59 protein-coding genes and 1 rRNA gene (1 of these 60 running past the window's edge) are annotated in these 56,300 nt (G+C 54.3%); 19 read left to right on the forward strand and 41 right to left on the reverse strand.

What is annotated here, in order from left to right; genetic code table 11:
* From FPZ49_RS08790 to FPZ49_RS08820, 7 genes are all read right to left on the reverse strand, one after another.
* Nucleotides 1-121 (reverse strand): 16S ribosomal RNA (locus FPZ49_RS08790); the annotation flags it as partial.
* A 336-nt stretch (nt 122-457) separates the two neighbouring features.
* On the reverse strand, nt 458-1,318 hold the full coding sequence (locus FPZ49_RS08795) for an inositol monophosphatase family protein (RefSeq protein WP_144845643.1): 861 nt from the start codon (nt 1,316-1,318) through the stop codon (nt 458-460).
* 224 nt (nt 1,319-1,542) lie between these two features.
* Nucleotides 1,543-2,310, reverse strand: coding sequence for an enoyl-ACP reductase FabI (fabI, locus tag FPZ49_RS08800; RefSeq protein WP_144845645.1), 768 nt, complete (start codon nt 2,308-2,310; stop codon nt 1,543-1,545).
* Between the two features lie 86 nt (nt 2,311-2,396).
* Entirely contained in the window at nt 2,397-3,398 is a 1,002-nt protein-coding gene (gene uvsE, locus FPZ49_RS08805) for a UV DNA damage repair endonuclease UvsE (RefSeq protein ID WP_144845647.1), read from the reverse strand.
* A gap of 137 nt (nt 3,399-3,535) precedes the next feature.
* Complete coding sequence (locus FPZ49_RS08810; protein ID WP_144845650.1) at nt 3,536-3,859, reverse strand: hypothetical protein; 324 nt, start codon at nt 3,857-3,859, stop codon at nt 3,536-3,538.
* Between the two features lie 74 nt (nt 3,860-3,933).
* Nucleotides 3,934-5,076, reverse strand: coding sequence for a D-alanine--D-alanine ligase (locus tag FPZ49_RS08815; RefSeq protein ID WP_144845652.1), 1,143 nt, complete (start codon nt 5,074-5,076; stop codon nt 3,934-3,936).
* 58 nt (nt 5,077-5,134) lie between these two features.
* Nucleotides 5,135-6,151, reverse strand: coding sequence for an amidase domain-containing protein (locus tag FPZ49_RS08820; protein WP_144845654.1), 1,017 nt, complete (start codon nt 6,149-6,151; stop codon nt 5,135-5,137).
* A 196-nt stretch (nt 6,152-6,347) separates the two neighbouring features.
* On the opposite strand from FPZ49_RS08820, the gene acnA reads away from it, so the two are divergent.
* The gene (gene acnA / locus FPZ49_RS08825; protein WP_144845656.1) at nt 6,348-9,053 is read left to right on the forward strand and encodes an aconitate hydratase AcnA; all 2,706 of its coding nucleotides are present in this window, start codon (nt 6,348-6,350) and stop codon (nt 9,051-9,053) included.
* 90 nt (nt 9,054-9,143) lie between these two features.
* Here the strand turns inward: acnA and FPZ49_RS08830 are convergent, their stop codons facing one another.
* Entirely contained in the window at nt 9,144-9,890 is a 747-nt protein-coding gene (locus FPZ49_RS08830) for an IclR family transcriptional regulator (RefSeq protein WP_144845658.1), read from the reverse strand.
* 317 nt (nt 9,891-10,207) lie between these two features.
* Here FPZ49_RS08830 and FPZ49_RS08835 point away from each other — a divergent pair, with 317 nt between their 5' ends.
* Together FPZ49_RS08835 and FPZ49_RS08840 are read left to right on the forward strand one after the other, a co-directional pair.
* A complete protein-coding gene (locus FPZ49_RS08835; protein WP_144845660.1) occupies nt 10,208-11,239 on the forward strand; it encodes an alpha/beta hydrolase in 1,032 nt (343 codons plus the stop codon).
* 103 nt (nt 11,240-11,342) lie between these two features.
* Nucleotides 11,343-12,704 (forward strand): Fe-Mn family superoxide dismutase, encoded by a 1,362-nt coding sequence (locus tag FPZ49_RS08840; RefSeq protein WP_144845662.1) that lies wholly within the window; start codon nt 11,343-11,345, stop codon nt 12,702-12,704.
* A gap of 52 nt (nt 12,705-12,756) precedes the next feature.
* Here the strand turns inward: FPZ49_RS08840 and murQ are convergent, their stop codons facing one another.
* The 15 genes from murQ to FPZ49_RS08915 form a co-directional block, all read right to left on the reverse strand.
* A complete protein-coding gene (gene murQ, locus FPZ49_RS08845) occupies nt 12,757-13,671 on the reverse strand; it encodes an N-acetylmuramic acid 6-phosphate etherase (RefSeq protein WP_144845664.1) in 915 nt (304 codons plus the stop codon).
* Between the two features lie 64 nt (nt 13,672-13,735).
* On the reverse strand, nt 13,736-14,779 hold the full coding sequence (locus FPZ49_RS08850; protein WP_144845666.1) for an N-acetylglucosamine kinase: 1,044 nt from the start codon (nt 14,777-14,779) through the stop codon (nt 13,736-13,738).
* 1 nt (nt 14,780) lies between these two features.
* Nucleotides 14,781-15,605, reverse strand: a complete 825-nt coding sequence (locus tag FPZ49_RS08855; RefSeq protein ID WP_144845668.1) for a carbohydrate ABC transporter permease — start codon at nt 15,603-15,605, stop codon at nt 14,781-14,783.
* Between the two features lie 18 nt (nt 15,606-15,623).
* Nucleotides 15,624-16,553: a carbohydrate ABC transporter permease gene (locus FPZ49_RS08860; RefSeq protein WP_144845670.1), complete on the reverse strand. Its 930-nt coding sequence runs from the start codon at nt 16,551-16,553 to the stop codon at nt 15,624-15,626.
* Between the two features lie 47 nt (nt 16,554-16,600).
* Nucleotides 16,601-17,896, reverse strand: coding sequence for an ABC transporter substrate-binding protein (locus FPZ49_RS08865; RefSeq protein WP_144845672.1), 1,296 nt, complete (start codon nt 17,894-17,896; stop codon nt 16,601-16,603).
* 41 nt (nt 17,897-17,937) lie between these two features.
* Nucleotides 17,938-18,960 carry a serine hydrolase domain-containing protein gene (locus FPZ49_RS08870; RefSeq protein ID WP_144845674.1) on the reverse strand — a complete coding sequence of 341 codons (1,023 nt, stop codon included), beginning with the start codon at nt 18,958-18,960 and terminating at the stop codon, nt 17,938-17,940.
* A complete protein-coding gene (locus tag FPZ49_RS08875) occupies nt 18,953-19,819 on the reverse strand; it encodes a MurR/RpiR family transcriptional regulator (protein WP_144845676.1) in 867 nt (288 codons plus the stop codon). The genes FPZ49_RS08870 and FPZ49_RS08875 overlap by 8 nt, the downstream gene beginning before the upstream one ends.
* A 219-nt stretch (nt 19,820-20,038) precedes the next feature.
* Nucleotides 20,039-20,629, reverse strand: coding sequence for a GTP cyclohydrolase I FolE (gene folE, locus FPZ49_RS08880; protein ID WP_144845678.1), 591 nt, complete (start codon nt 20,627-20,629; stop codon nt 20,039-20,041).
* Between the two features lie 83 nt (nt 20,630-20,712).
* Nucleotides 20,713-20,925: a YneF family protein gene (locus FPZ49_RS08885; protein WP_144845680.1), complete on the reverse strand. Its 213-nt coding sequence runs from the start codon at nt 20,923-20,925 to the stop codon at nt 20,713-20,715.
* A 115-nt stretch (nt 20,926-21,040) separates the two neighbouring features.
* Nucleotides 21,041-22,069: an HD-GYP domain-containing protein gene (locus FPZ49_RS08890; RefSeq protein ID WP_144845682.1), complete on the reverse strand. Its 1,029-nt coding sequence runs from the start codon at nt 22,067-22,069 to the stop codon at nt 21,041-21,043.
* Nucleotides 22,066-22,602: a methylated-DNA--[protein]-cysteine S-methyltransferase gene (locus FPZ49_RS08895; protein WP_144845684.1), complete on the reverse strand. Its 537-nt coding sequence runs from the start codon at nt 22,600-22,602 to the stop codon at nt 22,066-22,068. The genes FPZ49_RS08890 and FPZ49_RS08895 overlap by 4 nt, the downstream gene beginning before the upstream one ends.
* Nucleotides 22,586-23,776 (reverse strand): tRNA epoxyqueuosine(34) reductase QueG, encoded by a 1,191-nt coding sequence (queG, locus tag FPZ49_RS08900; RefSeq protein WP_391563812.1) that lies wholly within the window; start codon nt 23,774-23,776, stop codon nt 22,586-22,588. Before queG ends, FPZ49_RS08895 begins: the two co-directional genes overlap by 17 nt.
* Nucleotides 23,777-23,858: 82 nt before the next feature.
* Entirely contained in the window at nt 23,859-24,455 is a 597-nt protein-coding gene (gene lepB / locus FPZ49_RS08905; protein WP_144845688.1) for a signal peptidase I, read from the reverse strand.
* 1 nt (nt 24,456) lies between these two features.
* Nucleotides 24,457-25,008, reverse strand: coding sequence for a DUF402 domain-containing protein (locus FPZ49_RS08910; protein WP_144845690.1), 552 nt, complete (start codon nt 25,006-25,008; stop codon nt 24,457-24,459).
* A 211-nt stretch (nt 25,009-25,219) separates the two neighbouring features.
* The gene (locus tag FPZ49_RS08915) at nt 25,220-25,657 is read right to left on the reverse strand and encodes a GNAT family N-acetyltransferase (protein ID WP_144845692.1); all 438 of its coding nucleotides are present in this window, start codon (nt 25,655-25,657) and stop codon (nt 25,220-25,222) included.
* A 379-nt stretch (nt 25,658-26,036) separates the two neighbouring features.
* On the opposite strand from FPZ49_RS08915, the gene FPZ49_RS08920 reads away from it, so the two are divergent.
* The 3 genes from FPZ49_RS08920 (at nt 26,037) to FPZ49_RS08930 (ending at nt 27,838) form a co-directional block, all read left to right on the forward strand.
* Entirely contained in the window at nt 26,037-26,249 is a 213-nt protein-coding gene (locus tag FPZ49_RS08920) for a hypothetical protein (RefSeq protein ID WP_144845694.1), read from the forward strand.
* A gap of 83 nt (nt 26,250-26,332) precedes the next feature.
* Complete coding sequence (locus tag FPZ49_RS08925) at nt 26,333-26,944, forward strand: superoxide dismutase (protein WP_144845696.1); 612 nt, start codon at nt 26,333-26,335, stop codon at nt 26,942-26,944.
* A 207-nt stretch (nt 26,945-27,151) separates the two neighbouring features.
* On the forward strand, nt 27,152-27,838 hold the full coding sequence (locus FPZ49_RS08930) for a Crp/Fnr family transcriptional regulator (RefSeq protein ID WP_144845698.1): 687 nt from the start codon (nt 27,152-27,154) through the stop codon (nt 27,836-27,838).
* Nucleotides 27,839-27,888: 50 nt separating this feature from the next.
* On the opposite strand, the gene mutY is transcribed toward FPZ49_RS08930, so the two are convergent.
* A complete protein-coding gene (gene mutY, locus FPZ49_RS08935) occupies nt 27,889-29,022 on the reverse strand; it encodes an A/G-specific adenine glycosylase (RefSeq protein ID WP_144845700.1) in 1,134 nt (377 codons plus the stop codon).
* Nucleotides 29,023-29,117: 95 nt separating this feature from the next.
* Here mutY and FPZ49_RS08940 point away from each other — a divergent pair, with 95 nt between their 5' ends.
* The 3 genes from FPZ49_RS08940 (at nt 29,118) to FPZ49_RS08950 (ending at nt 31,048) form a co-directional block, all read left to right on the forward strand.
* On the forward strand, nt 29,118-29,972 hold the full coding sequence (locus FPZ49_RS08940) for an AraC family transcriptional regulator (protein ID WP_144845701.1): 855 nt from the start codon (nt 29,118-29,120) through the stop codon (nt 29,970-29,972).
* Between the two features lie 90 nt (nt 29,973-30,062).
* Complete coding sequence (locus tag FPZ49_RS08945; RefSeq protein ID WP_144845702.1) at nt 30,063-30,662, forward strand: hypothetical protein; 600 nt, start codon at nt 30,063-30,065, stop codon at nt 30,660-30,662.
* The gene (locus FPZ49_RS08950) at nt 30,659-31,048 is read left to right on the forward strand and encodes a c-type cytochrome (RefSeq protein ID WP_261381324.1); all 390 of its coding nucleotides are present in this window, start codon (nt 30,659-30,661) and stop codon (nt 31,046-31,048) included. The genes FPZ49_RS08945 and FPZ49_RS08950 overlap by 4 nt, the downstream gene beginning before the upstream one ends.
* 58 nt (nt 31,049-31,106) lie before the next feature.
* Here the strand turns inward: FPZ49_RS08950 and acpS are convergent, their stop codons facing one another.
* From acpS to FPZ49_RS08985, 10 genes are all read right to left on the reverse strand, one after another.
* Complete coding sequence (acpS, locus tag FPZ49_RS08955) at nt 31,107-31,568, reverse strand: holo-ACP synthase (protein ID WP_144845704.1); 462 nt, start codon at nt 31,566-31,568, stop codon at nt 31,107-31,109.
* A gap of 101 nt (nt 31,569-31,669) precedes the next feature.
* Nucleotides 31,670-32,146, reverse strand: coding sequence for an ATP-binding cassette domain-containing protein (locus FPZ49_RS36695; RefSeq protein ID WP_261381325.1), 477 nt, complete (start codon nt 32,144-32,146; stop codon nt 31,670-31,672).
* 25 nt (nt 32,147-32,171) lie between these two features.
* Nucleotides 32,172-32,807 carry an ATP-binding cassette domain-containing protein gene (locus FPZ49_RS36700; RefSeq protein WP_261381326.1) on the reverse strand — a complete coding sequence of 212 codons (636 nt, stop codon included), beginning with the start codon at nt 32,805-32,807 and terminating at the stop codon, nt 32,172-32,174.
* Between the two features lie 130 nt (nt 32,808-32,937).
* Complete coding sequence (locus tag FPZ49_RS35465; protein WP_186445696.1) at nt 32,938-33,201, reverse strand: ABC transporter ATP-binding protein; 264 nt, start codon at nt 33,199-33,201, stop codon at nt 32,938-32,940.
* 3 nt (nt 33,202-33,204) lie between these two features.
* Nucleotides 33,205-34,014, reverse strand: coding sequence for an ammonia-dependent NAD(+) synthetase (nadE, locus tag FPZ49_RS08965; RefSeq protein WP_144845706.1), 810 nt, complete (start codon nt 34,012-34,014; stop codon nt 33,205-33,207).
* A gap of 135 nt (nt 34,015-34,149) precedes the next feature.
* Nucleotides 34,150-34,584 (reverse strand): BrxA/BrxB family bacilliredoxin, encoded by a 435-nt coding sequence (locus tag FPZ49_RS08970; RefSeq protein WP_144845708.1) that lies wholly within the window; start codon nt 34,582-34,584, stop codon nt 34,150-34,152.
* A 103-nt stretch (nt 34,585-34,687) separates the two neighbouring features.
* Nucleotides 34,688-35,131, reverse strand: coding sequence for a DUF3905 domain-containing protein (locus FPZ49_RS08975; protein ID WP_144845710.1), 444 nt, complete (start codon nt 35,129-35,131; stop codon nt 34,688-34,690).
* A 27-nt stretch (nt 35,132-35,158) separates the two neighbouring features.
* Nucleotides 35,159-35,290 (reverse strand): spore protein, encoded by a 132-nt coding sequence (locus tag FPZ49_RS36375; RefSeq protein WP_222429889.1) that lies wholly within the window; start codon nt 35,288-35,290, stop codon nt 35,159-35,161.
* Between the two features lie 78 nt (nt 35,291-35,368).
* Entirely contained in the window at nt 35,369-36,268 is a 900-nt protein-coding gene (locus FPZ49_RS08980) for a polysaccharide deacetylase family protein (RefSeq protein WP_222429890.1), read from the reverse strand.
* A 197-nt stretch (nt 36,269-36,465) separates the two neighbouring features.
* Nucleotides 36,466-37,719: a DUF445 domain-containing protein gene (locus tag FPZ49_RS08985; protein WP_144845714.1), complete on the reverse strand. Its 1,254-nt coding sequence runs from the start codon at nt 37,717-37,719 to the stop codon at nt 36,466-36,468.
* Nucleotides 37,720-38,500: 781 nt separating this feature from the next.
* On the opposite strand from FPZ49_RS08985, the gene FPZ49_RS08990 reads away from it, so the two are divergent.
* From FPZ49_RS08990 to FPZ49_RS09015, 6 genes are all read left to right on the forward strand, one after another.
* Nucleotides 38,501-39,802 (forward strand): hemolysin family protein, encoded by a 1,302-nt coding sequence (locus FPZ49_RS08990; protein WP_144845949.1) that lies wholly within the window; start codon nt 38,501-38,503, stop codon nt 39,800-39,802.
* 185 nt (nt 39,803-39,987) lie between these two features.
* Nucleotides 39,988-41,490: an S-layer homology domain-containing protein gene (locus tag FPZ49_RS08995; protein ID WP_186445698.1), complete on the forward strand. Its 1,503-nt coding sequence runs from the start codon at nt 39,988-39,990 to the stop codon at nt 41,488-41,490.
* Nucleotides 41,491-41,598: 108 nt separating this feature from the next.
* Entirely contained in the window at nt 41,599-43,104 is a 1,506-nt protein-coding gene (locus FPZ49_RS09000; RefSeq protein ID WP_144845718.1) for a sensor histidine kinase, read from the forward strand.
* Nucleotides 43,076-43,813: a response regulator transcription factor gene (locus FPZ49_RS09005; RefSeq protein ID WP_144845720.1), complete on the forward strand. Its 738-nt coding sequence runs from the start codon at nt 43,076-43,078 to the stop codon at nt 43,811-43,813. Before FPZ49_RS09000 ends, FPZ49_RS09005 begins: the two co-directional genes overlap by 29 nt.
* Before the next feature lie 71 nt (nt 43,814-43,884).
* Nucleotides 43,885-45,201 carry a BaiN/RdsA family NAD(P)/FAD-dependent oxidoreductase gene (locus FPZ49_RS09010; protein WP_144845722.1) on the forward strand — a complete coding sequence of 439 codons (1,317 nt, stop codon included), beginning with the start codon at nt 43,885-43,887 and terminating at the stop codon, nt 45,199-45,201.
* 70 nt (nt 45,202-45,271) lie between these two features.
* Nucleotides 45,272-46,282, forward strand: coding sequence for an HD domain-containing phosphohydrolase (locus tag FPZ49_RS09015; protein WP_261381327.1), 1,011 nt, complete (start codon nt 45,272-45,274; stop codon nt 46,280-46,282).
* A 64-nt stretch (nt 46,283-46,346) separates the two neighbouring features.
* Here the strand turns inward: FPZ49_RS09015 and FPZ49_RS09020 are convergent, their stop codons facing one another.
* Nucleotides 46,347-47,531, reverse strand: a complete 1,185-nt coding sequence (locus FPZ49_RS09020) for a Gfo/Idh/MocA family protein (protein WP_144845724.1) — start codon at nt 47,529-47,531, stop codon at nt 46,347-46,349.
* Nucleotides 47,531-48,355 carry a sugar phosphate isomerase/epimerase family protein gene (locus tag FPZ49_RS09025; protein WP_144845726.1) on the reverse strand — a complete coding sequence of 275 codons (825 nt, stop codon included), beginning with the start codon at nt 48,353-48,355 and terminating at the stop codon, nt 47,531-47,533. The genes FPZ49_RS09020 and FPZ49_RS09025 overlap by 1 nt, the downstream gene beginning before the upstream one ends.
* A 178-nt stretch (nt 48,356-48,533) precedes the next feature.
* Here FPZ49_RS09025 and FPZ49_RS09030 point away from each other — a divergent pair, with 178 nt between their 5' ends.
* Nucleotides 48,534-49,421 (forward strand): AraC family transcriptional regulator, encoded by an 888-nt coding sequence (locus FPZ49_RS09030; RefSeq protein ID WP_144845728.1) that lies wholly within the window; start codon nt 48,534-48,536, stop codon nt 49,419-49,421.
* Nucleotides 49,422-49,713: 292 nt separating this feature from the next.
* Here the strand turns inward: FPZ49_RS09030 and FPZ49_RS09035 are convergent, their stop codons facing one another.
* Nucleotides 49,714-50,604 carry a cation diffusion facilitator family transporter gene (locus FPZ49_RS09035; protein ID WP_144845730.1) on the reverse strand — a complete coding sequence of 297 codons (891 nt, stop codon included), beginning with the start codon at nt 50,602-50,604 and terminating at the stop codon, nt 49,714-49,716.
* 275 nt (nt 50,605-50,879) lie between these two features.
* A complete protein-coding gene (locus FPZ49_RS09040; protein ID WP_144845732.1) occupies nt 50,880-51,296 on the reverse strand; it encodes a hypothetical protein in 417 nt (138 codons plus the stop codon).
* A gap of 198 nt (nt 51,297-51,494) precedes the next feature.
* On the opposite strand from FPZ49_RS09040, the gene FPZ49_RS09045 reads away from it, so the two are divergent.
* Entirely contained in the window at nt 51,495-51,824 is a 330-nt protein-coding gene (locus tag FPZ49_RS09045) for a hypothetical protein (RefSeq protein ID WP_144845734.1), read from the forward strand.
* 53 nt (nt 51,825-51,877) lie between these two features.
* On the opposite strand, the gene FPZ49_RS09050 is transcribed toward FPZ49_RS09045, so the two are convergent.
* The gene (locus FPZ49_RS09050; protein WP_144845736.1) at nt 51,878-52,870 is read right to left on the reverse strand and encodes an ROK family protein; all 993 of its coding nucleotides are present in this window, start codon (nt 52,868-52,870) and stop codon (nt 51,878-51,880) included.
* Nucleotides 52,867-53,505, reverse strand: coding sequence for a D-sedoheptulose-7-phosphate isomerase (locus FPZ49_RS09055; protein WP_261381328.1), 639 nt, complete (start codon nt 53,503-53,505; stop codon nt 52,867-52,869). Before FPZ49_RS09055 ends, FPZ49_RS09050 begins: the two co-directional genes overlap by 4 nt.
* Before the next feature lie 349 nt (nt 53,506-53,854).
* On the opposite strand from FPZ49_RS09055, the gene FPZ49_RS09060 reads away from it, so the two are divergent.
* Complete coding sequence (locus FPZ49_RS09060; RefSeq protein ID WP_144845740.1) at nt 53,855-54,820, forward strand: aldolase catalytic domain-containing protein; 966 nt, start codon at nt 53,855-53,857, stop codon at nt 54,818-54,820.
* 106 nt (nt 54,821-54,926) lie between these two features.
* Nucleotides 54,927-55,754, forward strand: coding sequence for an SPL family radical SAM protein (locus FPZ49_RS09065; RefSeq protein ID WP_144845742.1), 828 nt, complete (start codon nt 54,927-54,929; stop codon nt 55,752-55,754).
* Between the two features lie 14 nt (nt 55,755-55,768).
* Here FPZ49_RS09065 and FPZ49_RS09070 read toward each other — a convergent pair whose 3' ends face one another.
* Nucleotides 55,769-56,300: the 3' portion of a helix-turn-helix transcriptional regulator gene (locus FPZ49_RS09070; protein ID WP_144845744.1), read on the reverse strand. 365 nt of this gene lie beyond the right edge of the window; the window shows 532 of its 897 coding nt (coding positions 366-897); its start codon lies beyond the right edge, outside the window; it ends in the stop codon at nt 55,769-55,771.

Below are 56,300 nucleotides of genomic sequence, written 5' to 3' on the forward strand. Positions count from 1 at the left end.
GGCAGGTTGCCTACGTGTTACTCACCCGTCCGCCGCTAGGGTCCGAAGACCCTCGCTCGACTTGCATGTATTAGGCACGCCGCCAGCGTTCGTCCTGAGCCAGGATCAAACTCTCCATTAAAGTTGAGTCGATATAGCTCAAAAATTTACTGCTGGCGAGAATTTGCATTCTCTTATTTATTGCACTCACTCGATGTTCAGTTTTCAAAGGGCAATTTCGTGATTATCTCTCTTCGTTTTCGACAACCTCGTCAAAAGCGACTTGATTAATATATCACATCTTCAATCAACTATGCAAGCTTTTTTTAAAAAATTCTTTTTCGTAATCCGTTGATTACTCGCTTGCATCACCCGGCTCGTTGGCCGGAAGAACAATATATCACGCCCATAAAGTAATTGCAACCCCTAAATAAAAAAGCATAAACCAGGGGTTCATGCTTTTAATGATTCATGTTATTTAGAATCCGGTGGCTTCGGCAGCGACCAGCTCTGCAGAGAACTCATCATGGATCTGGCCGTTCGAGCAAAGGATATTCCGTACCTGAAGGCTGTATGGGTTCCCTAATGTGTCCGTTACTTTCCCACCGGATTCGGAGATCAACAGTGCACCGGCCGCGACGTCCCATGCATTCAATCCGATTTCCCAAAACCCGCTCAAACGTCCTGCCGCCACATAGGCCATGTGCAAGGCTGCCGAGCCGGCAACGCGGAGATTCCGCACCTTGGTAGTGAGTGCTTGCACTCCACGCATATTCGTAGGGAGCGCCATCTGTCTGTCGGCAGGGAAGCCCGTGGCGATTAGGCTGTCGCTTAGCTTTTGCTCGAGGGATACTTTCATCCGCTTTCCTTTCACATAGGCACCCTTGCCCTTCTCTGCTACATACAGCTCGTCGTGCATCGGGTCGTATACGACACCTACAATTACTTCACCCTTGTAGGCTAGCGCTATGGAAACCGAGAAAAAAGGAAAGCCGTGCACAAAGTTCGTAGTCCCGTCCAGCGGATCCACGATCCAGAGGTATTCCTCGTGGCTGGCTTCATCCAATGCTTTCTGAGAAGCGGCCGGGCCCGGCTCCACCCCTTCCTCGCCCAAAATGGCATGGGTAGGAAAATGCGTTTGAATGAGATTGCGGATCATCTTCTCCGCGCCTTTGTCCACCTCAGTCACCAAATCATGCATCGAGTACTTGGTATGTAAGCTGTTGAAATCCCCGAGTTTACTCTGAATCCACTCTCCGGCTTTCGAGGCGGTATTGATGGCAACAGCGGTAAAGTTTTTGCTTCCCACAGAAAATACCGTAGTATTCTGATTAGACATAATATCAGTCCTTTGACAGTATTCGTTCACATAAACGATTCATCGCATTGATTATTGATGTCATAAAACGATCCCACTTATCAAGTAATGAATGTACTTCCCAGTATAGTGATAATACGAAAATTATTCTACGGAGTTTCACCCAAAATACATCGTGTAAATTAACAAAAAAGCCACCCGTCCTCGATTGACGAATGGCTTAGTTTGATCACGCTGATCCGTTCTTACACGCCGACAATGTGATATCCGCTATCTACATAAATAACTTCACCTGTGATCCCACGGGAAAGGATGCTCATTAGGAACAACGCCGTATCTCCGACTTCGGCTGTCTCGGTTGTGCGGCGGAGAGGGGCTTTTTCTTCAACGGTTTTCAAAATCGCGTTGAAGTCTTTGATGCCTTTCGCCGCAAGCGTCCGGATCGGCCCTGCGGAAATCGCGTTCACGCGAATGTTGAATTGGCCAAGATCGTTCGCCAGATAGCGTACGCTTGCTTCCAAAGCGGCTTTCGCGACGCCCATGACGTTGTAATTCTTCATTGCGCGCTCAGCGCCCAAGTAAGTCATGGTCATGATGCTGCCGCCTTCGGTCATGAGCGGGTACAACTTTTGAGCCACAGCCACGAGCGAATAAGCACTAATATCGTGCGCAAGGGCAAAGCCTTCACGGGAAGTGCCTACGAACAAGCCTTCCAGCTCTTCGGTTTTTGCAAATGCGATGCTGTGCACGACGCCGTGCAGAACGCCGAACTGCTCTCTGAGCGTTTCCGCCAGTCTGTCGATATCCGCATCCACAGTCACATTGCAAGGAAGAATTGAGGAATTCGGAATCGTTTCGGCCAGTTTCCGTACCCGCTCCTCCACACGCTCGTTCTCATAGGTGAAGACCAGTCTTGCGCCTTGGCTGGCCAAGGATTGAGCGATAGCCCATGCAATACTCCGATCGTTGGCTACCCCCATCACAACTATATTTTTACCTGCTACCAAACTCATGCTCAATCGTTCCCCTCTCATCTCAAAAATAGGGCTCGTACATTGGTTCCCCTCTCAAATTAACCCATTTTTCCGAATATTTCAAGCTACAAAAGTTCAAAAGAGGCCTGCGATAACACGCTTACGTCGGCCTCCGAGCGGATTGTCTCCATGAGCTTCAGCAAAGCGCCATCCTTCATTTTGGCCTCCAGCATCACGTCGAGTCGCGGAGTTTCATGAGCAATCGCTCGCAAGAATGAAATCAGTACCGGCAAGTCAATATAATCGGCGTGGCTGCGGTCGTTCTCCCCGTTTTTTGGACTGGAGACGTGTATTTTGGGTGGGAGGGGGTGAGGCGCGCTGGATGAGTTCGGTTGCTGCTGTTCTTGCTGCCCTTGCCATGTTAGAGCGATCCGCGGCCAAAGCGCTTCCGCCGTTTCCCCACAGGGGTTGACCTGATGGTGATGGATATCCAGTACCATGGGAGCCCCGACTTCTTCACAAACCTCTAGCGTTTCAAGGGCATTAAAGGTTTTATCATCGTTTTCCAATGTCATTCGACGCTTGATCCGTTCCTCCAGCATCCCGAAATGCTTCACAAACCGCTCCCGAGCGGTCGGCTTGTTTCCATAGGTTCCGCCGATGTGGATGTTGCATTTGGCCGACTCGTCCAGTCCCATGGCCTCCAGCATGCGAACATGTCGCTCCAAATCGCCAAATGAGTTGGCAAGCACGTCCTCCCGGGGCGTGCTGAGCACCGTAAAATGATCCGGATGAAAGCTAATCCGCATCCGATTCTCGATAGCGTAGGCTCCGAGCTCAGCGAAGGCCTCTTGCAGCACCGGATAGGGGTCCCAGCCCGCTAGCAGCTCATGACCGATCAGAGGAATCAGCTTGGAGGAGCAACGGTACATCTCGATATCGTGAGCCTTGTTATGTTTAAGCAGACGCAATGTGTTATGCAAATTCTCTTCCGCGAGCCTTTCCAGTTTCCGAATCCCCGCTTCCCGGTCTTCGAGCTTGGCAAAATTGGTGGCAGTCATCGTTTTGGAAGGCGAGGCATTCTTAACAATCACGGACATGGCTACATAGCCTAGACGAACAATCACGTACATTCACGCTCCCGATTCAACATGCCTGGCGTGTACAAGTTATTTTTCTTCGTTAGAATACCCCGGATACAAAAAAGCACTCTTTTCCCAGACCGCGCCTGAGAAAAAAATGCTTATGTATGCTTGAAGTTAGCTTAAGCTTGCGTGGCTTCGCCAAAAAACATTTCGTGAGCGAGGGCGGTTTGGATGCGCGACTCTTCGTCATTTAACTTGCGCACCAGCTCCATCTCCACCTGTGTCACTTCTTCGCCTTGAAAATTGATCTCAGCAATCGAAGCCACAATCTTCACGATCGCAATGGCCTGGTTATCAGGCGTATACGCAATGACCTTCTGTCCGGTGGGGAAGACGCGGAAGCCGCTTTTCATCATTTTGCCCCGGCCGTACTCCAGCAGCTCATACAGCTCTTGCTCGGATTTGAACTTGCAAACGGAATTGAATTCGGTTTGAAATCCCATGGGCTCGCTCCTCTCGGCATGTGCTTACCGTTAAGCATACTCATGCGAAAAAGCAAATGCAAGCCTCGAGCTTATTAAGGCAGGTCGAAGGAGTATTCGAGCCCCTGCTTCTCCGCATGGCGCTGAAGCGCCAGCTGAATCAGGTTATCAAGCAGCTCGCTGTAAGGCTTGCCTGTCTCACGCCACAGCAGCGGATACATGCTGAATGGGGTAAAGCCCGGCATCGTATTAATTTCATTAATGAAGATAGCGGAATCCGCTTTGCGCAGGAAAAAGTCGACACGGGACAGACCGGAGCCGTCGATCGCCTGGAATGCACGGATCGCCAACGCGCGAATCTCATCCGATATGCCGCTCGGAATCTCTGCAGGAATAATCATGGAGGATTTGCCGTCGATATATTTTGCTTTGTAATCGTAAAATTCGCTGGAGGAAACGACTTCCCCCACAACGGAAGCCAGCGGCTCGTCGTTGCCGAGCACCGCTACTTCGACTTCCCGAGCGTCAATAAATTCTTCGACAATCACTTTGCGGTCGTATTTGAATGCAGCCTTGATCGCTTCCATCAGCTCTTGGCGATTTTTGGCCTTGCTGATCCCTACACTTGAGCCCAGATTGGCCGGCTTCACGAAGCAAGGATATCCGATGGACACTTCAATCTCCATTAAAAACTCGCTGTTATCCTTCTCCCACTGCGTTCTCGTCGTATGGCGGAATACGCACTGGGGCAAGTCGGCTTGGGCGAACACTTTTTTCATCATGACTTTGTCCATCCCTACGGAAGACGCGAGCACACCTGTTCCAACATAGGCGATATTCGCCATCTCGAGCAGGCCTTGAATCGTACCGTCTTCTCCGAATGTGCCATGAAGCAGCGGAAAAACGACGTCTAGCGGGGCTGCGGCAGCGCGCCCAGTTGTCTGGTCCACGCTAGTCTGCGAGCTTGAAACGGTCTGAGCCGAACCAAAAAATGGCTGAAGAGCGAACGCATTCTCTCCCTCGGCAGCTTGCCCAAAGGTTAGCGCGGCCACCGAATCGACAGGTCCTGTCAACTGCGGACCCGAACGCCACTCTCCCTGCTTGGTTATGTAAAAGGGTTGAACTTCGTATTTGGTCAAATCGAATGCTTTGATAACGGCAAGCGCGGTTTGAAGCGACACTTCATGCTCCCCAGATTTGCCTCCGTAGATCAAGCCTACGCGAATTTTGTCGCTCATATGAACCTCCGGATGTTTATGGTGAAATCGGTAAACCCTAAGTTAGTAAGATTGAAAATCACAGTGTATCTGGAATGTGCAATAACCGGTAGCGCGTCCGTTCCGTATACGCCGGCGAGTCCGTATAGCTCCAGTATCGGTGCTTGCTGCTGACGGTGTTGGCATTGACTAGCGGCATGCCGTTGGCGTCCTTGGCCGTTACGATTGTGCTGTGCTGGAATCTTCCGTCGCCGTCCCAGTCATAACTGATCACATCGCCGATATCCAGCTGCCAGGCTTCCGGAACTTCTGTGGCGCGTAAGCCGCTGCGGCTCGTCAACAGATAAAATTGCAAGCTGTCGGCGACAGCCCAGCTAAAGCTCCAGAGCTCTTGGCCTTTCTCGCGGCCTTTGTACCACCAGCCCGCATTCCTTTTACCAGTATAGTTCATCGGTGCGCCTCCTGCAAAGAGGCATTGAGACACATAGCTGCTGCAGTTGACCTCGAAGTTAATGTAGGAAGGATTGGATTTATCCCACCACTGATCCGCGTACTGTACAGCTTCCGCGCGGTTGTAGCTAACTCGCGCATATTGAATCTGGGGAAGGACGCTATAGTTAAGAAACGGCACCGATGGAGCTCGCATTAATCCGACAGCGGCGAACGTATCGTCCGCCTCCATTAGACCGCCAGGCTGGGCGGCACGAATGCGCAGCGCCTCCTCGGTTTCGACCGGTTCGATAGCTTCAATAATATAACCGGCATCCGATGGGGACAGGGTGACACGCTCCCGTTCGATCCGCTGCTCTTCGTGAGGCTGATAGTTGATTTGGCCGACGATATTTCGTTTTAACTGAATCTCGGCAATCATTCGTCCATTCCTCTCGATCACGGAAGCGATGGTGAGACGGGTTTCATTTTTTACCGGGGTGAGCCTGCGCAGCCGATCGGTCTCTTCGCGGCGGGCCAGCCGCTTGGCTTGCGTTTTTAAATAGGCCTCATCCTTGACGACAGGCAGCAGCGGCTCGACCGAGTAATCAATGTCCATTTGATTGCGGCTGTGGACGTAGTCATATAATGTTGTTTTCCAAGACATGGCACCCTGACCCCTTTCAGATGAGAGAACATTATTTCAATCATATGAACGCAGCCATGCAAAAATGATTCAAATCAACCTTTACGAGAGGGGCATGCAGATGTATACTGTTAATAGAGCTAATTATGAAATCGCGTTTCATTAAGTGAAACAAGATGAGTGCAGCTGATTCGATATTTAAGGAGGAACTGCGACCATGTCTAAACAAGACACTTATTCGGTCCGCAAGCAGCTAAATGTTAGCGGCAAATCGTATAACTACTACAGCCTACCTGCTTTTGAAGCACAAGGGAACGGCACGATTTCGAACCTGCCTTTTTCCATTAAAGTGCTGCTTGAAGCGGCCATCCGTCAATTCGACGGCAAAGCCATTACTGGCGACCATGTAAAACAAATCGCAAACTGGGCTTCCGAGCGCGATGCCAACAAAGAAATTCCTTTCATTCCTGCTCGTATCGTACTGCAAGACTTCACCGGTGTACCGGTTGTCGTTGACCTTGCAGCGATGAGAGATACCATGAAGCGCGCCGGCGGAGATCCTAAGCGCATCAACCCGCTCGTTCCGGTTGACCTTGTAATCGACCACTCCGTTATGGTTGACGCGTTCGGTTCCAAGGAAGCACTCGAATTCAACGAAAAAATCGAATTCGAGCGCAACGAAGAGCGTTATAAATTCCTGCGTTGGGCACAAACTGCATTTGACAACTTCCGTGCGGTTCCACCGGATACAGGTATCGTTCACCAAGTTAACCTGGAGTACCTGGCATCGGTTGCCGCTACGAAAACCGTTGACGGCGAAACGGTTGTTTATCCTGACTCCCTCGTAGGTACCGACTCCCATACCACCATGATCAACGGTATCGGTGTTGTTGGCTGGGGCGTAGGCGGGATTGAGGCGGAAGCTGGTATGCTCGGCCAACCCCTGTACTTCGTAACTCCAGAAGTTATCGGCTTCAAGCTGACTGGTACGCTGGCTGAAGGCGCAACAGCAACGGACTTGGCTCTGACGGTTACGCAAATGCTTCGTAAAAAAGGTGTTGTAGGTAAATTCGTTGAATTCTACGGCCCTGGTCTTTCCAACATCAGCCTGGCTGACCGCGCAACGGTTGCTAACATGGCTCCGGAATACGGCGCAACGATCGGCTTCTTCCCAGTTGACTCCGAGTCCCTGAACTACATGAGAAGCACTGGCCGCGAAGAAGATCAAATCGCGCTCGTAGAAGCTTACTATAAAGAGCAAGGCATGTTCCGTACGGACGCTACTCCGGATCCTGTATTCAGCGATGTGATCGAGCTGGATCTGAGCACGGTAGTACCAAGCTTGGCCGGCCCGAAACGTCCTCAAGACCGCGTAGAGCTGACCAACATGAAGGAGTCCTTCAACTCCATCATCCGCACTCCGATCGAAAAAGGCGGCTACGGCCTCTCCGACGAGAAAATCGGCGAAGTGGTTGACGTTGATCATCCGAACGGTGAGAAGAGCCAAATGGGTACTGGTGCAGTTGTTATCGCAGCGATTACGTCCTGTACCAATACGTCCAACCCAAGCGTTATGCTCGGCGCTGGTCTCGTTGCGAAAAAAGCGGTTGCCCGCGGCCTTCGCAAGCCAGGCTACGTGAAGAGCAGCTTGACGCCAGGCTCCCTGGTTGTTACCGACTACCTGACTAAGGCTGGCCTGATCGAGCCTCTCGAAGCCCTCGGCTTCCACGTTGCAGGTTATGGCTGCGCAACTTGTATCGGTAACTCCGGTCCATTGCCTGACGAAGTCAGCAAAGCGATTGCAGACAACGACATGACGGTAGCGGCTGTATTGTCCGGTAACCGGAACTTCGAAGGCCGTGTACATGCGCAAGTGAAAGCCAACTACCTGGCTTCGCCACCGCTCGTTGTTGCTTACGCTCTGGCTGGTACAGTTAACATTGACCTGGCTAATGATCCGATCGGTTACGACCAAGACGATAAGCCCGTTTATCTGAAAGACATCTGGCCTACTTCCCAAGAGGTGCAAGAAGCGATTCAATCCGCTATCACCCCTGAGATGTACCGTGCGAAATATGCCGATGTATTCCGTTCCAACCCGCGTTTCAACGCGATCAACGTACCGGAAGGCGACCTGTATGAGTGGCCAGAATCCACTTATATCGCTAACCCGCCGTTCTTCGAGAACCTGGGTGCAGAACTGAACGACATCACTGATATTCGCGGCGCTAAAACATTGGCACTGATGGGCGACTCCGTTACTACGGACCACATTTCGCCAGCAGGTAACATCAAAGTCGACAGCCCGGCAGGTCAATTCCTGATCGAGCACGGCGTGAAGAAAGAAGACTTTAACTCCTACGGCTCCCGCCGTGGTAACCATGACGTTATGATGCGCGGTACGTTCGCGAACATCCGCATTCGTAACCAAGTGGCTCCAGGCACTGAGGGCGGCGTAACCACTTACCTGCCAACCGGCGAAGTGATGTCCATCTATGATGCTTCCATGAAGTATCAAGCCGAAGGCACTAACCTCGTAGTTATCGCAGGTAAAGAGTACGGTACAGGAAGCTCCCGTGACTGGGCAGCAAAAGGTACGTTCCTGCTTGGCGTCAAAGCCGTTATTGCGGAGAGCTTCGAGCGGATTCACCGTTCCAACCTCGTTGGTATGGGCGTCTTGCCTGCGCAGTTCCTCGAAGGCCAAAGCTGGAAATCGCTTGGTCTGACGGGTACGGAAACGTTCGACATCGTCGGCCTGAACAACGATGTTCAACCGGGTCAAAAGCTGACGGTTAACGTAACGAAGACTGACGGTTCGACTTCGAGCTTCGAAGTGATCGCTCGTCTGGACAGCTTCGTGGATGTAGACTACTACCGTAACGGCGGTATTCTGCAAACAGTATTGCGTCAGATCATGGCGTAATTTTGGATAATAAAAACCCCCAGCAGCCTATTATGGATTGCTGGGGGTTTTTTGCGTTAATGCAAAGGCGGAGATGCTGAAGCTAAGGGGCTACTTCAGCATCTTGCCCATGCGGCGCGCCGCCTCCATGAGGGTCGGCGCGATGTGTTTCATCTCCTCCACCGTCAGCCGGTTGGAGGGGCCGCTCACCGCGAGCGCGGCGATCAGCCGTTCCCCCCGCGCCAGAATGGGCGCGGCGACGGCGGCTGCGCCGGGCTCGCGCTCTTCTACGCTGGTGGCGTAGCCCAGCGTGCGCACTTCCTCCAGCTGCTGCAGGAACGCAGCTGGGGACACCGCCGCCTGGGACGGGGACGCGTCGTGCAGCAGGGACTGCTGCACCGCGGCGTCGGCGAAGGCGACGAGCACTTTGCTGGACGCGCCGACGTACAGCGGCAGTCGGGCGCCGATCGGAGCCACGCGGCGGATCGCTTGGTTGCTCTGCACCGCTTGGACGCGCACGCGCTCCAAGCCGTCGCGCACATAGAGGCTGATCGTCTCGCCAAGCTGATCGCGGAGCCGCTCCATCTCCGGCAGCAGGATGAGTGCCGGATCATCGCTGTGCGTCAAATTTGCGGAAAGCTCCCAGATGCGGAAGCCGAGCCGATACCGCTCTGAAGCCGGATTGCGGATGATGAAGCCCTTCCCTTCCAGCGAAGCCAGAAGCCGATGAACCGTGCTCTTATGAAGCCCAACCCGAACGGATATTTCCGTTAAGCTCAAATCCTCCGCCTCGGTAAAACATAATAAGATATCTAGAGCGCGTTCGACAGCGCGAACCGTCAGCTTTCCATCCTCCACACTTACCACTCCTCGAAAAACCGTTTCACTAGTTGAAATCTATTATAGCCCATTTTAGCCCTTTTTAGTAGATTACTTTTTAGTCCTTTGGACCTGTTTCTATAAGCTGAGGGAATTGTCAGGAATTGGCGACTGTTACAACGAGATTACAGGGGGGTTACATTTTTCGATCCGCATTGACGCTATGCCTTTCCCCTTATACTATAAAATTAACAGGCTCTCTATCCTTACTGCCAACAAGTCTTTTTGCCCCCGCATCTTTAGTATACCAGCGCAGGCATGTCTCGCAGACAGCTGCCAACAGAGGAGGATCCCGAATGGAGACTAATTCGTATTCTACCGTACCAGTTACTCAAACTGCCGCACCCGTCCTTAAACGGGCATCGCTCGTTCGCAGGCACAGGGGGTTGGTCTTCGCCCTGTTGTCGATCCTTCTCTTGTTGTTTAGTTTAACGATGGCCTTTCATGCCTTTGTGGCTTATACCTTAGCCAGACCGCATATCGATCCATTGAAATCTAATCCTATGAAGGCTTTCGGGGCTGCGTATGAAAATGTGCAATTCCCCAGCCTAAACGATTCTTCCCAGCTCTCCGGATGGTACATTCCGGCTGCGGCTACGGCTGCGACGGCGTCGGAAACATCCCGACAAACGATTGTATTCTCCCACGGCTATGGCGGCAACCGCGAAGAAATCTGGGTGCCGATCTACGACTTGGCCAAAGCCGTACACAATCTGGGGTACAACGTGCTGATGTTCGACTACGGCTACGTTCAGCCGCAATGGAATGTCACTGGAGGCCTGCGCGAATCGCATGAGCTCCTCGGGGCCGTGCAGTACGCCAAGGACCGGGGGGCCGAAAAGGTCTTCGTCTGGGGCTTCTCTATGGGAGCAGGTACCGCCCTGCAGGCTGCGCTTCAAACGAAGGACATCGACGGGATGATCCTCGACAGCACCTTTGTGCTCGAACCGGACACCTTGTATCACAATATGAAGCAAACGGCTCATCTTCCGGAGTTTTCTCAGCCGCTCGTGCATATGTTTTTCCCTCTGATCAATGGGGTGAGCCTGAACCAAATTCCGTATCAAACGGTCAAAGAAACGCAGTATTCGATGCCGATCTTTTTCATCCATGGCAAGCAGGATTTGAAAGCGCCTTACGAGATGGCTGAGGGCATCTATCAGCAGCAAAAGAGCGACTCCGGCTCCCAGCTGTGGCTGCTGGAGGGCGATGGGCATGAGCTCATCTACCGCGCACATAAACGCGCTTATTTACAAATGACCACCGGGTTCCTCCAAACGCTGTCTTCAACGCCGAGTGCACCCGTGAAGTACGGCTCATCGCGATAGAGCCGACGCATTCTTGCACATAGCCTGCCGCCTCCCCGAATACAATGTTTCGAAGGCCCGGACCGCGTCCGGTGGCCGCCCGAGACGATGGGGAGGTTTTTTCATGTTGGAAACGTACGGTTCTCTGGGGCCTCATCGAGTGCTGGAGGACATCCGATTTTGGAAGCTGCAGGAGGCCGAGCATACCTCCATGATCCAGGAGCTCGTCCCGATGCTGGAGCCCTCCTATGTCGCGCTCCTGCAGCAGTGGAATGCGCTGTTTCGCGAAACCGCAGAAGACGCGGAGCAGTGGAGGGAAACGATTCAGCACTCCAAAGGGCCAGTCAGCCCTTATATTGGCACGCGAGTGGACGAGTTGGTGAGGACAGCAATCGCTCAATCCCAGGAATATGTCAAGCACCTGCAGCTGTTAACCAAGCATAGCGATCCGCTAAAAAAGCACTCTGCAGCCCAAAAAAACGTTAAGCATATGATTCGTCAATCGGAGTATTTCCTTGACCTTCTAAGTAGGCTGGAGTCGGCCCCAGAAATGACTGAGGCTCCTGCAGGGGCGATGAGTGGTGCGGGTGGTGGGCAGGTGACTCGCTCCGAGGCAGGATCGGGCTCGGGTTCAGGTTTAGGTTCAGGTTCGAGTTCAGGTTTGGGGAAGGTGACACCAGCCGCTCGGAGTAAAGAGAAAGAAGAGCGGGTTTATCTACATATTCATGGGATTGCTCAGGAGGAGCCGCAACTCGAGAGGGTTTCGCTGCTCGCTGCTGCTTCTAACCTTGGTCCGGCCGTTGATCTTACCGCTACCCAAGAGGGAGTTTGGTCCGGTCTCGAGCCATCTACCGTCCCTCCAGTGCCCATCGGTGGTCATCGCCTGCCACCTCTGCCTTATCCTTACTCGGCGCTGGAGCCTTACATGGATGCCGCAACGATACAGGTGCACCATGCCGTCCATCATCAGCGCTATGTTGATGGCTTGAACCAAGCGGAGATCAGGCTGGCTGAGGCGCGGGAGTGCGGTGATTTCTCGTTTCTCCGCCATTGGCAGCGAGCTTTAGACCTTCATGGTGCAGGGCATTATCTGCATACCCTCTTCTGGCACAGCATGAAGCCAAAGGGGGGCGGCGAACCGAAGGGCGCTCTAGAAGCCGAGATGAAGCGAAGCTTTGGCAGCTTCGAATCGTTCCGTGAGCATTTCAGCGCCGCCGCCTCACAAGTGGAGGGCGGAGGCTGGGTGCTGCTCGTCTGGAGCCCCCGCAGTCATCGGCTGGAAGTTTTGCAAACCGAGAAGCACCAGTACCTCTCTCCATGGGAGGTACTTCCCCTCCTCGTGCTGGATGTGTGGGAGCACGCCTATTACCACCAATATGCTCATGATCGTTCCAGCTATATCTCCGCCTGGTGGAACCTCGTGAATTGGGATTATGTAGAGGCGCGATATGTTAGCGCGTGCAGTCTCCGGTGGCCGCCATTATAACTTTGAAAATACAAAAAAGCTGTCCCCTAAGGTTCAGGGACAGCTATTGGTTTTACTTGCTTTGGCTTAGCAGATTCACGGCTTCGCCGAAATGTCCACGCGCTTGCGTGAGTGCTGCTTCCGCCGGCGCACTGCCGATACCAAACATAATCATCAAAATCGCGATTCGTGCATCTCCGCCGGCTTCCATTCCCGCACGGCGCGCAGACTCTTCATCGGCACCTGTAGCGTCGCGAATGATGCGCACCATCCGCTCCCGAAGCTTCTGATTGGTTGCTTGCATATTGACCATCAGGTTGCCGTAGACTTTCCCCAGCCTGATCATGGCGGTGGTCGATATCATGTTGAGCACCATTTTCTGTGCGGTGCCCGCCTTAAGCCGTGTCGATCCAGTAACGATCTCCGGACCGACCGCGACCTCAATCGGGTACTTCACTTCAGCGCTCAGCGGCGCATTCTGGTTGCAGCTGATCCCAACGGTCGGAATCCCGAGGCGGTTCGCTTCGCGCATCGCGCCAATGACATATGGCGTCGTCCCGCTCGCTGCAATCCCGACCACGACATCGCCGGGTTGCACCATAGCAGCCAACGTCCGGGCTCCTTCCTCCGAATCATCCTCCGCATTCTCTACCGCAGAACGGATGGCTACTTCTCCGCCTGCGATGATCCCATTGACCAGCTCCGGCGATACGCCGAAGGTAGGGGGGCATTCCGAAGCATCTAGGATGCCTAAACGACCGCTCGTACCGGCCCCGATATAAAACAGCCTGCCGCCGCGTGTCATGACCTCCACAACCGCCTCGATCGCGGCTGTGATTTGCGGAAGCGCATCCTTCACTTTCAGCGCTACCGTCTGGTCTTCCTCGTTGATTAGCGTCACAATCTCTTGAACGTTCAGGCGGTCAAGGTGCTGTGATTTCTCGTTTCTCTGCTCCGTTACCGGATGGTGCTTCGCTTTCTGCGTCACGTTACCTTTCCTCCTTCATTACATATTTCAATATATAAACCAATCCTTATTACAATAATCTGGATTACAATAATCTGGTAATCGATGCTTCCATCCGAGTCTTCATTGCTTCGGTCAATTCAAGACCATGCTCCTGCAAGGCAAGCAGGTACGCTCCAATCACAGGAGGACGCTCCAAAAGCTGCACATCGAAGGCCCCTGTACGCATCGTCGGGGTGGCCAGAAACTGCTTCAAGAACCAGGCGTCATTGAACAAGCCGCCACTCAGCACAAGCGTCATCACGCCATGGCTTGCAAGTGGATCACCCGTAAGCGGCAATCCCATTCTCGTCGCTGCCGTTCGAACCAATGCTTCCAGGCATTCAACTGCTTCCTCCACCAGGCCTACGGCCACCGAGTCACCCTCAGCGGCGGCACGCACCACGAGCTTGGACCCATCCGCAATCGCCGTCCGGATATTGTCTTGTCCATAAATGGTATTGATCAGCTGCTCCGGTCTCTCCAACGACCAACGATCGAGCACCAGCGAAGTCAACGCCGTGGCTTCCCCTCGGCCATCGTACGCTCGCATGACGGCGAGCAGCGCCTGCCGTCCTAGATCAAAGCCACTGCCTTCATCGCCAAGCAAGTACCCCCAGCCGCCAACGCGGACAAACGTATCGGTAGCCGGATCGAAGCCATAAGCAATCGAGCCAGTACCGGAAATGAGCGCTATGCCCCGCTGACCCCACGTTCCCGCAATCAAGGCCGTTACCGCATCGTTATGAACGGTAATCGCCACTTCATCCGGCAATTCCGTACGCAGCCAATCCTGAACACGCTGTCGGTCCTCCGGACGATCACTCCCCGCGAGGCCTAGAAATACTCCCCCCAGCTGAGAGGCCGGTGTCCCCGTCTTTTCCAGCACATCCTGAATCAGCGTCAGGAGAACGCGCTGCACTTCCTCCCAGGGACGGGACTTCACACTGCTCGATTCCCCTCGGCTCATCGCCAAAATAGTGCCGTCTGGCTCGCCAAGGATGCATACCGTCTTCGTTCCGCCGCCGTCAATGCCGATGAACCGTTGGCCCTCCATACGGCGTTCCATCGCGGATGATTCCGTCGTCATCCTACTTCACCGCCCCTGCCGTCATACCTTCCATGAACTGTCTGGAAGCCAGGAAGAACAAGACGATCATAGGCAGCGACGCCAGCGTCAACCCGGCAAACAGCATACTCAGATCCGTGGAATACTGACCGAACAGCGAAAGCATGCCAACCGGAATGGTCTTTTTCAAATCGTCCTGCACGAAAATTAACGGGAAAAAGAAATCGTTCCACGCCATGATGAAGTTCATAATCATCACGGTTCCCAGGGCGGGACGGATAAGCGGTACCAATACATGCAGCATCACGCCAAAATCCGACGCTCCGTCGATTCTCGCCGCTTCCTCCAGCTCCTTCGGCAGCGTCCGAAAGAAGCCGGTTAAAATCAGGATCGCAAGCGGCAGCCCGATCGCTGTATATACACTGATCAAAGACCAGAGGCTATTCAACAAGGACAGCTGTTTCATTAATAAAAACAGAGGGACGATCCCTAGCTTGATCGGAATCATCATCCCCAACAGGAAAAAGAAGAACAGTGCTGCGTTCCAGCGGAACGGGTATCTGGCAATATAAAACGAAGCCATGACCGCGAACAGCAAAATCAGAGCCACAGACAGGACACTGACGACCGCGCTGTTCCAAAAATACGTTGCAAACGGAATCTGCTTCAGCAGCTTGCTGTACGCTGTGAACGACATGGTGGATGGCAGCGACAGCGGATTTTTCAAAATCTGAATGTTGGTTTTTAAAGAGGAGGTCAGCATCAGGAAAATCGGATACAAACTGACCAGTGCTCCCAAGTACGCGAGTACGTATTGGAATCCCCGAAATGAGCGATTCGTTTTCATTAAGATCTGCCTCCTCTCTTAGTTTTGTGCCTGCTGATTACGGGTAAAGTACAGGAACAAGCCGGAAATCGTGGCAATAATAAAGAACAGGACTACCGCTAGCGCCGAACCTAGACCCAGTGCAACGGAATCGCCGCCCGACGAACCGCCGAAAGCGATGCGATAGAAGAATACCGCCAGTGTATCGGTCGTGTTGTAAGGCTCCCCTTGCGAGCCTTCCATGGCATAAATGAGCTCAAACGCTTCGAACGCATGAATAAACGTAAATACCGTCACGATAATGAGCGACTGGCTCATCATCGGCAGGATCATGGAGCGGATCAGACGGAAGCCTTGGACTCCATCCAGCCGCGCCGCTTCAAGGACTTCCACCGAAATGGCCTGAAGGCCGGCCAGGAAAATCAGCATCGTAAAGCCCACGCCGAACCAGCTGTTGACGATCGTAATTGAAGTTAGCGCCGTAGCCGGGTCCCCGAGCCAAGGTTTGGCCCAGGACACCAGCCCGATCTTTTTGAGCAGCACATTGACTACGCCGTTATTCGGATTGAGCATCAGCTTCCATAAGAAGCCTACGACGATGACCGAGAGCAGCCGGGGTAAAAAGTACGCCATTTTCAAAAAGCCTGCGCCCTTCACCTTGCTGTAGATGAGATAGGCGAGAATAAACGCGAACACGTTCTGCACCAGCATCTCGATCACGAAGTAGTACAAGTTATGCCCGAAGGCATTCCAGAACAAATGATTGAACGGCTCTTTGGTGAACAAATCTACAAAATTGGCAAGCCCCACGAACTGTCCGCGAATAAGCCCTTTCCAATCGTAGAAGCTGTACCCGAACGCCGCCGCAATCGGATAAATCACGAACAAAGTGTAAATTGCGAGGGCAGGAATCGGGAACAGATGAACTGCTCCCTTTTTCCACCCGGACGATTTGGCCAAGTTATTCATGCCCCCACACCTTTCTTAGCTTAATAGCAAAGCTAGCTTCATTGCGATTATTTCTTAGGCTTGAACCATGTATCCGCACTCTTTTGAACATCATCTGTTACTTGCTCTGGTGTCAATTTGTTCAAATACATGCCTTGAAGCGAGTTTTCCAACGTTGCTTTCGTCGTTGGGTTACCCGAGCCGAAATATACAACGGCTGCATAAGGTGTGGAGATCGTGTCAGCATATTTCGAGATTTTTGCTACCAGCGGATCTTTAGCCGCAATGCCAGGGATCGTGCTTGGTTTTTGCAGCTCGTTAACAGCCAGCGTACCGAACTCTTTCGTCGTCAAGAACTCCATAAATTTCAGCGCTTCTTGCTTGTGTGCAGACTTCGCGTTCACTGCAAACGATCCGTCCACCCAAGTCGTTACCGTTGGCTTGCCATCCGCTTTCACCGGCGGCACTGGAAACACATCCATTTGCAGATCCGGATTCGTCTTCTTCATGACCGCGTACTCCCAGTCACCCATGATCATCATGGCAGCCTGCTCTGTTACAAACATGTTCCGCATGTCGTCCATGCTGATTCCAACGTAGTTGTCAGGGAAATAAGGCGTCAAATCCTTCATTTGCTTCATGGAATTCACGAATTCAGGGCTCTTGAAGTTGGCATCGCCAGACAGAATTTTCTTCACAAAATCGGTACCGTATACGGACGGTCCGAGCGCACCTTGCGTCAAGGAAAGGATCCAGCCTTCTTTGGAGCCGAATGCGAACGGGGTCACTTTATTTTTCTTCAGCGTATCCGCGATTTTAATCAGGTCGTCGAAGGTTTTTGGCTCTTGCAGATTGTATTTCTGGAAAATTTTCTTGTTGTAAAACACTTGCGTCGAGCTGAATACCGTAGGCACACCGTAAACCTTGCCGTTGCTGCCTGTAGCTGCAAGCAGTGTATCCTTCGAAAACACGCTCATGCCTTTGATATTATCGAGCGGCTCCAAGTAGCCTGCATCCGCCAACGCTGCGCCTGCTGCGTATGGACGAAGGTGAATGATATCCGGACCGCTGCCGCTTTGTAGAGCCGTGTTCAAGGCTGTGTTGTATTCTGTATTTTTAGTCGGTTTAAATTCCAAATCAATGTTCGGGTTGCTCTTCTTAAATTCGGCGATGATTTTGGCATAGGCATCGACATCTTCTGTCCGCCAGCTGCCGATTGTCAGCTTTACTTTTTCTTGATTGGCGGCTGGTGCAGGGGTGGTGGTAGTGTTCGGTTGTGCCGTGTTGGTATTGTTGCTGCTGCACGCGGCCAGCATGGAAGTTGCAGCGACGATCGTTAATGCCCCACTAAGTACACGTTTCATAGAAAAAAGCCTCCCTTTAATTTGTGCTTCTATGTTTAACCTTATGATGAACACAAGGACAAAACCGTATCATGCAAAATCGGTCGAAACTCGCGAATCCGATTGCCTCGTCCGAGATGGACGGCATTGGTCAGAAAAACGACGCTCAAGCCGCGTTCCGGCTCGATCCATAAGCTCGTGCCGGTAAAGCCCGTGTGTCCATAGCTGCCCAAAGGCCAGCTCTTCCCGGCACTCGGGGAAAACGGAGTCTCTTGCAGCACCTCCCAGCCGAGGCCGCGCCCGCGAACCGGGGAACCAACGGCTTCAGTCCTTTGCGAAGACGACAGAAGGGGATGACGTTCTGCCTGCAGCCACCAAGACGCATAGCGTGTAAGGTCGCTCGCTGTGGAGAATAAGCCCGCACTGCCGGACACGCCACCGAGATGAAAGCTCTTCTCGTCGTGCACTTCACCATGGACGTACGCTTCATCCACCCATTCCGTAGCGGCGATCCGATGCCGCAGCTCTTGTGGAGGGGTATACATCGTATCCCGCATACCCAGCGGCTCGAAAATCGTTCGGCTGACGAATCGATCCAGGCGCTCGCCAGCCACACGTTCCACAACGAGCCCGAGCAGAATCATGCCGAGGTCGCTGTAGCGAGTGCTCTCACCAGGTGGAAAATCGAGCTGAGCGCCGAAGATTTCACCCAGTAATCCAGGCCGCTGCGCATGACGCGGAACGACCGGTAAATCCGCCGGCAGCCCGGCGGCATGCTGGAGCAGGTGGCGAAGTGTCACCTGCGGCTGACAGAATTCACGCAGATACTCCTGAGCGGGATGATCCAGCTTCAGCTTCCCCGCATCTGCAAGCAGTAATACCGCCGGCAGCGTGGCCGTGACCTTCGTCAGCGAAGCGATATCGAATAGCGTATCCAGCTGAACCTCCGTGCGCTTGATGCCATCGGAATAAGTTCCGTATGCTTTGCTGAACCGGAAGCGATTACAAATCGCAATGTCGATAACAGCTCCGGGCAAAAGCCCTTCGCTAATCCAGCCTTCAATTAAGCGATCCACCTTATCCATTGCGCTTGCCCGCCTTTACGGCCTGACGTGTCTTCTCCAGCGATTGCACGCTTTCCTCGTAATGGCAGCCCGCTATACCCACATACAAAATGTCGATGACATTGAGCTGTGCAATTCGGGATGCCATGGCGCCGCTTCGAATGCTTTTCTCCAAGGTGCTTGTAAACAAGCGAATGTCCGCCAGCTCCGAAACCGGATTCGAGCCGAAACGGGTCAAGGTGATGACGACGGCTCCGTTCTCCTTGGCAATCTCCAGTGTACGGATCATGTCCTCGGTCTGCCCAGAGTAGGATATCCCGAAAACCACATCGCCCGGGAGCAAATTCGCCGCAATGGTCGCTTGCGCATCGAACCCTGCCCCTATCTCGCACCAGCGGTTAATCCGCGATAGCTTCTGCTTAAAATCCTCTGCGATGATCGCCGAGGCACCGACGCCGAAAATGCCGACCTTTCTCGCTGCACTTAGTGCCGCAATCGCCTTCTCTACGCTCTCCGGTGAGAGCATCGTTAGGGTATCCTGAATGGAAACGATGTTGTTATTGGATACCGACTCAATGAGATGCGTGATGGAGCCGTCCGTACGAATTTCCTGATACGACTCTGCAGGCAGGGACGCTTGGGATAAATCGCCGGCGATCCGCAGCTTCAGCTCTTGAAACCCTTTGTAGTGGAGTGAGCGAGACAGCCTGACGATTGTAGCTTCACTCACCTCGGCATACTCAGCCAGCTTCTGTACAGACAGGCCGACCACCTTCTCCGGGTGCTGCAAAATATATTCCGCCGCTTTGCGCTCCATTGGCTTCAGACTGCCCATGGCGGCTTCTATGCTGACTAATCCACCCTTTAACATGTGAATCATCCTCTGCGCTTAAGCTTCAATTGATTTCTCTTTAGTAAATCCCCAACTCATACTCATATTATAATGAACATTATTTCATATTGTAAAGTTTTTTTTGAAATATTGTTTCTTACTTGTCTCTATGCGGACACAAAAAAAAGCTTGAACCCTGTATCGGGAACCGACCTCTGTCTCACATACAGGGGTCAGTCCCATGGGTCCAAGCTTTCGTTATTTTCCTTATTCCTTGATCAGCGCCATAAACTCACCGCGGGTAGCGGCATTGTCCCGAAAAATTCCGCGCGCTGCTGACGTGACCGTCTTGCTACCTGGCTTCTTCACACCGCGGGCGCACATGCACAAGTGCTCGCCTTCGACGACCACCATGCAGCCGTGCGGCTCCAGCACGTTCGTAATGATATCCGCAATCTCCGACGTAATCCGCTCCTGTACCTGCAGACGGCGCGTAACCGCCTCGACCAGGCGAGCGAATTTGCTGAGTCCGGCAATTTTTCCGCTCGGGATATAGCCGATATGGATCTTCCCAAAGAACGGCGCCATATGGTGCTCGCATTGGCTGTAATACACGATATCCTTTACGATGACCAGCTCTTCGTGCTTCTCATCGAATGCGACACCTAATATGTCGTGAAAATCCGCTTCATAGCCTGCAAAAATCTCTTCATACATCCGCGTTACACGCGCCGGGGTATCCAGCAGCCCCTCCCGATCGACATCCTCGCCGATCAACCGCAAAATCTCCCGCACGTGATGCTCCACCTGCTCGCGATTGTCCGCGACACGGGTATTCTTATATTCCTTCGCCGGCATGGCTCATACCTCCTCATCGTCCGTTTATACGCAGCCCGCGCTAGTTCAAGTCCCAGCAGCCAGCCTGCGGATACTCCCCAGACTTACGGACGGAATTTTTGCTTTTTCATCATTTGCTGCATTTTATTCATCTGCTGCTTGTTCAGATTGTAGCCCATCTGCTTGGCCATCTGTTGAAGCATTTCCGGATTGTTCTGCATCTTTTCCATTTGCTTGCGTAAATATTGCACCCCAACGTAAAAGCCGCCTGCTCCCCCGGCTATCAAGGCAATAATTGCTGTCACTGCATACCACATCGTTTACTCGTTCACCTCAGACTTCTAAGGATTATCTCATTAGTTCATCATAGCATGTCCATCATTTCGTGACAAATCAGAATGTTGGAATTTCTCGCTTTCGGGCGCCTCCAATCTACATTAGCACACTTTCAATAAACACCGTGTTATGCTTCGCCAGGTCGATTTCCTTGACCTCCAGGTCGCTCTCGCTGCTCTTCACTACGCGGACAATCGGCCGGCCTGGCAGTCCCTTATGCTGGCCTACCACGACCCCCGTTTCTTTCGTCGACAGGCGAACCGATGTGCCGGTCGGGTACACGGAGACATGCCGCATGAACAGGATGACGATTTCTCGATCCAGCTTGGAGCCGGCCAGCACCATCAAATCCTCGCAGGCTTCGTGCGGCAGCTTGCGGCGCCCATTGGACAGATCGAACAGCAGATTGTCATACGTGTTGGCGACCGCCACAATACGGGCATACAGGTGGATCTCTTCTTTATTCAGCCGGCGCGGCAGCCCTTCGCCATCCAGCGTCTCATGATGCTGAAAGGCCACATGAGCGATGAGCAGACTCAGCTCGCGCTTTTGCTTCAGCACCTCAAACCCGCGCCACGCGTGATGCTTCCTGACGTCGCTGCTCTCATCGTCGGTAATGAGCTCCAGCTTGCCCACATCATGCAGCAAGGCGCCGATCGACAGCTCCCGCAGCTGGCTGGTCGGCAGTCCCATATGGATGCCGATCAGCGCCGACATCATGCAAACGTTCAAGGCGTGCACGTACATGGCGTTGTCCTGGGTACGGATGTCGGTGAGCTGCACGAGCACCTCTTTGTTTTTCATGATCTCGTCGAGCAGGTTGTCGATGCTGACATGGATATGCTTCGTGTTGAAATCCTTCCCTGATCGAATCGATTCGAATGTTTCGCCCATGCGCTGCATGACCGCTCGCTTCGTCTCTTCCGAGACCAGCTCCTGAATTTCCAGATCATCAAACTGCTGATCTTTAATATAGACCATCGTGACTCCGATGCGCTTCAGCGTGTTGATCATGTAGACCGTCAGCTGTACGCCTTCCGACAGCAGCACAGCCCCGTTCGCCGAAAAAATCGTACGCCCTAAAAACTGGCCTGACTCCACATTCTCGATATGGATGTATCTCATGAGGTTCCCCCTTTCAGCAAACAGCCTTCGTGCTCCAGCAAAAATGTTTTGACGTGCAGCCCCCCTCCATAGCCGACCAGTGCGCCGCTCGAGCCGATGACACGATGGCAAGGCACGATAATAGCCACCGGATTGCGATTATTGGAGCCCCCGACCGCCCGCACCGCCTTGGGTGAGCCGATTCGCTCGGCGATGTCCTTGTAGGACCAGGCCTTGCCGTAAGGCACCTCCAGCAGCGCTCGCCACACCTTCACTTGAAACGGGGTTCCGCGCAAATCCAGCGGCAGCTCGAACGACTTCCGTCTCCCTGCAAAATAGTCCCGCAATTGCTCCGCTACCTCCGCCAACGCGTCGGGATCGTGCTCCCACTCCGCCGTGCCGTACCACCGCTTCGACCACTCGCGCAGCTTCGCTTCGACGTCCGCGAACGCGCCAAATTCGATGTTGCACAGGCCCTGAGCTTCGCCTTCCCCGCTCCAGCCCAGCGTCAGCACTCCGATTGGCGTGTCGATTTCGTCATACTTGATCTTCATCTTCCCTCACCTGTCCGCTTTCATCCTCAAGTTGCTTCCGTGCCTTCCCGATCTCACGGCGAGCCGCTTCGTCCGGCTCGCGCTCCCACGCGGCGGCCAGCGCTTCGCGCGCAGCCGCGCCGCCAATGCGGCCCAGCGCCCAAGCCGCGGTGCCGCGAATCTCGGGACGCTCGTCCCGCCGCAGCAGCTCGATGAGCTGCGGTGCGCTGCTCGCGTCCCGAAAATTGCCCAGCGCCAGAATGGCGTTGCGCTGGATGGGCTTGCGGCCGCGCCAGGCCGCCGCGCTGTTGCCGAACCGCTCCTTGAACTCGCGGTTCGACATCGTGAGCAGCGGCTTCAGCAGCGGCTTCACCTGCTCCGGATCCGGCGTCAGCTCCGGATGATGATCAAAATGCATGCCCTTGTTCTTCGGGCAGACGATCTGGCAGGTGTCGCAGCCGTACAGCCGGTTGCCGATCTTCCGCTTCAGCTCATCGTCCTCGATGAGTCCCTTGGTCTGCGTGAGGTACGATACGCAGCGCTGGGCGTTAAGCTGTCCCGGGCCGACGAGCGCATCGGTCGGACAAGCGTCGATGCACAACGTGCAGTCCCCGCAGCTCTCCGTGACCGGCTCGTCCGGCGGGAAGGGGATGTTGGTGATCATCTCCCCGAGGTACACCCAGGATCCGAACTCCGGCGTGATGACGGAGCAGTTCTTGCCGACCCAGCCGATCCCGGCCCGTTCGGCGACCGCCCGGTCGACCAGCGCACCGGTGTCGACCATGCTCTTCACCCGCGCCTCCGGCACGCGGGCGAGGATCCAAGCCTCGAGCCGCGCAAGCCGGTCGCGCAGCACATGATGATAGTCCGTTCCCCATGCGGAACGGGACAGAATGCCGCGGTACGCCTCTGGGGCCGACCGCGGGGGATCCTGCAGCTTCGACGGATACGCCACAGCAATCGATAGAATCGATTGCGGCTGCTCCAGCGTCAGCGCCGGATTGACCCGCTTCTCGAGATCGCGCTCCTCGAAGCCGGATTCATAGCCCTTCTCGCGGTGCCGAAGCAGGATGTCCTTCAGTGCCGTGAACGGATCGGCGCTGGCAAACCCGATTTTATCGATGCCGAGCGTCGGCAATGCCGCCTGCAGCTCCGCTTTGAGCCTCCTCCAGACCATGCTATCGTCCTCGTCCATTCCGATCCCATGCGCCATAAGGGCCGACTGTTCCTCTGCTTGATTCATGTTGTTCGCCGCCTTAGTCATGCTTGAGTGCCTTCTACAGATTCCGCCACTTGTTCATCGGCCACACGATCCATTCGGCCCGCCCTTCCAATTGCGAGAGCGACACGGCGCCAAAGCTCCGGCTGTCATAGCTGGCATACTTGTGGCGGTTATCGCCCATCACAAACAAGTGCCCTTCGGCGATCGTATAGGGCTCGAATCGTCCATCTTCAATGATGGAATCCGTGTAGGCTTCCTGCACCGGAGCTCCGTTAACGTACAGTGTACCACGGCGAATAGAGATTTCATCCCCTGCCACGGCCACGACCCGCTTCACTAAATACGGATGGGTCGCATCGCTCCCGGCCGGCTCCTTAATGACGACGACATCGCCCCGCTTCGGCTCCCCTGCAAAACGAATCGTCTTATTAATGAAGAGCCATTCCCCTTCCTCCAGCGTTGGCTGCATGGAAGCGCCCTTCACGGTGGACAAATGAAATACAAATTGGTGAATGACAATCACCGCAAGCAAAGCGACGACAATCGATTTCATCCAATCCCAAATTTCCATGAGCAGACCGGTTCCGTCATCCTCCGCCAGCTGGACGCGGGGCAGCTCCCGCTCGATTTTTCTGGGAAACCAAAGGCGCATGCTATCCCTCCGCTCCGCGGTCTCTCCACTGTTCGTAGTAGTAACGCACCCATTCATCTTGAAACGGCGAGTGGCCGGCACGCACCCGAACGAGTAAATCCTTGAGGCCTTGCTTCACTTTGGAGTCTACGATCGGGGAATAATGGTAGCTGATTTTGTGGCGCTCATATTCCTCTTGGTCCACCACGTGAACATCACCGTCCGGCATCCGAATGACGTCCAAGTCATAGTCGATATACGTAATCACGTTCCCGTTTACATACGGAGGGGAGGCAACATTGCAGTAAAAGCGCACACCGCTCTCTTCGATCAGGGCCACAATATTAAACCACAGCTTTGGTATGAAAAAGGAGACACCAGGGATCCGGCTCACCCATTCTTTGCCGTCGGATTCGACGATTTTCGTCTGGCTGTTGATCAGCACCATCATCGATTCCGCCCGGTGCGATTCGTGCATCAGGCTCTCCGGCACCAGCCAATTTTGCAGCCACATGCGATGAAGGTGCCCGTCGTGTTTGAAGCTTTTGATAACATACGAGGAAAAAGTCGTCATGCAGTCCAGACCCTTCTGCACACGGTTCGTGAGGCGCGCTGCTGCGGCTTCTCGCCCGCGTTCCATTCTCTTGCTACTAGCATAAACTTATGTAGAGTCGCTTTCAAGAGCGAGCGCACGGCCCAAAACAAAAAAAGCATATCCACATAAGCCAAAGCGCCCGTGTTATGCTTGAATGTCTTGATGAATACCCGAGGGTTCCCGCCGGTCTCTAGCCATGAACAATACTTAGGCGATGAGCCGCCCGTGAAAAATCATCCGCCTGGTAGCCCACCTTCTCATATAGGGGAAGCACTACCTCGTTGTGCACGTCTACGGTGACAAGAATTCTGCGAACTTTCCGTTGGACGAACTTTTGCCGGAGCGATTCGACCAACAGCTGCCCAATGCCGCGACGCTGATGATCAGAGCCCACAGCAATGCGGTAATAATAACCGTTATTGTTATCGATCGTCCCAATGACGATGCCCACCACGTTTCCTTCATCCACAGCAACCATCACCAGCTCACTGTCCCACGACAGCTGATTGGCGAATGCGGCCATGGTCTCTTCATAACAATCCTCGGACAGCACTGACCGGAAAAGCTCGGTTACCGATACATAGTCGGACAACTGAAACCCGCGAACTAGAAAAGAACTCACAAGCATAGTTGGAATCTCCTCGCAGCGTGATTTTAGATATTATTAAAAAATACGACAAAAATCGCTATATTCCTGCTAAATTGTTAAATAAAACACAAATAAACTGCAGATTTTTATTAAATGCTCATGAAAGCGCTATTTTTAAAGCGTTTTCACATTGTTTCCATCCGTTTTCGCCGTATTGCTACCACTATATGCGGGTCGGGCCGTTGTTCATGCTTAACGCACAGGCGCTAGGTAAAACCACCCATTTCTGTGTTGCTTGTCCGCTGCTGCCCGTGGTGCCGATTGGAAGGATTAGATTTTTTTTGCATAAAATCTCTCCGGCGGTGAAACGATATCCCTTGGTGCTTTAAGTAGTTTCCGTACAAAGGAGGTATTTACAATGGTACAGCAGGCCAACAGCGAGATTCGCCGAATTCATGAGCTGAACGATCTCAAGACAACCGATTGGAATTCAGCAGAGCTTCACTACCACCAGCGGGTAATGAGCGATTTGTCTCCCTGGCTAAATGCGCAGGGTACGGCGATGCTCGGTCAAATCATATCGGAAATCGAACATCGAGGAGGAGATCGATCCGAGCATACGAATACTTAATATACATAAGTGTTGATTTTATATCATAAAAGATGGATAATAAGATTTGGAAATTACATATTTCATAGGAGGTTTTCGAACCCATGGCACACCAATTACCAGCTCTGCCTTACGCAAACAACGCTCTTGAGCCGCACATCGACGAAACGACTATGATGATCCACCACGATCGTCACCACAATGCATATGTAACCAATCTGAACGCTGCTTTGGAAGGTCACGCTGACCTGCAATCCAAAAGCATCGAAGCTCTGATCGCTGACCTGAACAGCGTACCTGAAGCCATCCGCACAGCTGTCCGCAACAACGGCGGCGGCCATGCTAACCATTCCCTGTTCTGGGAAACGATCGGCCCGAACGGCGGCGGCGCACCAAGCGGCAAGCTTGCGGATGCCATCAACAGCGAACTCGGCGGCTTTGATAAATTCAAAGAAGATTTCGCCAAAGCGGGTGCAACTCGTTTCGGTTCCGGCTGGGCATTCTTGGCCGTTACTAAAGACGGTAAGCTGAAAGTATACAGCCTGCCTAACCAAGACAGCCCAATCATGGAAGGCGAAACGCCAATCCTTGGTTTGGACGTATGGGAGCATGCTTACTACCTGAAGTATCAAAACAAGCGCCCTGACTACATCGCTGCGTTCTGGAACGTTGTTAACTGGGCTGAGGTTGGCAAGCGTTACGAAGCTGCGCTGTAAGGTACGCTTGGATGCTCAAGAGACCCGTTTCCCTTCCGAGGGACACGGGTCTTTTTTCTCATTTTCGTTGCCCCCTGTTGCGATGGATCAACGTAATCCACGTTGATCCATCGCAACTTATATCCGAACTATTTCCAGCTTCCTATTCTAATGCTATAATCTACCTTAGTTATGGATGCTTCGGATAAAAGAAATGAGAGTGTCGGCATGAATCCTAAATTGCTATCGCTTCTTCAAAATGTGCCCTTGTTTCAAGATCTGTCGGCGGCTGAGCTGGAGTCGATCGCCCCTTTGTTCGTAGAGCGAAAATATAAAAAAGGCACGATTATGTTCTTTGAGGGCGATGCGGGCGACGAGTTTTTTCTCATCCAGTCCGGTGTCGTGAAGGTCTACCGGATCGATAATGCCAAGGAAATTATTTTGGCACTGTTCCGGGACGGTGATTTTTTTGGCGAGATGGCGCTGATTCAAAAGGGGCTGAAGCGGTCCGCCACGGCGGAAACGCTGGAGGCCTGCTCGATGTTCACGCTGGTTCGCTCGGAGTTCTATCACTTTCTGGAGCGCAGTCCGAAGCTGTGTCTGCGGCTCGTCGAAACGACGATGGAGCGGCTGCGCAAAGCCAATGAGCAAATTTACGACCTCACCTTCCTGGATGTTCGGACGCGGACGATCAAGGTCATCTTCCGTTTGTCGGAGGAGCACGGCGTCGTGAAGCCGAATGGCACGTTGATCAACATGAAGCTGACGCATCAGCAGCTCGCCAATCTGGTCGGCACCGTCAGGGAATCGGTTACGAAAGTGCTGCAAGAGCTGCAGGAGGATCAGATTATTTCGATCGACAAGAAATATATCCTTATTCAAGATCCCTCAGCGCTGCATCAGCTGGCATTCTAAACGTGCAAAAGCCTCATCTCCCCTTGCAGTACAGGGCGATGAGGCTTTTCTTATTTCTTGTGAGCGATTATCGCTTGCTGTCCGTAGTACGCATTCAGAATGCGCAGGAACACGTTCGGGAACGCCAGCTGCTCCATATCGTCCGGGCTGATCCAGCGGTACTGCGAGGGCAGCAGCTGAGGCTCGTCCGGGCGCAGGGGCGAAGGCACCAGGCCGCCCGTGTACACCTCCAGCTCCCAGCGGATGTGGCTGAACACGTGCTCGGCCTGCATGAGCCACGCCACCTGGCCAAGGCCGACGCCGGCGTCCTCCGCCAGGTGGCCGGCCAGCGCCTCCTGTGCGGCCGCCGCATCCGGCAGCGTCAGCAGGCCTGGCGCCTCGGTGTGCGGCAGCTCCCACAGGCGGGCGAGCAGCCCTTCCTGCGGGCGCTGGCGGACGAGCACCCGGCCGGCGGCGTCCGTGATGAGCGCGACGTACCGCTGCTCGGGCCGGGGCGGCTTTGCCTTTTTCTTCACCGGCAGCGTGTCCTCCACGCCGGCGGCTCGTCCCGCGCAGTGCGCCAGCACCGGACAGGTGAGGCAGCCGGGCGATTTCGGGGTACACACGAGCGCTCCGAGCTCCATCAGCCCCTGGTTGAAATCGCCTGCCGCCCCCTCCGGGATCAGCTCCTGCGCCAGCTTTTCCATCGTCACGCGGGTGCTGCCCTTCATGATATCCTCTTCGATGAGGAAATACCGTGACAGCACACGCATGACGTTGCCGTCCACGGCCGGCTCGGGCTTATTGTAGGCGATGCTGAGGATCGCCCCGGCCGTGTAAGGCCCGACCCCCTTGAGCGAGAACACCTCGTCCTTCGTATCCGGCACCACGCCACCGTAGCGCTCCTTCACCTCACGCACGGCGCTCTGCAGGTTGCGGGCGCGGGAGTAATAGCCAAGGCCCTCCCAAGCCTTCAGCACCTCCTCCTCCGGCGCATCCGCGAGCGCATCGACGGTGGGGAATTTGTCTACGAATCTATGAAAGTAAGGGATGACGGTGTCGACCCGCGTTTGCTGCAGCATGATCTCCGAAATCCATATATAGTAAGGGTTACGGCTCCGACGCCAAGGCAAATCGCGCTTGTTGCGGCGGTACCAGGCGAGCAGCTCCGTGGAAAAGTACTGCTTTTGCTCTGAATTATTCATGATGTCTCCTTCTTTTGCACCCATTTTCGAGATATAATTTAAACCATCCGCTAGCTTCACCGGAAGACGACGACCTTGAAAGGGGCCTATAACCGATGCTTACTCCCGGCGAACTGGCCTCACGGCTGAACAAGCTGGTCATTTCCATCCTGCTCGTGGGTCACCAAAAATGCGAACCCCACTGGCACCAAAAGGCGCGTACCATTAAATATCATTCCATCTGGCTCATCATTAAGGGGAAGGGCACGTTCACCATCAACGGCACGCACTATCCGGCGGAGCCGGGCAAGCTGTTCTGCTTCACGCCGGGCATGGATGTGGACCGCGTCACCGATCCCGAGCAGCCGCTCGAATACTACTTCCTTCGTTTTCATTATACGGAATGTTACGAGGAGAAGGAACAGTGGATTTACCGGAGCCCGACGGAGTCGCGGTTTCCGCTCGACGGCATGTACACAGTGACCAACACGCCACAGCTGATTTATCTCTTAGAGCAGCTCGACACGCTGTGGAAGCGTAGAGGGCATATGACCGCGATGCGGCGAAAAATCGTGCTGCAGGAGTTTCTATTGACGCTGGTAACGGATTTCCGTGCTCAGAAGGTCGCCGGCGATACGACCGCAGCCATCGAGCTCACACAAGATTACATGGTGGGTCATTATCAGGAGCCGCTTACGCTGGAAGGGCTAGCCCAGATGGCCGGTCTCAGCGTCAGCCATTATTCCCGCCTGTTCAAAAAATACATCGGCTACAGCCCTATCGATTACTTGACCCATCTGCGGGTGGACCGGGCAAAGGAGCTGCTCGTCCTGTCGGACTACCGCTTGAAGTCGATCGCCGGCAGCGTCGGGTACACGGATGAGTTTTATTTCAGCCGTATTTTTAAAAAGGTCACGGGCGTCTCCCCCCGAGAGTATGCCAAAAATCACCGTTTTACCCCTGCCAATTGAGGCGTGGGGTGTTTGACTTGCCACATTGAAAAGGTGTACGCTACCTTTACCTGCATCATGCGGTTGGACTGACGTTAAGGTGGTTACAGTATGGGAACGGATCAAATGAATCGCACGCCCGGCTTAGCAGGCTTGGCGCAGCGGCGAGCGGATGCCCAGCCGTTTGCCGTTTTTCTCTATATATGGGGCTTGGAGTGGCTGATTACCTCGGCCATCGAGTTCTTCGACCCAGGACAAGGGCTGCTCTCTGTGGAGCGAGGCCTGCTGTTTGCCGCTATCTTGCTGACCGCCGCCGTGCTGCTTTGGCGAAGCCGGTCGAGCAAGTCCATGGCGGCGCCGCGTCCTCGAGGTCGGGGCAGCATCGCGGGTCCGGCTGCTTATGTCTTGGCCCTCGCCTTGCTGGTTGCGGACCTGCACTACGCCGGGGGCATCGACGCCTTCTACGCTCCGCTGCTGAAGGGCGTTGTTCTGGCCGCCGCTTATGGCTGGCTCAGCAGGTGGCTGGGACGGCCGCTGGTGTATTTGAGCCTCTGGATGCTGGCGCTTACGGTGACGGTAGCGATCACTTATTTAGGCTTCGCCTCGGTGCTGCTCGGCGGCTTCGGCGGCCTTAGCATGCTTGCGCTCGGCTCCTGGCTCAGCCTGTGGCGAACACTACTTTATGGCAAAGGGGACCTTGCAGCTTCATGATTGTAAACCATTACGCTTTGCGGGGAGGCCTTATGCTGCTGTCAGCCGCCCTCCTTGTTACTTTATCCGCTTGCACACCGAAAAACAGCGCGGAGCCGTTCGGAGGCGGAACCAAGCAAGCCGACACGGCCGCAGCGAACCTGATGGCCGGCGCTTCCGACCAGGTGCAGGCCACCTATAAGCAGCGGTGCTTGTCCTGCCACGGCAACAGCCTGGAAGGCAAGATCGGGCCGAAGACGAACTTGCAAAAAATCGGCGCACGGCTCACCAAAGAGCAGATTATCGCTCAAATCAACAAAGGCGGCGGCGGCATGCCAGGGTTTGCAGGGCAGCTGAAGCCGGAAGAGATCGACGGTCTCGCCGAATGGCTGGCCGGGAAAAAATAAAGGAGGCCCCGTGCAGCTCGTCTGTCGGCGAGTGCACGGGGCTTCTTTTGATTCTTCCTTACCGCAGCGGAAGCTGCTCCACGACGGCATACGCCATCGCCATGGTCTCCGTATGCGTGATGCTGAGGTGAATGTGAATTGCATCAGGAATGCCGCACGGACTCGCTAGCACTCCTGTGCCAGCCCCCGCTCCCGCTGCACCCTCCGTCCAGATGGCCACTACCCGCTCCCATGCCGCCTTCGATAGACGGCATACGGGCTTGCCCTTCCCATCCGGAAGCACCTCCACGTCCTGGAACGTTACTTCCTTGCCGATGCCGCAGCCCAGCGCCTTCACGACCGCTTCCTTGGCCGCAAATCGCCCTGCGGCGAACTCGGCCAGCCGCCCCTTGCGCGAGGCGGCCAGCTCTTGCTCTGCCGGCGTGAGGATGCGCTGAAGAAACCGTTCACCAGCCGACTGCTCCAGTATGGTCTTCACTCTAGCAATATCCAATAAATCGGTGCCTACTCCGATGATCATGCGCTCGACCCTTCCTCTAATCGCCTGATTTCATCCTATCCGATCCGTTCACGAAGTTCAAGGCGGACCCGCTGGATCGGATCCGCCTTGCTCCATTCACGCTACCCTTCTCCCAGCCCCACGGCCGGCATGGCGCTCCAATCACTTCCTACCGCTTGATGGCTGAGCAGGCTGCGGAATAACCCTTTTCGCTCCTCCGCCAGCTGGTTGTATTCGCCGGTTTGGACGATCTTCCCTTGGTCCAGCACAACAATTTGGTCCGCATTCCGAATGGTGGACAAGCGATGGGCGACCACAATGATCGTCATACTCCCCTTCATCCGATAAATGGCTTCCTGAATTTTTTTCTCGTTCTCGGTATCCAGCGAGCTCGTTGCTTCATCCAAGACGAGGACGGACGGCTGCCGAAGTAAAGCTCGTGCCAGCACTAGACGCTGACGTTCCCCGCCGGAAAGCCGAATACCCCGGTCACCAATTACCGTATCCAGCCCTTGAGGGAGCTTCTTCACAAACTCAGCGGCCGAGGAATTCTCCAGTGCTTCCCAAATCTGCGCTTCATCGGCATCAGGCTCGACCATCAGGAGATATTCTCGAATGCTCGAATTAAATAGAAATGGGTCCTGCGGTACGTACATAGCTAATTGATCTGCGCCAATACAGGTTACGGTCTTTTGTTAAAGGAGTTCCGTCTAGCAGCACCATTCCTTGTTCCGGCTGGAGCAGCCCCATGATCAAATCAATCAATGTGCTTTTACCTGCTCCTGAGCGCCCCACGATCGCCGTCAAGCGATTGGCAGGAATCCGAAGGTTAATCCGCTGAAGCGCATAAGCCGCCTCATTCGTGCCGTATTTAAAAAACACATCCCGGAGTTCGATCTGCTGCCGAACCAAGAGTGGTTTTCGGCCGTCGACGGGCCCGCTCTCGATTACCTCAATCTCGCGGTCCTCCAAGCACTCCCGCTTCAAATCCAACAATGCTTTAAGCGATGGCACAGCCGCTGCGATCTGCTCCAAATTTGACTGGATCCCGACAAATCTCGGCCATAGTCTGGAAAAGATTAGAATGATAAGCAGCATCTCACCCGTCCCCGCATGAAACATCCCGAAAAACACCATTAAAAATACGGCAAGTAATGTTGCCGAAGATATTCTATACGTAAACTGTGATGCCGATTTTAACTGAACATACTCCAGATGCTCCTCATTCATTTTTTCGCTCATTTCACGAACCCATTCCATTCGTGAGGCCTCTAGCGTATTACTTTTGATTTCCTTCATCCCGTTCATTTGATCTGATAGTCCTGAAAAATAACAAGGAATGCGCCGCAAAGCATAACTAAAGCAGTCAATTTGGCTGATAGCCAGAACGCTAATCCGATCTGAATGAGAGTACCAGCGAGGCCAGAAACTGCAGCGATACATGGACACCCACGCTTACATGGCCATAGTCGGTTGTCAACGCATGGACCAAATCCGATTTGCGCTTACGAATATATAAATTCCAGCTCGCTCTAAGCAGCTCACTGAACATTTCTATTCTTAGCCATGTGGAAAAACGCTGCTGAATCTTGGTATTATGGACGGCAAACAGCCGCTGCAAATAATTTTGTCCTATTCGAGAAGTAGGGCTCACTATCTAGATTCCCGGAATCGGAGCGCGTTTATGCTCCGTCTTTAAATATTGCTTCTCCAGCTTCGCCTGTGCTTCAGGCGAGATCGTCTTGCCCTCCAGGTAGCTGCTGTTATCCCCGTAAGTGATGCCCAGCTCATTCTCGTCCGTTTGCCCTTCCCACAGTCCAGCGGTCGGCGCTTTGTCCAAGATGCTCTGCGGTACGCCAAGCGTCGAGGCGAGACTCCGAACCTGCCGCTTGTTCAAGCTGCTCAGCGGGGTAATGTCCACCGCACCGTCGCCGTACTTCGTGAAGAAGCCGGTGATCGCCTCAGAAGCATGGTCCGTGCCGACGACCAGCAGATTCAGCTCAAACGCCAGCGCATACTGCATCACCATCCGCGTCCGTGCCATGACATTGCCTTTGCCGCCGCGGCTCAAATGCTTATGTACGCCAATCGACTTGAGCCCGTGCTCGGCCTCCAGTGCGATTTCATTCACAGCCTCCTCGATGTTGGTCTCGATACGGTACTTCAATTGGAACGCTTCCGCCGCTGCGTAGCTGTCCGCAATGTCTACTTGCTCGCCGTACGGCTGGAATACGCCGACTGTTTTATACTCGCGGCCCTTCTCCTCCGTCAGCTCATCCGTGGCCCGCTTGCACAGCCCTGTCGCTACCGCGCTGTCAATACCGCCGCTGATCGCAATCAGGAGGCCGTCTACGCCGGATTTCAGCACATACTCTTTCAAAAAATCCACTCGTTTGCGAATTTCCGTATCCACATCGATCTCCGGCTTTACGCCGAGCTTCGCGATAATTTCCTGCTGCAGGCTCATTCGTCAACACACTCCCACCATGGAATCTTTTTCTATTCCTCAGTATATCATGTCCCCGCGGAACAAAAAACTCCCGCCGGTCGCATACGAAATGCGAAGATCCAGCAGGAGTCCAACCTCAGCAATAGCTGGGGCTTACTTACAGTAGTGCTCGAACGCACCAACCAAATCGCCGGCGATCATCTCAGCTGAGCGATCTTCGATCTGGTGGCGCTGGATGAAATGAACCAGCTGTCCGTCCTTCAGTACCGCGATAGATGGCGAGGATGGCGGGTATGGAGCCAAATATTCGCGAGCCTTCGCTGTAGCTTCTTTATCCTGACCGGCAAACACCGTGAACAGGTGATCCGGCTTCACTTCGTTTTGCAGCGCGCGAGCCACGCCTGGACGGCATTGACCTGCAGCACAGCCGCATACGGAGTTGATAACGAGCAGCACGGTTCCTTTGGAGTTCTCGAGCGCTTCCGTTACTTCCTCCGGTGTGCGCAGCTCCGTAATGCCAATACGGGTCAAATCGTCGCGCATAGGTTGAACCATATCTTTCATGTATGACTCAAATGACATAGACATGTTCACTTTCACTCCTTTTTCAACATAAAGGTTTAGTAATTCTCATATGTCCATTATACATCGACAGGGAGTGAAAGCAAAGCATCAGATGCCATTACTTACTTCAGCTATCCTTCGATTCGGCGGAGTCTTTATTGGCTTCGCCGATCTCCGTATTATAGGAGACGTCTTTATCCGAGTGCATGAAGTGAGAAGGATTCGGAGCAATCCCCTGCTCAAACAAATCCCGGTTCTCCGCCGTTTGGAAGCCCACATCCTTATATGGATGCACCCAATTGTCGCCCGACATGACGGACGGATCCGTCTCCTTGCTCCACTGCTCCAGCGGCGAGTTGGCCGACTGGTACTCATGATCGCCGATCAGCACACCATGCTCGTTGACGAACGGCTCCTGCGGGCCGCGGCCCTGCTTAAACTCCGGACGAAAATTAATTTCGAACGGATCCAGCTTGGCATCATTTTTTTGATTGTAGTTGTTGTTCGTATCGACCTGCTCATAAGCTGAGCTGTCCTGATTCTGATTCGCTTGATTCTGATCGTCTGGCATGCGGATTCCTCCCTTCCTCAAGCGGAATTAGACGGATGGACGGTTGGGACCGTTGAGCTTTTTATCGTACCCGTCGCCAGCCGCGTTGGCCTTCCCTTTGGCCTGGTTTTTTTGAAGCTGCTGCTCTTTGGAATCTGATGAATTTCGGTTATTTGCCATGCTGCCATCATCTCCTAATTTAAAATAGAACAAAGCTGTGCCGAAGCTTAGGATTAGTATGCTTTGGATTGACTTAAATTAACGCAGCGCCTCCGGTTCAAGAAAATGGTAATTGAAGGAGGACTTCGTCAATACATCAAAAGCGAAGCCCTGATTTTTCAAATAGCGAATCACCTCGGGCAAGGCCTCTACCGTCGTTGTTTTTGCATCCATATCATGCATAAGCACGATAATCTGCTGCTTTCCCTGACTCCCGGCTTTGACGGAGGAAATGATATCGGACAACGGCTGTACCGCCGATGCGGCATCGGTAGAGCTGACATTCCAGTCAAAATATTGGTAGCCGGAATTCGACATTTCCCGGGCAATTTTCGCCATAATGTGACGTCCGCCGGATTTCCACCCCATTCGATTGTTCGAGCCTCCGGGAAAGCGAAGAATGGACGGTCTCACCCCTGCCGTTTGCTCCAGCAGCTGATTCAGCTTTTCGACATCCTGCTTGAATGCAGGGACAGAGGCGTAGACGGAGTTGTACCGGTGGGAGAACGTATGATTGCCCAGCGCATGCCCCTCGTCAGCAATGGCTTTATATAGCGCGAGGCTGTCCGGGTCGGTTTTTCCGATCACAAAGAACGTTGCTTTAATGCCGGAAATCTGCAAAATATGTAAAATGCGCCGCGTATTCAGCGATGGGCCATCGTCGAACGTTAAATAAGCCTTTTTACCGGTTGGCGCTGCTGAGGAGGACAAAACAAGCATTGGCCTGCTGTCCTGCGCTCCGAACTCTCGAATCATCGTTCCGGTGGTCAGCACGTGCTCCTCCTGCTCCGCTGCCTCAACTTTTGGCAAAAGACTGCTCTGAGCCGAGCGCTGCTGCTCCTTCTCCCTTAGCTGTATCGCTGAAGTCACCCCCATGGCCACCAAAAAGCAAAGCATGCCCGCGCGCACCACCCAAATCCATTGGCTCTTCATTCGCATGGCCATCCTCCTCCCCTTCATCCGCAAGCTCCAGGCAGGAATAGTATGGCTGTTCCGGTTCACGCCTTTGTTGTAGTCTTACTGGAAGCATTGGTAAAAAAGGGTACAGCGTCGCTGCTTTACGCCATAAAAAAAGCCGCACACCCGCACCGCTGTTGAATAAGCGGTCGAGCACGCGGCCTAAAAAGCTACGGTGTTTATACCAACACTTTGATCCCTTCCAGAACCAACCCAATCAAAAACCCGCACAGAGCTCCGTTGACCCGGATCCATTGCAGGTCTCCCCCGACTTTGTCTTCCATCAGCTGAATCAGAGTTTCATTATCAAAGCGATCCACATTCTCCCGAATGAGCGCCCCGATCTTTGAATGATTCGCCTCGATCCAGCGGCTCAGCTGCTCGTGAATCCAATGCTCCAGCTTCTCCATCGCTTCAGCATCCTGCCTGAGCTTCTGGGCAGCTTTCTCCAGCATCGGAATCACGTAGCGGTCGGTAAACTCCGGCTCTTGAATCCACTGCTTCAAACGTGTGTGCAGCTGCTCGACCCAGCCTGCGGTCAGCTCGGCAAGATTCCAACGGCTTAGCAGATTTTGCTTCCAGCCCTCAATCTCTTGATGCGCGTGCGGATCGCTCGCCAGCGTGGTGAGCCGGCTGCGGATAGCCGCTAGCAGCGCCGTCCGGTTATGGTCTCCACTGCGCTTCAAATCGAAGAGCGCGGAGATAATGAACTGCTGAATCAAGCCCCCCAGCTTCTCTTCGCTGTAAAAGCCCAAGAAGGCATTGACTGCCATCTGCATAAAGCCGTTTGTTTGCATCCGGCCCAGCGCCTGAGCCACCATCGCACCCAGCCGCTCGCGGGTTTCCGCCGTCAGCGTCCACTGCTCCGCCAGCTCCAGCACAAAATCGAACGCCTTCTCGTCGTACTTTTTCTCGTAGACGATGCCGAGCACCACCGACAGCACTTGCTGGGCGTCGATCGCTTCCAGCCGGCGGCGAATTTCCTGCTCCAGCAGCTCCGCCGCGCGGTCCTTCGGAATCGACTCGAGCAGCTTGTCCGCGGCGCTGACCAGGCCCGTCCGGAAGGCCTCGGTGTGCAGCTGCGCCATCGCGCCATCCACAAGCCGCTCCGCGATACGAAGCTGCCCCAGTTTGCCGCGAATGCTCTCCTTGCTCAAGAGATCCTCCTCGATCGTCTTGACCAGCGCGTTCGTCACCTTCTCCCGATTCCGCGGCAGCAGCGCCGTATGGGGAATCGGAATGCCCAGCGGGTGCCGGAACAAAGCGGTGACCGCGAACCAGTCCGCCAAGCCGCCGACCAGCCCAGCCTCAAAGCCGCTCTGCAGGAAGCTCACCCAGGGCGTCCCGACAAACGGTAGCGATGCGGCGAACCCTGCCCCCATCACCCCGAGCGACACGGCCGCGGTGTATCTTGCCTTGGATTGTTCGGCCATAGCTATCTATTCACCTCAACATGGTTCCTTTTCTACGTATCATATCGCAATTCGACAGCAAAAGACAGCCGACCGCCTCTATTAGGAAATGCAAAGAGACCTCATCCGATTCCTTTCCTGAATCCATGAAGTCTGTTGCACCAATCTTTCAACTTAACCTTAGCCGCCATACCAACGGCAGCGCCTTGCCCCAAGCTAAATGTCACGCTTCACATGACCTAGGAGTCTGCCCGACAGCTCCAATGCTGCAATACTAAAACAATGGAAGCCCTACCTCTCTTCCATCCTTGCGGCTCCGAAGACCGCGCCAGTGTGAATCAGTTGTTACTTACAGTCTTGATCATGTTCATGGAAACCTACCGAATTAACGAGTTTTGCGGGAAAAAGTGAAAATGGGTTAATCTTTTTCGAGGGAAATTTCGTTAGGGGCATTACGGGGTTAATGGTTCTCTTTCGAACAACAATTCATATTACACCTTGTCTCCATGAAAGTCAACATAAATTGAATTTTTCATAAGAAAAGCTCTGTATTGCACAAAATCGGGCAAATTCGAAGCAGACAGGTGGATTTACGGAGAAACTTCATCGATTCAGACCCCCCATGCGCCGTGCATTCCCGTAAGTAGCTTCTCCGTCGTTTGAGCGCCATCTCCTCATCCGGTATAATAAAATAAACAAACTTTATATTTGTACAAAATTTGAACATTTTAAGGGAGGTGTACCTATCCGCCTCACGCAGGCTGATAGGGATTGATTGAGTAGTGGTGACCCGTTACCCATTTTGCTTAACGTGGTGTTAATTTTAGTGTTAGTGCTTTTAAACGGTTTTTTTGTGGCTGCGGAATTTGCCATGGTCAAGGTTCGCAACAGCCGGATCGATGCGCTCGCGCAAACCGGAAATTTAACGGCTCGTTTTGCCCAAACGATTACAAATAATTTGAACGCGTACTTATCCGCATGTCAGCTCGGGATTACCCTCGCTTCGCTGGCACTAGGGTGGGTCGGGGAGCCGACCATCGCTGCGGTATTGGAGCCCATGCTCAAAGGCTGGCTTGGCCTAAGCGACGTCATCATTCATACGATTTCGTTCATCATCGCGTTTACTTTAATCACAACGTTTCATATTACACTCGGGGAGCAGTTCCCGAAAACGTACGCCATTCGCCAGTCCGAGAACGTCACTTTGTGGTTCGCGGCGCCAATGATTGTCTTTTACAAGCTGATGTTTCCTTTCATCTGGATGCTGAACGGCATGTCCAACTGGCTGCTGAAGCTGGTGGGCATCGAGCCGACGACCGAGCATGAATCGGCGCATACGGAGGAAGAAATTCGTGTCTTAGTTAAGGAAAGTCACAAAAGCGGCTTTATCGACAATACCGAGCTGACGCTTTTTGATAATATATTTGAGTTTACGGAAACGAACGCCCGTGAGATCATGATTCCCCGTACGGAGATGGGCTGCTTGTACGCCAACCTTCCCTTCGAGGAGAACATGGAGATCGCTTTGAACGAAATGCGGACCCGCTATCCCGTGTGCGACCCGGATAAGGATAACATTATCGGCTTCCTGCACATCAAGGATTTACTTAAGCATCAAGCGGGCCTTACCGATATACGCCACATTACAAGACCGATTACCAAGGTGCCGGATTCCATGCCGATCAGCAACCTGCTGAAGCTGATGCAGAAGAAGAAGGTGCAGATCGCCATTCTGATCGACGAATATGGCGGCACTTCCGGCTTGGTTACGCTGGAGGACATTCTGGAGGAGCTCGTCGGCGAGATTCAAGATGAGTTCGATGAAGAACAGCGGCCCGGTATTGAGAAGAAAGACGACCTGACCCACTCCATCGACGGTCGCCTGCTGATTGATGAAGTAAACGATTATTTCGGATTGGAGATCGAATCCGAGGATTACGATACGATCGGCGGGTGGATCTACTCGCAAATCGAAATTCCACCGAAAAAGGGTCAGCGAGTAAGGTATCTGGACCAGTTTCATTTTATTATCGAGGAAACCGACGATTTGCGGGTGTCGCGCCTGATCGTCAAGAAGATTGAAACCCAAACCCAGCCTGCTTAGGCAGCGAATTAGAGAGGACTTGGCCCGTGCCAGGTCCTTTTTGTTGTTATACGGGCCTAGTTTAAGAAAATTTACGAGTTTGTTTAACTTTCGTTAAACTTTGGTTTATAGGCCGTTAAACGGGGGCTGGTACGATAAAGCCATGAACGAACGACAACCCATCCCCCAAAAGGAGCTTGATGAACATGAACAAAATGACCCGTAACACGATGTATGCTGCAGTGATCGCCGCTTTGCTTGGCACGGGCGTAACCGCGCCCTTGAATCTGCCATCCGCAACCGCTTATGCGGCGGAAGGCTTTACCGACTTAGGACAAGCCGGCGTATACCAAGCGGCGATGGAGGCGCTGGTGAAGCAGCAGGTGCTCTCCGGCTATGGCGACGGCACGCTGAAGCCCGGCCAAGGCATCACCCGGGCGGAGCTGGCCAAGCTCATTACGATGACGCTCAGCCTGCCGACGGGTACAGCAGCGGCTAGCCTAAGCGATGTGCAGGCGCAGGACTGGTTTGCGCCCTATGCGGCAGCAGCTGTAAGCGGCGGCTTCTTGCCCGCGGTGAACGGCAGCTTCCAGCCGGCGGCCAGCGTGACGCAGGAGCAGCTGGTGAACGCCGTATCGGCAGCGCGCAAAATCGACCCCGGCTTTTTCAAGGAAGCGTACAAGACGGCCTACACCCCGGCTAAAGCAGCCACACGCGGTGACGCGGCCGTGCTCCTCTATGCCGCTCAATCGTTGAAATCCGATGCCGCCGCCGAAGTCCAAGGCATCAAAGCGCTGAATCCGGTGACACTGGAAATCACCTTCGCTCAGCCGTTGAGCGACAATGAGGTGCTGCTCGACCCGGCGCTGAAAAACTTCGTGTTCGACAACGGACTCTTGCTGGGGAATATCCCGCAGCTGAAGATCGGCAGCCAGTCCACCTACATCGTGCCGACAACGCCGCAAAAGTCTGGAACCAAGTACACGCTGACGTACCAAGGCAAGACCGCCGGCACGTTCGAAGCGAATCCGAACAAGCTCACGCTGAACGCTGCTCGCCAGGTTTCGAACGATACATTGGAGCTCGACTCCATCTTTGCCGACGGCGTTACCGATTACCAGAACATCGTGGCCTTCTACAAAGGGAAGCGGAACGGGCTTGATTTTGCCCTCGACGGCAACCAATCGGCTCAAGGCAAAACCTATCAGATTGTCTCCTCTATGCGGATGAAGCAAGTGACGGTCACGCCGGAGGGCGGCGGTGCGCCGATCATCGCTACGTATGTACCGTTCACCCAGGCTACGGACGGACGTCAAGCGCCGAAGTTCCGCCTGCCGAATGGCGTAACGCTGAAGGCCGGCGTCAAATACACCGTGACGTCGGATTGGGCGACGCTGAAATCGGGTACGTTCACCGCCGCTGAGACGGCGCCGCTGGCCATTCAATCGGCCCGTGCCGTGGATGCCGCAGTCCTCGAGATCACGCTGAAGCAGGATCCGAAGGATGAGCTGTTCGCAAGCCGCAGCGTCGAGCTGATTGCAGCGGATGGCACGAAGCTGACAGCACAGTACCGCTTTACGAGCCGCAAAGGCGCTGTAGGAACCTTTGATCTGATGAACGGCGGCAAGCTCGCTGCCGGCAAAGTGTACACGGTGAAGCCGGTAGGCGGCTGGGCTGCGGCCGAGAATGTGACGCTGACCGCTAACTAAGGCCTAATCGAGAAAGTCCGGAGCTTATACAGGCTTCCCGGGCTTTCTTTTTACGTAGGGGCTTGGTAAGGTATACTATAGAACTGTCATTTATTGGAGGGGACCCTGATGTCGATTCGGCTGCGGCTGCTGCTATCCTATACGTCGATGCTGATCGTGACGATCGTGCTGTTTCTGGTGGCCGGCCTGCTGCTCTCGGTCGCCATGACCGGCGATGTGTCCCGGATCAAGAACGTCTATACGAGTCACTATGCCGTTGAGCCGATCAGCCCGCAGGAGGAAGCCGTCTACCTGGACGTCAAATACTATGTCAAAAATCAGCCCGATCAGCTGCTGAACACGAAGGTGCTGGAGGAGCTCGATCATCGGCTAGTCCCGGCGGAGGCTGGACTATTCATGCGCAAAGGCAGCACTGTGCTTTACACTTCGACGCTGGCGAGCCTGCGCGATCAGGTATCTTCCCTCCCGCCGATCGAGACGTCGAACATCAAGGTTCGCGATACGATCCATGCGGCGGACGGGCGATATTTTACGTATCTCAAGTTCGACTTCACGTTCCCGGACAAAAGCGAGGGCAGCGTCTATATGCTCAAGGAAGTGAGCCCGTACGCCGAGGTGACGCGAAGCCTGCTCCCGATTCTGATCGGTGTGCTGCTGCTGCTGCTCGTGCTGACCAATGGGCTGCTGCATTTTTTGGTGACCCGGAGCATTGTGAGGCCTTTGCTCGCCTTGCGGGAAGCGGCCGGGAAGATTAAAGAAGGCGAGCTGAATTTCGAGGTCAACAGCGAGGCGCGAGACGAAATCGGCATGCTGAGCCAGTCATTCGAGGATATGCGCAAGCGGCTGAAGGACTCGGTGGACGTGCAGCTGCAGTATGAGGAGAACCGCAAGGAGCTGGTATCCAACATCTCGCATGATCTGAAAACCCCGATCACGACGATCATCGGCTACGTGGAAGGCATTCGCGACGGCGTGGCCGGCACCCCGGAGAAGCTGGACAACTATTTGGCGACCATACATCGGAAGGCCAAGGACATGGACCATCTGATCGATGAGCTCTTCTTATTTTCCAAGCTGGACTTGAAAAAATGGCCGTTTACGTTTGCTGTCATCGATTTGGAGCGATATTTGCAGGATTATGCTGAGGAGCTTCATTTTGACATGGAGCAAAAGGAGATTCAGCTGATCTTTACGTGTCCGCAGCAGTCTGGAGATGGTTATCCGGTGATGGCTGACTGGGATAAGCTCAAACGCGTCATTGCGAACATTGTCGGCAATAGCGTAAAGTGTATGGATAAGTCGGAAAAGCGGATCGACATCGCGCTGCTGGCGGTGGGTGAAGACTGCTTGGTGCGCATCAGCGATAACGGATGCGGGATGCCGGACTCGGCGCTGCCGCATATATTTGACCGGTTTTTCCGGGAGGACGCGTCACGGCATTCCCCGGGAACTGGTCTGGGCTTGGCCATCGCCAAGCAAATCATCACTGAGCATAAGGGGCGCATCTGGGCGGAGAGCGAGCTGGGGCGTGGGACGGACATCTATTTCACGCTGCCGAGGTGGAAGGAAAGGAGCGAAGAGCACAATGAAGCACATCCTAATTATCGAGGATGAAACCAGTATTGCCGAGCTGCAGCGGGACTATCTGGAGCTGCACGGCTTTCACGTGGAGATGGTGCACTCCGGAGAAGCCGGGCTGCAGCGGGCGCTGGAGGGCGCGTTCGATCTGCTCATCCTCGACCTGATGCTGCCGGGGCTGAATGGGTTTGAAATTTGCCGTCAGGTACGGGCGGCGAAGGACCTTCCGATTCTTATCGTGTCCGCGAAGAAGGAAGACATCGATAAAATCCGCGGCTTCGGCCAAGGCGCAGACGATTATTTGGTCAAGCCGTTCAGCCCGAGCGAGCTGGTCGCCCGGGTAAAGGCGCATCTGGCCCGATACGAGCGTCTCGTCGGTGGATCTGGAGCTGCAGCGGCGGTGAAATCGGCGGCGACTTCCGCTTCCGCTCCCGCTCCAGCTGCGGAAGAGCTCTGCGTGCGCGGCTTGCGGATCAACACGGCCTCCCGGCGCGTGTACGTGCTGGATCGCGAGATCGCTTTTACCACGAAGGAATTCGATCTGTTGAGCTTCCTCGTGATGAACCCAAACCGGGTGTTCAGCAAGGAGCATTTATTTGAGCGCCTGTGGGGGATGGATTCTGCGGGCGATATTATGACTGTGGCTGTGCACATCCGGAAGCTGCGGGAGAAAATCGAAGCCGACCCGTCCAATCCCCAGTACATCGAGACGGTTTGGGGTGCGGGGTACCGGCTGACGGTATAGAAGCCTCAGCATAGGTGCATAAAGGAAATATAGACAGGCTATCGGCTTAAAGGAAGGAACGAAAGAATCGCATGACCTACGATGTCATTATTATCGGCGGCGGCCCCTCGGGGCTAATGTCAGCCATCGCGGCCAGCAATCTAGAAGCGGCTGCAGGCGCTGGATCCGCTGTAAAGGTGCTGCTGCTCGACAAAGGGGACAAGCTTGGGCGCAAGCTCGGCATCTCCGGCGGCGGGCGCTGCAACGTCACGAACGCGAAGGAGCTCGATGAGCTGATCAAGCATATCCCCGGCAACGGGCGGTTTCTGCACAGCGCGCTCGCTACGTTCAGCAACCGCGACATCATCGCCTTCTTCGAGGGGATGGGCATTCGGCTGAAGGAGGAAGACCGCGGGCGCATGTTCCCGGTGAGCGACAAGGCGAAGACAGTCGTCGACGCGCTCGTGAACCGGGTGCGCAGCCAAGGCGTCGCGATCCGCGTGAACAGCCCCGTCCGCCAGGTGCTGTACGAGGACGGGCGCGTCGCAGGCGTGGAGCTGGCGAGCGGCGAGCGGCTTCGCAGCCGGGCGGTCGTGCTGGCCACAGGCGGCAAATCCGTGCCGCATACAGGCTCGACCGGCGACGGCTACGCCTGGGCGGAAGCGGGCGGGCACACGATCACGGAGCTGTACCCGACGGAGGTGCCGCTCACTTCGCGCGAGGCGTTCATCCTGAGCAAGGAGCTGCAGGGGCTCTCGCTTCGCAGCATTACCTTGAGCGTCTGGAACCCCAAGGGCAAGAAGCTGATCGAGCATGAAGGCGATTTGCTCTTCACGCATTTCGGCTTGTCCGGCCCGGCGGCGCTGCGCTGCAGTCAGTTCGTGGTCAAAGCGCTCAAGCAGTTTGACGAGTCTACGGTGCAGACCACCATTGACCTGCTGCCGGACCGCTCCGTACAGGAGGTATACGAGGACACCCTGCGTCTGTGCCAGCACGAGCCGAAGAAGCAGATTAAGAACGTGCTGAAATCGTATGTCCCGGATCGGCTGCTGCCGATTCTGTTCAAAAAAGCGGGTCTCAGCGAGGAACTGACCTACGATAACATCCCGAAGCAGCCTTGGCTGGAGCTGGCGAGGATCATCAAAGCGTTCCCGGTTCGTGTGAGCGGCACGCTGTCACTGGAGGAAGCGTTCGTCACGGGCGGAGGCGTCAACCTTAAAGAGGTCGATCCGAAGACGATGCAGTCCAAGCTGGTGGAGGGCCTGTTCTTCTGCGGAGAAATTCTCGACATTCACGGCTATACAGGCGGCTACAACATTACTGCAGCGTTCACGACAGGGTACACCGCAGGCAAAAGCGCAGCGGAGTGTGCCTCGGCCTCTGCCGCTGAGTATCTTCAGGGTGGTTAAGCTTTCGAAATCAGCGAATTCCCCGATAGGAAGCACGGCTTCTTGTTCCTATAATGAGGAGAGAATTCGCATGGAAACGAAAGGAAACGTCACCTATATGAAACCCGAGCTGTTTCTGTTCCTCCAACTTGGGGATGCGGTCATCATCACGGACGAACAACACCATATTCGAGCGGTAAACGATACCTACGAGAAGATCACCGGCTTCAGCAGAGAAAACATCATTGGGGTCCGAGCCGGTTTTCTTCGGTCGAACTTAACTCCACCATCGACGTATGACAGCATGAAGATGACGTTAGCCCAAAACGCGCCGTGGTCGGGCATTTTTACTAACCGCACCAGGCATCACGAGCTGTGGCACGCCTCGATCACCATTACGCCCATCACGATGGATAACAAGCTATACTACGTGGGGATTTTCCGCAATTTAAACCAATTGTCCGACGGCAGCTACATCTCGGAGACTCGCAAAGCGAAAATTCAAAATGAGCTGCTGCGCACCCTCGCCATTTCGTGTGAAGTGCGCGATCCAGCCATCGAGGGCCATCTCGTTCGGGTGCAGCAAATGACAGAGAAGCTTGCGCGGAGGCTGATGGAATTAACACCTCATGCCTTATCCGAAGAGTACATACGGCACCTGGTCAACGCGAGTATTTTGCACGATATCGGCAAATCGGGGATTCCGGAGTCCATTTTATACAAGCCGGGCGGTCTGACGAGCTATGAGCGCGTCATTATTGAAATGCATCCGAGCATCGGCGTCGATATTTTGAATAAGATGATTTCCGGCTTGGACGACGACCTCATTCATCAAGAGTTTATTCTCGCCCGCAACATCATCCAATCCCATCATGAAAAATGGGACGGCACCGGCTATCCGAACCAGCTCGCCGGAGATGACATCCCTTTGGAGGCTCAGATCGTTTCCCTAGTGGATGTTTACGATGCGCTGACCAGCCGACGGGCGTACAAAGATGCCTGGCCGCACGACCAAGCCCTCGACTATATTCAATCTGAACGCGGCCTATCGTTCAATCCCTTGCTGACCGATGCCTTCGCAACCATCGATTGGATAGAATAAAACAAAGAAAGCAGCCGCTACCGCACCTAAGCTCAGGCACCGTAGCAGCTGCTTTTTTTTCGTGTTATCTTCCGAACGAGGCGGACATATCTTCCTGCCCCTGACTATTCGCTGCGGTCTTTTTTACATACTTCGAGGTTTGAATCAATTCCTGCAGCTTGGCTTCATATTCATCCGCATCGAACGGAACCGCCAGCACCGCTTGTTTAAAGGAGGACAGCATAATCCCGTTGGCAATGATGACGGAGTTGATCCCTTCGCGGCCGTGTGCGATCAGATCGCCGGTTTCCTGCAGAATGGCATTTACGAACTTCTCCGCCACAATGGGATGCGCCCCGTTCGTGTCCGACGATACCGGAATATTCGTAGGCCAGTTCTCTACGCGTCCAAAGCTGTTCTTCGTTTCCTTGATAAAGCTCAGCATCGAGCTTCGGTTTCGATAAAACATCAGCTTGCCGTCCTCATAAACCAGCTTGCCGTTCTCGCCAACGATCTCAAACCGGTTCGTTCCCGGCGATTCCGCCGTCGTCACGATCAAATGGCCGACCATGCCATTCTCGTGCTCGAAATACGCCGTCACTTCATCCTCCACTTCGATGTCGTGGTATTTGCCGATGTGGGCGTGGGCGCTGATTTTGACCGGCACGCCGAACAGCCATTGATACATATCCAGTGTATGCGGACATTGATTTACCAGAATGCCGCCGCCTTCGCCCGCCCATGTCGCGCGCCAGTCTCCGCTGTCGTAGTAGGTTTGGGAACGGAACATCGTCGTATTGATCCATGTCACCCGGGTTAACCGGCCCAGCTCGCCGCCATCGAGAATGTCCTTGATTTTGCGGTAATGCGGGTACGTCCGCTCTTGGAACATCAGACCGAAGGTCAGCTTCGGATACGTCAGCTTCGCTTGCTCGTGAGCTTCGATCATTCTTGCCGCATCGTTGACATGAACGGAGATCGGCTTCTCGCACAGCACGTGAATGCCCCGCTCAAACGCTTCGATCGCAATCGTCGGGTGATCGTAGTGCGGAACCGCGATAATGACGGCCTCCGGCTTCGCATGATCGAACATTTCGCGAAAATCGGTAAATGCCGCTGTCCCGCAAATCGCAGCATATTGCTCGGCTTTTTCTTTGACCACATCGCATACGGCGACCAGCTCGACGGTGTTCATTTTCGGCAAATAGTTCACGTGGGTTTTCCCGATGTTGCCTAGACCGACCAGTGCGACTTTAAGTTTTTTGCTCATTAGCTTACTCGCTCCTCTTTATGTAGTAGGTTGGTAATGTATTGAATATAGGCGGGCAGCGAAACCTCAGGCTCCTCCAGCGTGGGGACCCATTTCTTCTCGTACTCCAGCGACAGCCAGCCCGTATAGCCCCGCTCCTGCAAAATGCGCACAATGTCCGCCATCGGAACCTCACCGTCGCCGATCAAGCACAGCTGCTTCACGCCATCCACATTTCTGGCATCTTTTACATGGGTATGTTTAATGTGACGGGCCAAATGGTCATACGTGTCCTGCACGCTCTCGCCATGCATATACGGATGCTCAAAGTCCCATAGCACCCCAATCGCCGGACTGCTTGTACGCCCCAGCACCTCAGAAATCAGATCATGGCGGTTAAAATCGCCGTGGGTCTCCAGCAGCACTGTCACGCCTTTCCCCTCCGCGTAGCGACCGAGCTGCTCCAAGCCATCCGCTACTTGAGCCACCGTTGCTTCCTTGCGTTCCGGATCGGGAAGCTTGTCTCCAAACACGCGAATATAGGGGACGCCGAGCTTGACCGCTAAATCGATCGTTTCCCGCCCCTCTTTGATAGCGCTTTCGAATTTATCCTCCGCATGAAACGAGCAGCCTGTATCCAGACAGCAAATTTCCAGCCCATGCTCCTGAAGCTGCGCCATCGTGCGATCCACATTCTCCGGCAAAAAAGGCCTCGCCTTCGGCAAGTACATTTCGCCTTCGATGCCGCGAATCTCAATGCCGTCATACCCTAAGCGGTGCGCCTCCTGTACAATGGTTTCCCAGGTCCAGTTCGGACAAGCCAGCGTTTGAAAGGCTACTTTCATGTCGTTTCCTCCTCTGTTGCAACTGTTGTCTATGACGCTACTTTTTCCTTCAGTCCATGTCCATTTTATAAAAACAAACCGAGAATAACCCTGCGCATTTTTACGATCTTTTTAACCTTTTTTCATGATAAAATGATAGCGTTGCCATAATTCCCAGCACGTGCCGGAGGAATAGCGGATGAAAGTATTTCAATATCATACCTTTATGAATGAATCGTTCCCGTTCAAAATTGAAGTCAAAGACCATCGCCATCTGTCCGTCACTCCCTATCATGCTCACGAGTATCTTCAAATTTGCTACGTCATCAAAGGCACTTGTATACATAATGTTGGAGGCCGCCGCGCCACGCTTGTCAAAGGGGACTTATTTTCCGTGCCGCCTCTGTATGAGCACTGTCTGGAGCTGATTCCGGACAAGGAGGCGGAGGTGGTCCATATCGACTTCATGCCCTTCCTGCTCGACCGCAATTTGCTCGATCTGACCAGCCTCGACAGCTTTGTTGATTTTGCCTACATTCAGCCGTTCGTCCAATTCAACAATACCTTGCTGCCTAAGCTGAATCTTTCATATGAGGGACAACGGGTGACGGAGCATCTCATCTCAGAGATGATCAACGAGTTCCAGCGGCAGGAGGAGGGCTATCCTTTTATCATTAAGTCCGATCTGCAAAAGCTGCTCGTCATCGCTGGACGTGAATTTACGAAGTACTCGCAGGACGTGAAGGAGCACCAGCTGCTACGGCTTCACCGGAAGCACTTCGAGGAAGCGCTGGCCTACATCGACGAGCAATATATGAACCATATCAAGCTGCAGGACGCCGCCGCCAAGGCCAACATGTCCCCCACCTATTTCAGCACCGTCTTTAAGCTGGTCCGCGGCATGACCTACATCGATTATGTGAACGACATTCGCGTCGTTCAAGCGATGAAGCTGCTCAAGGAGGAGCCGGACTGGAGCGTGGAGCGCATTTCGGCGTTTGTCGGGTTTAATCATTTGACGCATTTTTACCGAATGTTCCGAAAAAAGAACGGGCTCACTCCCGCTGAGTTTCGTCGAAAAAGCTAAAAAGGAGCTGCTTTGGGGCAGCCCCTTCTTAAAAAGAAAAAATATAGGAATAGGATTATAGGTCCATAAACGATTGAATTAATAAGTACGGCAGCATTCCAATCGAAACGAACGCGAACAAAAACCCTGTAAGTATTGCTTTCATTACTTTCATGATGCATGCCTCCCCGCAATTTAAGCTTATATTCATTGTAGGGCGCAAATGTTACAGGAATGTGAAAATAACATGAAACCAATCTTAAATTTAAGCAGCGCCACCGCCACGATGAAACAGGCTGCAGCGGTCGCAGCCCTACTTCCCTTTGGCCGTTTTAGTCTCTGCGTACGGCTCGACGTGCACGTGGACATTGCCTACATGGTGCTCGTCCTGCATTCGCTTCTCAATATCGTCGCTGATATCGTGGCTCTGCTCCACCGACAGCTCCGCGCTGACTTCGACCACGACATCGAGCAGTACATTACTGCCGTGAATCCGGGCACGAATATCCTTGATCCGCTTAACCCCCGGCGTCTCTTTCACCGTCTGCCGGAACACCTTGAGCTTCCGATCGTCAAACCCGTCCGTGAGCGCATGTGAAGCATCGGAAAAAATGTGCCCCGCCGTTTTGCAAATGATAATCCCGACTACAAACGCGGCGACGGCATCCAGAATCGGATACCCGAACCGAGAAGCAATGATGCCTACAGCAGCCCCGATGCTGACGAGCGCATCCGATCGATTGTCCGAAGCCGCCGCCATGAGCGACTGATTGTTAATTCGCTTGGCCAGCCGGCTGTTATAGAGATAGACCCCTAGCATCACCACAGCGGAACCCAGCGCGACCCACGCGGCCACCATGCTCGGTGCACTACGTTCATCGGAGAAAAAGCTTTTCCCCGCCTGAATGACGACCTGCAGGCCCGCTACCGCCATAATAAAGGAAGCGACCAGCGACGCGATCGTTTCCGCCCGCATATGCCCATACGGATGATCCCGATCCGGCGGCTTCCGCGAAATCCGCAGGCCGATCAGAACCGCCACCGACACGATGATATCCGTCGTATTGTTGATCCCGTCCGCGGTCAACGCCTCGGAGCCGGTCCAATAGCCCATGCCGATTTTGAAAAAGGACAGCACAATGTACGCAGCAATACTGACCCACGCGCCCTTTTCGCCCTCTTTCAAATTATCATAGGTTTCCACGTTGAAAGTCCCCTCCACGATCCGTAAAATCCAAAATTGCCCTACCGGCCCTGCCGGTTCTCGAGGTCAACCTATCGTAACAAACGAGAACCGTGTGGGTCTAGAGAAACAGTGTTTTCCCCGCTTATAAATATAGGGTGAAGGCAACTTTGTTTTCTGCGGCAAATCTTGTCCCAGACGCCAGCAGCGGCCGTCCGCAAGCGTGCAGCCTTCACCGTAACGATGATGAAGCACTGCAGACCAAGCCGAAGACCGCTGCTTTGGCTAGCGGATCATTACAGATGGACACCGGCATCAAACCCGTTATAATCGTGGCCGGACGGATCTAACATGGGATCCCCGTCATCGTTATAGGCTCCGCTTGAACGGTTCACATAATCGGAGGCCGACAGCCCCTCCCAATCTTCATTCACCGTATGCGCCGGAATAGGGATCATCTGCTCCGGATCGTAAGCCATAGTATACGTCTCCGATTCGCCCGATGCGCCGCTCAGCTCCACCAGTTGGCCGCCATGGGATTGAGCAATTTCCAGCGCAGAGGCCAAATCATGACGATCGACAATAATGTGCAGCGTCGGATGCTGCGTTTCCGTATGACGGCTGACCTGGTAGCCTAGCTCCTCCAGCGTGTCTTGGGCTAATGCGGCGGAGTCCCTCGATTCAAATTGAAAAAAAATCGGTGCACTGCTCATAGCTTGTTCCTTTCGTCTCGCGGCTTTTTGAAGAATCGGAATTAGCATGTGCGGTTTGCAGGAAGCTTATTCCTCCCCCTCTCCAAGACGCCAGACATACTCCTCGCCTGACCGGCATAGGATGGTAGCGGGGCAAGGGCTGGGAAACAAGCGTTGTGCGGCTCCCCCGCCAAAATTATAGACAAGGGGTGAACGCTGATGTCCTCTTTTTCCTCGGGGCCTGGCCCCGATAGCGACGTACAAGCTAACAAATGGTATGCTGTGCTGGCCTACATCTTATTTTTCATTCCGCTGCTGGCCGCCCGCGGCTCCCGGTTCGCCACGTTCCACGCCAATCAAGGACTGGTGCTGCTGCTAACCGCGATCGCCTGCAACGTCGTGCTCGGCTTTATTCCGCTCCTCGGCCTGCTGCTCATTCCTCTGGCCAACCTGGGGGTGCTGGTGCTTACCATCATGGGCATACTAAATGCAGTGAATGGATTCATGAAACCATTGCCGCTCATTGGCAGCATCCGAATTCTCTATTAAATATCAGCTCAGAAAAAGAGGCGAAGCCAGGGTTCACTCTGGCTTCGCCTCCTTTATATACGTTCCTGCTCTGCACGCCTCAATACATCCAGCGCCACGGACAAGCTGGCCATATCGCCGATGCGCTCTCCCAGCCCGGCAGGCACTACCGTGCAGGCCTGCAAAGCATGCGACAACGCTTCCCGTTCCAGCTCCTCCATCGTGAAGCGCTCCAGCAGCGCCTGCTGCCTGCCGTAGATGCTGCCAATCACGATCCGCTCGGGATTAAGCACATCGACGAGCACCGCGAGCCCGCGCCCTAGCTTACGGCCGACGGTCTCGAAGATGTCCAAGGCCAGCGCGTCCCCCTGCTCCGCGGCCTCGCCAACCAGCTTCGTCGTAACGGCCTCCAGCGCCTCCCACGACGGGCAAAAGGCCGGCGCCTGGCCCTGCGCAAGCGCCTCCGCCGCACGGCTCCTGGCCAGCTGGGCGATGCCGCCGCCGCTGCAGAAGCCCTCGAACGAGCCGGCTTTGCCGAAGCCGATCGGCCCCGTGTCCTCGAGCCGCATGTGGCCGACTTCTCCGGCCATATCGCTTGCCCCGGCGTAAAGCTCGCCGTTCAAAATCAACCCGGCCCCCATCCCGGTGCCGAACGTGAGAAACACCATGTGCCGCAGCCCGCGGCCCGCTCCCCACTGCCACTCCGCAAGCGCGCAGGCATTCGCGTCGTTCTGCACCGCCACCGCCACGCCGAACCGCTCCCGCAGCGGCGTGAGGCAATCGACCCGATCCCACCCCGGCAGGTTCGGCGGCGACAAAATCAGCCCGCGCCGGCTGTCCAGCGGCCCGCCGCAGCTGATGCCGATGCTCGCCAGCTTCTCCCCTTCGGGCAAATGCTCCTGGAGCAGCGCCTCCAGCTCATCCGCCATGCGGCTCAATGTTACATGCGGCCCCGCCGGTGTAGGAAACTGCACCTTCCCTAGAATCTCTACACCGTTCTCGCGAGCCCGACCGAGCACCACCGCGCACTTCGTACCTCCGATATCCAAGCCTCCAAGATAGGTCATGACGTAAAGAACGCCTCCTCCAGTAAAATGCACAGCGCATGATAGATCGGCAGATGCCGCTCTTGAATGTCCGGCGTCTGATCCCACGGGGCACGGATCGCGACGTCGCAGAGCCCGTTCATTTGGCCTCCAGTCCGACCAGTGAGCGCAATCGTCTTCATCCCGAGCGTTTTCGCTACCCGCACCGCATGAAGAACGTTCGCTGAGTTACCAGAGGTGCTAATACCAAGCAGCACATCTCCCGGCTTGCCGTAGCCATACACCTGCTGGGCAAAAATCAAATCCGCCGCCACATCATTAGCGAACGCGGTAGCCAGCGCCGTATGGCTCACTAAAGCGATCGCCGGCAGCGCGCCCTGCAAATGCTTCGCAATATACTCCCCCTGGTCGCCATATTCTGCCGCCAGCCTGCTGCTGTAGTCCGCCGGAACCTGCCTGCGGTACATGAATCCCTTCATGAGCTCGCCAACAATATGCTCACAGTCCGCTGCACTGCCGCCGTTGCCGCAAAGCAGCAGCTTGCCTCCCGACTCGAATGAGGCCCTAAGCACCTCAAACGCCGCATCAATGTCAGCCGAACAAGCCTCCTGAAGCTCGGGATATTTCTCATACAGCTTTTGAAGAATTGGTCTCAAAGAGCTTTCCTCCCGGCGGTCGGTTGATTCCATTTTCCCCCAGCATTAACAAGATTGTCAAAGGGATTATTTATTCGGGGGCCATCCATCTTCAATCGTGAACCCCCTTCCATTTTGTGCTGTTTTTGGATTGCCTCCGATATTGTAATTTGTTATCATTGACAGAAAGCGCGAATTGTGTAATATTTAGAAATATAAAAGTCGCTTTACTGCTTAAAAGCTTAAAAGCCACAAAGCAAAGTACGACGATTCATTACATTATTAAACGCACATCGGATGTCCCACTGCATGGACAATCACCGGCCTTGATGTCGAGTGCCGCGGCGTTACTTGAGAGGAGCAAGCATTCATGACCAGAGACAATCACAGCATTCTGGACTGTACGATTCGTGACGGGGGCCTCGTCAACAATTGGGATTTCAGCGTCCAATTCGTTAAGGACATGTATTACGGACTGAGCGAAGCTGGCGTGGAATATATGGAAATCGGTTATAAGAACTCCGCTAAGCTGCTGAAAGGCGCGGATGCGGGTCCTTGGCGCTTTTTGAACGAGGATTTCTTGAAAGAAGTTCTCTCCCACAAGACTGACACCAAGCTGTCCGCGCTCGTGGATATCGGCCGTGTTGATGAGAATGACATTTTGCCTCGTGAGCAGAGCGCTCTCGATATGATCCGCGTAGCAACATACATTAAGGATGTAGACAAGGCGCTGGATCTGGTTCAGAAGTTCAACGGCTACGGCTACGAAACCTCCATCAACATCATGGCCCTGTCCCATGTGATGGAGAATGACTTGAACGAAGCGTTCGAAGAAATTGCCAAGAGCGCAGTAGACGTCGTTTACATTGTAGACTCGTACGGCAGCATGGACTACAAGGATATCGACTACCTCGTATCCAAGTTCCAACGTCTGCTTCCGAACAAGAAGCTCGGTCTTCATATGCACAACAACATGCAGCTGGCTTTCTCCAACACCATCATGGGTGCTAGCAAAGGCGTGCAATTCCTGGATACCTCGGTATACGGAATGGGCCGCGCCGCAGGGAACTGCCCTACTGAGCTAATCGTCAGCCAATTGAAAAATCCGAAGTACGACCTGCGTCCGATTCTCGGCATTATCGAGAAACACATGATCCCAATGCGTGAGAAATGGGAGTGGGGATATGTGATCCCTTACATGATCGCCGGCGTTCTGAACGATCACCCTCGTGCAGCAATGGCGCTTCGTGCAAGCGACGACCGCGACAAGTTTGTGGAGTTCTACGACAAGCTGACTTCGCCGGAAGTTATGCCAACAAATCATCATTCCGACTAACATAAATGAAAAAAGACCCGGTTTCTCTCTCCCCACGGAGTAGAAAAACCGGGTTTCTTGTTCTCCCCACCCGCACAGAAGCTCAGAAAGGAGTGCCCACTCTAGGATGCCAACACCTACCCTGACCTGGAAAACCCCAAAGTCACTGCTAAACCCGGCCACCGGATATTTAACCGGCTACAGCCATACACTGAACCCGTATACCGGCTGCGCGTTCGCGTGCTCGTACTGCTACGTGCGCGAGATGCCCGTGGCCAAGTTTCGCTCCGAGCCTTGGGGCACCTGGGTCGACGTGAAGCAATCGGCGGCCGAGCTGCTGGTGAAGGAGCTGACCCGTGCGAAGCGAAAAGGGCCGGTGACCGTCTTCATGTCTTCGAGCACCGACCCTTATCAGCCGATCGAGTACCGCACGGAGCTGACGCGCTCGCTGCTCACAGCAATGGCTGCATCGGAAGCGCCCGACTTCGTGCTGGTGCAGACCCGCAGCCCGCTCGTGACGCGGGATATCGACCTGCTCCAGCAGCTCGGCTCGCGCGTCCGCGTCAGCCTCACGGTTGAGACGGACCTGGAGCCGGTCCGCAAAGCGTTCTCGCCGGCCGCGCCGCCGATCCCGGCCAGGCTGCAGACGCTGCGCCGCCTTGTACAAGCTGGTGTGCCCGTGCAGGCGTGCGTGTCGCCTGTGCTGCCGAGCAGCGAGCAGTTCGCGGAGCGGCTCGCGGACACCGGTGTGACGCGACTGTGCGTCGACGACTTCTTCATGGGCGACGGCAGCCTGGGACGCCGCACCGAGCGGCTCGGCATTCGGCGCATCTACGAGTCGCTCGGGCTGGAAGCGTGGTATGACCGAGCAGCCTACAAGGGCGTCGTGGAGCAGCTGCAGCGCTATTTTCCGCCACAAAGCATATATGTCAGTCAGGCCGGCTTTTTACCCTAAATCCTAAACGTCCCTTACGGCTCGACGCGAAGAAAATAGACCGGATCGACCTTTTTCCCGGCACGATATTCGATGGGGGTCGCACCGACCAACAATCGAAACACTTTGATGAAATAGTTGGCGTAAACAAAGCCGCAATCTCGCGCCACTGTCTCCACCGTTTTGTCCGTGTGCCGCAGCAGCCAGGCCGCCTGCTCCACCCGAATTTTACGCAGGTATTGGCTTGGCTTGAGCCCGGTTTTCTTATGAAACTGCCTGCAAAAATGAAACTTCGTCAGCCCTGCCGCCTCCGCCAAGTCCTCGATCGCCAGATCCTTCATGTAGCTTCCCTTGATCAGCTTCACCGCCGCCCGGATCGGTCCCGGCAGCTCCTCCGTTTCCCGTACAATGTCCCGGCCCTCCGTGATCCGATGCAGGCCCATGAGCCATTCATACAGCCTCGCCGAGATCGTGAACTTATCCAGCTGCGGATTGCCGTACACCTCCGCATACAGCCGGCTAAGCGTCTTCACTGGCTCTTGCTGCTCGCGGAAGCTGAGCACCGGT

This window comes from Paenibacillus cremeus, assembly GCF_007786445.1.
Lineage (GTDB): Bacteria > Bacillota > Bacilli > Paenibacillales > NBRC-103111 > Paenibacillus_G > Paenibacillus_G cremeus.

Coding starts and splice junctions, on each gene's coding strand:
- FPZ49_RS08980 (WP_222429890.1), bottom strand. CDS start 36,268: ATGCGAATGAAGAGCCAATGGATTTGGGTGGTGCGCGCGGGCATGCTT.
- mutY (WP_144845700.1), bottom strand. CDS start 29,022: ATGAATAATTCAGAGCAAAAGCAGTACTTTTCCACGGAGCTGCTCGCC.
- acnA (WP_144845656.1), top strand. CDS start 6,348: ATGTCTAAACAAGACACTTATTCGGTCCGCAAGCAGCTAAATGTTAGC.
- FPZ49_RS08815 (WP_144845652.1), bottom strand. CDS start 5,076: ATGAGCGACAAAATTCGCGTAGGCTTGATCTACGGAGGCAAATCTGGG.
- FPZ49_RS08875 (WP_144845676.1), bottom strand. CDS start 19,819: ATGATTCACATGTTAAAGGGTGGATTAGTCAGCATAGAAGCCGCCATG.
- FPZ49_RS08885 (WP_144845680.1), bottom strand. CDS start 20,925: ATGTGGTATGCAGTGACAGCAATTATTGCCTTGATAGCCGGGGGAGCA.
- lepB (WP_144845688.1), bottom strand. CDS start 24,455: ATGCGCCTTTGGTTTCCCAGAAAAATCGAGCGGGAGCTGCCCCGCGTC.
- FPZ49_RS08915 (WP_144845692.1), bottom strand. CDS start 25,657: ATGCTTGTGAGTTCTTTTCTAGTTCGCGGGTTTCAGTTGTCCGACTAT.
- FPZ49_RS08985 (WP_144845714.1), bottom strand. CDS start 37,719: ATGGCCGAACAATCCAAGGCAAGATACACCGCGGCCGTGTCGCTCGGG.
- FPZ49_RS08820 (WP_144845654.1), bottom strand. CDS start 6,151: ATGTCTTGGAAAACAACATTATATGACTACGTCCACAGCCGCAATCAA.
- FPZ49_RS09045 (WP_144845734.1), top strand. CDS start 51,495: ATGTCCTCTTTTTCCTCGGGGCCTGGCCCCGATAGCGACGTACAAGCT.
- FPZ49_RS08950 (WP_261381324.1), top strand. CDS start 30,659: ATGATTGTAAACCATTACGCTTTGCGGGGAGGCCTTATGCTGCTGTCA.
- FPZ49_RS08940 (WP_144845701.1), top strand. CDS start 29,118: ATGCTTACTCCCGGCGAACTGGCCTCACGGCTGAACAAGCTGGTCATT.
- FPZ49_RS09065 (WP_144845742.1), top strand. CDS start 54,927: ATGCCAACACCTACCCTGACCTGGAAAACCCCAAAGTCACTGCTAAAC.
- FPZ49_RS08970 (WP_144845708.1), bottom strand. CDS start 34,584: ATGTCTATGTCATTTGAGTCATACATGAAAGATATGGTTCAACCTATG.
- FPZ49_RS08840 (WP_144845662.1), top strand. CDS start 11,343: ATGTTGGAAACGTACGGTTCTCTGGGGCCTCATCGAGTGCTGGAGGAC.
- FPZ49_RS08795 (WP_144845643.1), bottom strand. CDS start 1,318: ATGTCTAATCAGAATACTACGGTATTTTCTGTGGGAAGCAAAAACTTT.
- FPZ49_RS08925 (WP_144845696.1), top strand. CDS start 26,333: ATGGCACACCAATTACCAGCTCTGCCTTACGCAAACAACGCTCTTGAG.
- FPZ49_RS09025 (WP_144845726.1), bottom strand. CDS start 48,355: ATGAAAGTAGCCTTTCAAACGCTGGCTTGTCCGAACTGGACCTGGGAA.
- FPZ49_RS36700 (WP_261381326.1), bottom strand. CDS start 32,807: ATGGAATGGGTTCGTGAAATGAGCGAAAAAATGAATGAGGAGCATCTG.
- FPZ49_RS09060 (WP_144845740.1), top strand. CDS start 53,855: ATGACCAGAGACAATCACAGCATTCTGGACTGTACGATTCGTGACGGG.
- FPZ49_RS09040 (WP_144845732.1), bottom strand. CDS start 51,296: ATGAGCAGTGCACCGATTTTTTTTCAATTTGAATCGAGGGACTCCGCC.
- nadE (WP_144845706.1), bottom strand. CDS start 34,014: ATGAGCCTGCAGCAGGAAATTATCGCGAAGCTCGGCGTAAAGCCGGAG.
- FPZ49_RS09000 (WP_144845718.1), top strand. CDS start 41,599: ATGTCGATTCGGCTGCGGCTGCTGCTATCCTATACGTCGATGCTGATC.
- fabI (WP_144845645.1), bottom strand. CDS start 2,310: ATGAGTTTGGTAGCAGGTAAAAATATAGTTGTGATGGGGGTAGCCAAC.
- FPZ49_RS09015 (WP_261381327.1), top strand. CDS start 45,272: ATGGAAACGAAAGGAAACGTCACCTATATGAAACCCGAGCTGTTTCTG.
- FPZ49_RS08865 (WP_144845672.1), bottom strand. CDS start 17,896: ATGAAACGTGTACTTAGTGGGGCATTAACGATCGTCGCTGCAACTTCC.
- FPZ49_RS08850 (WP_144845666.1), bottom strand. CDS start 14,779: ATGACGACGGAATCATCCGCGATGGAACGCCGTATGGAGGGCCAACGG.
- FPZ49_RS08860 (WP_144845670.1), bottom strand. CDS start 16,553: ATGAATAACTTGGCCAAATCGTCCGGGTGGAAAAAGGGAGCAGTTCAT.
- FPZ49_RS09030 (WP_144845728.1), top strand. CDS start 48,534: ATGAAAGTATTTCAATATCATACCTTTATGAATGAATCGTTCCCGTTC.
- FPZ49_RS36375 (WP_222429889.1), bottom strand. CDS start 35,290: ATGGCAAATAACCGAAATTCATCAGATTCCAAAGAGCAGCAGCTTCAA.
- folE (WP_144845678.1), bottom strand. CDS start 20,629: ATGCCGGCGAAGGAATATAAGAATACCCGTGTCGCGGACAATCGCGAG.
- FPZ49_RS08930 (WP_144845698.1), top strand. CDS start 27,152: ATGAATCCTAAATTGCTATCGCTTCTTCAAAATGTGCCCTTGTTTCAA.
- FPZ49_RS08890 (WP_144845682.1), bottom strand. CDS start 22,069: ATGAGATACATCCATATCGAGAATGTGGAGTCAGGCCAGTTTTTAGGG.
- FPZ49_RS08870 (WP_144845674.1), bottom strand. CDS start 18,960: ATGGATAAGGTGGATCGCTTAATTGAAGGCTGGATTAGCGAAGGGCTT.
- FPZ49_RS09050 (WP_144845736.1), bottom strand. CDS start 52,870: ATGACCTATCTTGGAGGCTTGGATATCGGAGGTACGAAGTGCGCGGTG.
- FPZ49_RS08975 (WP_144845710.1), bottom strand. CDS start 35,131: ATGCCAGACGATCAGAATCAAGCGAATCAGAATCAGGACAGCTCAGCT.
- queG (WP_391563812.1), bottom strand. CDS start 23,776: ATGGACGAGGACGATAGCATGGTCTGGAGGAGGCTCAAAGCGGAGCTG.
- FPZ49_RS08895 (WP_144845684.1), bottom strand. CDS start 22,602: ATGAAGATCAAGTATGACGAAATCGACACGCCAATCGGAGTGCTGACG.
- FPZ49_RS09010 (WP_144845722.1), top strand. CDS start 43,885: ATGACCTACGATGTCATTATTATCGGCGGCGGCCCCTCGGGGCTAATG.
- FPZ49_RS09020 (WP_144845724.1), bottom strand. CDS start 47,531: ATGAGCAAAAAACTTAAAGTCGCACTGGTCGGTCTAGGCAACATCGGG.
- FPZ49_RS08920 (WP_144845694.1), top strand. CDS start 26,037: ATGGTACAGCAGGCCAACAGCGAGATTCGCCGAATTCATGAGCTGAAC.
- FPZ49_RS08910 (WP_144845690.1), bottom strand. CDS start 25,008: ATGACGACTTTTTCCTCGTATGTTATCAAAAGCTTCAAACACGACGGG.
- FPZ49_RS09005 (WP_144845720.1), top strand. CDS start 43,076: ATGAAGCACATCCTAATTATCGAGGATGAAACCAGTATTGCCGAGCTG.
- FPZ49_RS08855 (WP_144845668.1), bottom strand. CDS start 15,605: ATGAAAACGAATCGCTCATTTCGGGGATTCCAATACGTACTCGCGTAC.
- FPZ49_RS08810 (WP_144845650.1), bottom strand. CDS start 3,859: ATGGGATTTCAAACCGAATTCAATTCCGTTTGCAAGTTCAAATCCGAG.
- acpS (WP_144845704.1), bottom strand. CDS start 31,568: ATGATCATCGGAGTAGGCACCGATTTATTGGATATTGCTAGAGTGAAG.
- FPZ49_RS08945 (WP_144845702.1), top strand. CDS start 30,063: ATGGGAACGGATCAAATGAATCGCACGCCCGGCTTAGCAGGCTTGGCG.
- FPZ49_RS08995 (WP_186445698.1), top strand. CDS start 39,988: ATGAACAAAATGACCCGTAACACGATGTATGCTGCAGTGATCGCCGCT.
- FPZ49_RS08835 (WP_144845660.1), top strand. CDS start 10,208: ATGGAGACTAATTCGTATTCTACCGTACCAGTTACTCAAACTGCCGCA.
- FPZ49_RS36695 (WP_261381325.1), bottom strand. CDS start 32,146: ATGGTCGAGCCTGATGCCGATGAAGCGCAGATTTGGGAAGCACTGGAG.